Raw genomic sequence first — 56,973 nt, forward strand, 5'->3', positions numbered from 1 at the left:
TGATCGCCAGTCCAGAATAAGCCGGAGAAAATTGCCGGATCATTGGATTTCAGCTTCTTGCCGCGACCTTGCTTCACCGCATTGATAAAGTGCTCATGCACATTGTCCAGCACCGCCTGCACATGGGCTTTCTGCGCCGGATCAACCGGCTGAGTCATGGACAGCAGCGCCTTATTGGCGCCGGAAGTCATGGTGCGGTCTTCCACGCCCAATTTCTGCAGCAGGCCATTCACGCCGTAATTCGGCATAATTACGCCAATCGAACCAACCAGACTGGACGGATTGACAATAATTTCATCCGCAGCCGAAGCAATGTAATACGCGCCGGATGCGCCGGTATCGCCAATCACCGCATACAGTTTTTTGCCGGCATGCATCTTTTTCAGATACTGGATTTCCTGCCAGATTTCATCGGACTGCACAGGCGAACCGCCCGGCGAGTTGATGTTCAGCACCACAGCTTGGCTTTGCTTGTTTTCAAAGGCTTTTTTCAGCGAGCGGATGGTGTCTGTACTGTTGACGCTTTGCTTATCGGCAGCAATGGTGCCGATAATATCAACCACGGCAATATGCGATCCGGCAGCGCCGGCATCACCTGTCGCCGCCGTGCTGCAGCTTTTGCCCAGCGCAACTAAAATAAAAAGCAGGTAGGAGAAAGTTAAAAATTTAAAAAAGATTCCCCAGCGCCGGGCGCGGCGCTGCTCTTCAACAGAAGCCAATACGGCCTTTTCCAGCAGCTTCCACTCATTGCCGGTGGGCTGCTGTGGATTTTGTGATGTATTTTGAGTTTCGTTTTGAGGTTTGGGTGGCCAATCGGACATAAAAAATCCAACAAACAGTGAAAATGTCTTCCATTATATACACCGAAACTGCTGGAACTGTCTAAACAATCTATTTTATCCTATAATTAATTCATCATTTCCTTTTTATTACGAATTGACAATAACACGATGACTGAACAGATCCCGCAGAATACAACGTACCGTCTATTGAAGTTTATCAGCCGCCAGCCGATTCAATTTTCTCGTTTTATTGCGCGGAGCCTTGCCGGTCTTGCGAATGCCTTAAAAATTTCAAAAACCTCTGAAGCTGTCCGCCTGAATCTGAGAATTGCCCTGCCTGAGCTGAGCGATGCTGAGCGGGAACGGATTACCCGGCTGGCCATCCGCAATGAATTGATATCTTATTTTGAGTTTTTCAGCATTTGGGGCGCAAGCAATCAGAAAAACCTGTCGCGCATTCATCAAATTTACGGCGAACAGCATTTTCATGACGCCCTGGCTGAAAATAAAGGGCTGGTGCTGATTGTCCCGCACTTCGGCACATGGGAAATCATGAACAGCTGGTTTGCGCAGCATACCCAAATGACCATTATGTATAAGCCGGTCAAAAACCCGGCAGCCGATGCTTTTGTGCGCAATGCCCGCAGCCGCGAACAGGCGCAGCTGGTGCCTACCGATGAGTCCGGCGTGCGGCAGATTTTTAAAGCGCTGAAACAGGGCGGCACCACGGTGATTCTGCCTGACCATACGCCGAATGCCGGCGGGGAAATGATTCCGTATTTTGGCCTGCCTTTAGCCACCAGCAATTTAAGCGCCAAACTGATTCAGAAAACCAAAGCCAAAGCGCTGTTTCTTTACGCCATGCGCAATGAGCACGACGGCTTTGACATGCATATCGAGCCGATGGATGACGCCATTTACCAAGGCTCCGCCAATGACGGCTCCAGAGTGATTTTTGAAGCCTTGGAACAGCTGATCCGCAAATATCCGGAACATTACCATTGGAGCTATAAGCGCTTTAAGGCCAGCCCGGAAACAGACGCCATTTACCATATAAAAATGGATGAAGCAGTCAAATTAGCGCAATCCATCCGTGAAAAAACCGCTGCAGCACAGGCTGCTCCGGCGCAAACTGCTCAATCTGAAATGGCCCGCCCTGAATCCGCCGGCTGATTTCTCCTCAGCCATTTCCAGCCGTCGCGCGCATAGCGCAAGCGCATTTGATGGCCCTGCTGCTGAAACTGAATGCTGCCCTGCTGCGGCGTGCTCAGCAGCGGAATATGCAGCTGCGCCAAGCGCGCCTGCGTTAAAGCGCTGGGATGGCCGTAGCGGTTAAATTTTCCGGCCGAAGCAACCGCCAGCTTGGGCTGCAGCACCTTTAAAAAAGCATAGGCCGAACTGTGCCGGCTGCCGTGATGCCCCAGCACCAGAACATCGGCCTTTAAATTAGGATAATCCTGCAGCAGCTGAAATTCGGTTGGCCAGCCTGCATCCCCCATCAGCAGAAAGCTCCGGTAAGGATAGGCATCCTGCACCTGCACATACAGCACGCAGGAGCTTTCATTTTTATTGGATGAAGCCGTTCTGAGCTGGGTGGGCTTGGGCGAAAGCACTTCAATGCTGACGCTTTTGCTCCATTGCCAGCGCTGCCCCTGGCGGCAGTAATCAAACTGCGACGGCGCCGGCGCATTGACTTTTTCGCTGGAATACAGCTCCCGGATGGACAATTGATGCTGTATGGAAAAATAGCCGCCGCTGTGGTCCTGATCTAAATGCGTCAAGACCAGCTGATCCAGCTCACTGACCGCATTTACCGATAAAAACGGCTGAATAATCTGCCGGCCGACACTGAATTTTTCCTCATCATAATTTCCGCCCATATCCACCATCAGGCTGCGCTGCTGCTCGCGGATAAAGACCGCCTGCCCCTGCCCGACATCCAGCACAGTCAGCTCAAAGGGATAAGGCATGCTGCCTTGCAGCAGCAGGGCCAAAACGCCTAAAATAGCCCAGCCTTTAGGCGCCAGCCCCCGCGGCAGAAACAGGATCAGCAGGCTCAGCGCCAGCGCTGCAAGCATATAGGCATTCATGGCAACAGGCTGCAGTTCAGGCGCAAACAGCCGATCCAGCAAGTCCAGAAAAGCCAGCAGCAGCGACAGGCACAGGTCATTCAGCTGAAATAACAGCGCAGATAAAGCTTCAGAAACGTAATAGCTCAGCGCGGCGGTTAAATCCAAAGGCACTGCAATCAGCCCCAGCCACGGAATGGCCGCAATATTGCTGAATGGCGTGATCCAGGAAACCTGCTTAAAGAACAGCGCCATTAAGGGAAATAAAGCCAGAAAAATCTTCCACTGCGATTCAGCCAGCAGCTTGAGCGAGATCAATGCCCTCCGCTTCCAGCCGCTCTCCCGGCTAAGCTGATGCTTTTGCTGCTGCAAAGTCTGGTAAATGCGCAGCAGGATAAAGCAGGCGCCGTAGGACAGCCAAAACGCCGCTGATAAGATGCTGAAAGGGTCGATCAGCAGCAGAAGAGATGCGCTGTAGATTAATAGCTTCAAAGGCTGAAGCCGCTGCTGCATCAGCAGAAGCAGGCTGCCCAAAGCGCACATCAGCAGCGTGCGCAGCGCTGGAATTTCAAAACCGGCAAAGGCGCAGTAAACCGCGGCGCAGCTGAGAAACGGAAAAATCAGCACATGCTGCCTAGGCATGGCCAAATACAGCTGCGGCCGACACCGTGCAATCATGCGCTGCAGCAGCCAGCACAGTATCATGGCGAAGACCAGCACATGCGGGCCGGAAATCGCCAGCAGATGGCTGATGCCGAAACGCTGAAACTGCGCCTTGGTCTCCCTGCTCAGCAGGCTTTCATCTCCAGTTAATAAGGCAAGCAGCAGCCCTTGGTGCTTTAAAGGCTGATGCTGGATGAATTCCCTGAAATTCAGGCGCTGCTGTTCAACCTTAAGCGCCAGCTGCGGCATCAGGCGCTGATGCTGCTTCAACTGCTGGCCATATCCTATGGCATAAAGCTGCTGTACAGTAAGCGGCTCAATGCGCTGAACGCGGAAACCCGAGGCAATATTCTGCTGCAGATGCCATTTTTCCTGATCAAACGCGCCGGCCGTGGCATAGCTGTGCGCAGGCTTCAATTCGCCCTGCAGCCGGTAATAGCGGCCCAACGCTAAATTCTGCTGCTCAGCGGCCGCTTTGGCTTTGGGCAGATAGGCCAAATACTGCAAATCCGCGTCCTGCTGGCCGCCTGCCGGATGATTCAGCACAGTCATTTTCTGCTGAATGCCATTTTCACCCAGTTCATTCAAACGCTGAATATACACAATCAGTTCCCGCTGCGCAGGTTCATGCACCGTATGCGCTAAGCGCTGATCCAGGCGGCCGTTGGCATAGCCAAAACCCATGCCCGCGCCGAGCAATACACTCAGGCTGATCGTAATGATTTGAATGAAAATGGGGGCGCGCTGCAGGTAAGGCTGCAGGATTTTTTCAGCGGCCAGGCAAATGCCAGCTGCGCAGAGCGCTGCCCATGCGCCGGCATGCCAGTCCAGCCACATTTTTCCCATGCAGGCGACGCCTAAAATCCAGCCGAGGCAAAACCACTGCAGCATTATTTTTATTCTTTGTGAGCTTTATTGCGCGCAATAATAAAGCCCGCCGGGGCGGGCTTCAATCTATAGCGGAAAATTCAAATGAATTAGGCTTTTTCAACCCAAAGGCCGTCCTGCATATGCAGCACCGCATCCGCCGACTGCGCCAGATATTCATCATGGGTCACAATCAGCATGGCCATATTGAATTCTTTGCGCAGCTCTGTCAGCAGCTCAAAAATTTTCACCGCGGTTTTACGGTCCAAGTTGCCTGTCGGCTCATCGGCCATCATCAGTTTAGGCTTAGCCACCAATGCGCGGGCCAGAGCCACACGCTGGCGCTCACCGCCGGACAGCTCGCCCGGCTTGTGGGTTAAGCGGTGCGACAGGCCAACGCGCTCCAGCAAATATTCCGCCTGCTTCTGCACATCTTTGTAGTTTGCGCCTTTGCGCAGCATCAGTGGCATCGCCACATTTTCCAGCGCAGTAAATTCCGGCAGCAGATGATGGAACTGATAGACAAAGCCCAAATGCTCGTTGCGGATATAGCCGCGCTCCGCCTCGCCCAGCGTGTCAAAGCGCTGGCCGTTAATGAAGACCTGCCCGGAAGTCGGGCGGTCCAGGCCGCCCAGCACATGCAGCAGGGTGCTTTTGCCGGAACCGCTGGAACCGACAATAGAAACAAACTCGCCGGCTTTGACCTGCAGCGACAGGCCGCGGATCACATCTACTGAAGATTTGCCTTCAGTAAAGGATTTGGTAATGTTCTGCGCGTCTAAAATTAAATTACTCATAGCGCAATGCCTCCGCCGGCTGGATTTTCGCTGCGCGGAATGCCGGGTAAATTGTTGCAAGGAAACTGAGCGCCAAAGACAGCGACACAATCACGGCAACATCCTGCCAGCGCAGATAGGACGGCAGATAGTTGATGAAATAGGCATCAAACATATTCAGGCCCAGGCTGGTGTTCAGCCAGCCCACAAAGCCGCTGATGCCGGAAGCAGCGATAACCCCGAGAACCGCGCCGGATACTGTGCCGATCACGCCAATCACCGTGCCCTGCACCATAAAGATTTTAGTAATTGTCGCCGGCGATGCGCCCAAGGTGCGCAAAATCGCAATGTCGGATTTTTTATCCGTCACCACCATCACCAATGAAGACACAATATTAAAGGCCGCCACTAAAACAATTAAGAACAGCAGCAGGCTGACCATGGCCTTTTCCATCTGAATGGCGCTGAACAGGTTGCCGTGCGTATAAGTCCAGTCAGAAGCATAGAAGTTTGCCGGCAAATCGCGGACAATTTCCTGCGACACTTGCGGGGCGGCGAAAATATCATCCAGCTTCATGCGGATGCCTTGCGCGCCATCCGGCAGGCGCAGCAGCGTCGATGCGTCATTCAGGGCGATATAGCCCATCATTGAGTCAACTTCTGCACCAATGCTGAAAATTCCGACAATTTTAAAGCGCTTGAAGCGCGGCACCACCCCTGCAGGCGACGGCGTCGCTTCAGGCAAAACCAGGGTAATGCTGTCGTTCAGGCCCAGGCCCAAAGCGTCTGTCATCTGCTTGCCCAGTACAATGCCGAACTCGCCTTTTTTCAGGTTGTCGATGCTGCCTTCAACCATATGGTCTTGAATAATCGAAACCTTTTTTTCATACTTCGGTTCAATACCCGTGACCATTACCCCAGAAACCTGGCCTTGCGCGGTCAGCATGCCCTGCAGCTGGGTAAAGGGCGCAACGCCCTGCACATGCGGGTGCTGCTCAATCTTCTTTGCAAGTTCCGGCCAATTTGTTAAGATTTGTGTTGAAGAAACAGTGGCTTGAGGTATCATTCCCAAGACGCGGTTTTTCAATTCGCGGTCAAAACCATTCATGACGGATAATACTGTAATGAGTACAGCTACACCCAGGGTAAGACCGATCATCGAAACCAGAGCAATAAAAGAAATAAAGTGGTTACTGCGCCGTGCGCGAGTGTATCTCAACCCTATATACAGCGAGATTGGTTTAAACATAACCATCTAGTCCGAGGTAATAATTATGGAAAATTTACAGCATCAAAGCGGAAACACGGAACGCCGCGTCATGTCACGCATCGATGCTGCCTTGCGAATCAATTATCAGATTATTTCTGATGATGTTGCGCTGAATGATCCTTACGATCCTAATTTCGTCTTGCCGCGCTATTTTCTACTACTTGCAGAATTAGATCAATTTGATCATGCGCTTAACTACGAATTAGAACAATTAGCTGAGAAAGATCAACAAATTGCCCGGATATTATCCTTATTTAACCAAAAATTAAACCTGATTACCGGTTCACTGTACGATGCCATTGTGCAAAGCATGCTGCCGATTCCGGAACATGTGAACTTTTCAGAAACCGGCTTAAGCTTTTTCAGCGAGCGCCCGATCAAGGAAGGCAGCTACGTGCATGTGACTTTAAGCCATCCGGAAAATTTCTTCCATATCGCAGCCACGGCGCAGGTAGTTTACAGCCGCGAAGAGGAAAACAGCCAGTACCGCACCGGCGCCTATTTCATTACCCTGCATCCGCAGGACCGCGTCAAGCTGGCCGAATGCGTCGCATCCGCGCAGCATAAAGACTGATCACTGTTCAGCCTTGACTTTATGGGCGAGCGCGCGGCTCGCCTTAATATCCTGATAAAAATACACGAATAGGCCGGACAGTAGCACGGCTGCGCCCGCAACCACAAGCATGGTCACTTTTTCGTCATTCAGCAGCGCGCCCACCGCCATCGCAATCATCGGCGTCAGCACCGTGGTTAAAGACAAAGTCGCGGCTTTAATATTCTTCACCAGCTTGAAATAACAGAACATGGCCACTAATGACGCCATCACCACCGCATAGCCCAGCCCGATCAGTGATTTCGCCCCCGGCATTTCCACAGGCGCATAAGGCCAGATGAACGGCAGCATGCAGGCCGCGAACAGCGCTGAAACAATAATTGAACCCGTAGCCTGCGCCATCGGCTGCAGCGGCGCATTGACTTTCTTGACCCAGAAAATTGACGCGCAGTAAATGAATACGCTCAGCAGCATCAGCGCAATGCCCTGCGGCTGCACATGCTGCTGGCTGCCGCCGAGGCAGATGATGCCCAGCCCGCTGACTGCTATCAGCATGCCCAGCCACTGCATGCGGTGCAAGCGGATCTTAAAGGCAAAATAGCCGATCAGCCCGGTAATGATCGGCGCAAGGCCAAACATCAGGGCAATAATGCCTGAACTGAGATATGCCGTCGCCAAATAGGTGAAAATTTGCGAGCCGATAAAGCTGAAAGCGCCCGCCACATAGCTGTGCAGCGATTGCGCATTCACCGGGAATTTTGCGCGCACAATCAGCAGCAGGATAACCGCTAAAGGCAAGGCGATGAAAAAGCGCAAAGCCAATGCCCACAGACTGTGCAGGTCTGTCACACTCCAGACAATCGCCAGCGGCGTTGTGGCCCAGATAAACACCAGCAAGGCATAAGTCGAGATTAAATTCAGCTTAGACGGCATAATCCGCGGCCCTACTGCGCAGTTTTGCGCTTTTGCTTCTGAATAGTCTGATCCAAGCTGCTGGAAAACTCGCGCTTGTCGCGCTCAGAAATTGGAGGCGGCCCGCCGGTCTGCACGCCAGCGCCGCGCAGGCTGTCCATAAAGTCACGCAGATGCAGGCGCGCCTTAACATTGGCCACGGTATACACTTCACCGCGCGGATGAATGGCAATGCCGCCTTTTTCGATCACCTGGGCAGCCAGCGGAATGTCCTGCGTCATGACAATGTCATGTTCTTTCATGCGCGCAATAATTTCCTGATCGGCGGCGTCCGCCCCATGCATCACCTGAATTGAATTGATCCGCACAGACGGCGCAATGCCCACGTTCTGGTTGGCGACAAAAGTAACTTCCAGCTGATAGCGGTCAGAAGCCCGTAGAATCACTTCCCGTAAAATTTTAGGCAATGCGTCGGCATCGACCCAAAGTTTGAATGGCAGCACAATGGCATCCAGTGCAAAGAATAGAACCCTTATCTTAGCAAAACTGCGCGGCGGCATTCAGTGACATTAAATGCTTTTCTGTAATGCTTTCTCAGAAAATGAGAAATTAACCGCGTCCAGCAGCGCTGAAAACTGGCCTTATAGGCTTAATGCCAGTCAGTTAAGCATTTTTAATCCTCCCCAACCCTCCTTTTTCAAAGGAGGGAGCGTTTTGAAATTCAATATGCTATTGAATTCAAGAGTGTTCCCCTCTTTTTCAAAGAGGGGTTAGGGGAGATTTATCAATCAGCAATAATGAAATTACGCTTAACTGATCAGCATTACTTATAGGCTGGGAAATACGCGGCTTTGAGCGCTGTTTTCCGGCCTGCAGCGATATATTTCTCCGCACAGACTTGAAAATTCAAAATAACCCTCGATTTAATATACAAACACCACCCAACATCAATCGTGCATATGAAAAATCAAAACAGACCTGAAATTATCACCATTGAAGATCAGAACTTCGGCAGCCACATTGAACACTGGAATTTGCTGACAGAGCAGCCGGGCTCTGAAGTTCCGCGATGGTTAGGTCAAGCGCTGGATGCGCCGGTCATGCCGATGGGCCTATGCGCGGCGGAATGCGATATGGACGCAGGCACCTGGCTGATTCAAGGCCCAAGCAAAGCGCCTGTGCAGCTTTCCCAAGTGATTGAGGTTGAGAATAACAAGCCTAAAGCAGTGAAAACCGCATTCCCCTGCTTTGACAGCCCGTATAAAATTAAAGCCAGCATTGACCGGATTATTGCCTGCAAATCCAATATTCAGGCGGTGCTGTGCCTGAATCTGGGCGACAACACTACAGTCTACGCCTTTGACAGCCTGTACAGCGTCAATCATGACCAGTATGAAAAAGGCCAGGATTATCTGGTGCAGCTGAACGGCTGGGCCTATGAGCTGGAAGCGGTGGCGGAGCATGAGCAGCTGGTGGTGGATGATCCCGCATCCATCAAGCATCACCGCGCGCTGAACGATATTTTAGCCGCCAACAATGGCGTTGCGCCGGCTAACCTGCAGGAGCAGATTGAGGCTTGGCAGCCAAAATCTGACGATGACAAAGAACCTGTTACGGTCGATTTCTCTAAGATGGTGGCGTATTTATACGGCGAAAATATGGGGCAGGAAGATGAAGCCTGGTTCCAGGGCAATATTGTCGGCAAATCCTCCATGCAGTTCATGGAGCATGAATACACCCTGTATGACGTCACGCTGATCCATGAAGAAAATCAGCCGGCCATCCTGATCCGCATTGCGACTAAAAATGCGCAGTACAAGAACTTTGAAATTGGCCAGTTCATCCGCGGCAATATCTGGATTCAGGCCAATATTTACGCAAAATCCGCTTGATGGCAATAAAATCTGGCCTGATTCTGCACTTCTCAGATTCAGGCCAGCTTTTCTTAATCTGAACGCCGGTTTTATTCATCGGACTTTAAAAGTGCAGCCTAAGCCAGCGCATGCAGTTGGCATTTTTAAATTCAAAGCCGATCTGCGCCGCAGTTTTTTACTCTGCAGCTTTTTTACAGTTTAGGCAGGATTAAAAATTGCCGGATGCCTGACAAAACAGGCGCTGGAAAATACCGCGGCATCGGGCTAAATAAATTGAATCCTTTGGCTGGTTCAATTAGGATAGTACTTTATTTAGGCATTTTTTTATGCTAAAAATGCCTGTAGCGAATAGGAATTAACGATAAATAGATCGGAAAATAAATGTCTATGAAAATCGTGCAAGAAGAAAATTTACAGCCGCTTGAACATCAGCTGACGTCCCGATATCACATCGAGCCTATGGCCTGCCTGTTTTTTGCCTTGGGCATGCTGATGTGCGCTTATATCCTGCATACCTTTATTCTTTAATTTTTGACCCGCATAAAAAAGCCCATCTATGCGATGGGCCTTTTTTATGCATCACGCATTAGCCATTGCGTTTTGCAAAGTCATCCATAAAGCTGACCAAAGCCTGAACGCCTTCTAAAGGCACAGCATTATAGATGCTGGCGCGCATGCCGCCGACAGAACGGTGGCCTGCCAGGTTCAGCAGATGATTTTCTTCCGCTTCTTTCAGGAACTGCTTGTCCAGATCTGCATTGACCAAAGTAAACGGCACATTCATGATCGAACGGTTTTCTTTGGCAATCGGGTTATTGTAGAAATCGCTTGAATCGATATAGCCGTAAAGCAATTCCGCTTTCGCCAAATTTGCCTTATAAATTGCGTCTACACCGCCCTGCTCCAGCAGCCATTCAAACACCAGGCCAGACAAGTACCATGCATATGTAGCCGGCGTATTCACCATAGAGTCATTCTTGGCTTGCGCTGAATATTTCAACAGGCTTGGAATTTCAGCTTTTGCCTGATCCAGCAAATCGTCACGGATAATCACCAAAGTCAGGCCAGCCGGGCCAATGTTCTTTTGCGCGCCCGCATAAATCAGGCCGAATTTAGAAACATCTAATGGCGCAGACAAAATGCTTGAAGATAAGTCAGCAACTAATGGCTTGTCTGTTTCCGGAATGCTGGCAAATTGAATGCCGCCAATGGTTTCATTCTCTGCATAATGCACATAAGCCGCGTCATCAGACAAATTCCATGTGCTTTGATCTGTAATGGCAAGCTTGCCGTCAATGCTGGCGCCCGCTTCAATGACGTTAATATCGCCGTAGCGCTGCGCTTCTTTGGTGGCTTTTTCAGACCAGATGCCGGTCTGGATATAATCCGCTTTGCTGTTTTTGCCCAGCAGGTTCAAGGGAATTGCGGAGAACTGCAGCGATGCGCCGCCTTGCAGGAACAGCACTTTATAATTCTCAGGAATATTCATGAGCTTGCGCAAATCCGCTTCAGCCTTTTCTGCAACAGCAACATAATCTTTGCTGCGGTGGCTCATTTCCATGATGGAAAGACCTTTGCCATGCCAGTCCAGCATTTCAGCTTGGGCTTTTTCAAGAACGGCAGTAGGTAATGCAGCAGGACCAGCACAGAAGTTGTACGCGCGCATGATTTTTCCTTTCAGAGTGAAACACAATAAAATGATGGCATTTAACCATAGATAGCCCAGTCTTGCAGTAATTTATCCTGAAAATATTTCAATACTGCCGGACATTTAAAGCTGAATTTTCAATAAAGATCTGATCTTTTCACCGGCTTGATTATTTCAATAAACGGCTCGCCGGCCAGCGCATAGCTGACGATCCGCAGGATTAAGGCTGGAATCACGACAACGGCATGTATCAGCATGGCTAAGCTTAAATAAACGGCAAATTCCAGCCAGCGCAGCGGCGCCAAAAACACCGTGTTTTTATGTTCCAGTTTCAGCCGCTTCAGTTCTGACAGGCGCGCAGCGCCGTTCGCATCAATCCACTGGCGGGACTGGGCATCATAGGTATTGCTGCTGACCAAGCCGCGCCGGTAGGCCTGCAGCATGCGTTTCGGCTTCAGGAAAAAGCCGGTAGAAAGCGCAATCAAGTTCATCACGCCTAAAACCGGATGGCGGAACATTGACCCCGTGCCCAGTTCCCATGCGCTGACCTCGCCTTCACCGATGCGCCCCACGGTATAGCCGGTTAAAATATGATGCATATCGTGATATTTCAAATATTTATGCCGAACACCGATATTCGGCATAGGCACAATCAGGCAGCCGGTATAGACGCCAACCGTGAGCGGTTCGCGGTCGCCGACAATCGGCCCAAAGCCATTTTTCTGATAAAAAAGTTCCACCGCTTCATTCAGCGTGCAGGAATCTGCAAAATTATTTGGCGCTTTAACTTGTAAATTCATCTTATATTTATTAAACATGAAAGGCATCCTGACCCAATATAAGCGATAATTTCAGTTTTTTCAGCTTTGATTTATTATGAAAATATAGACACTTGTATAAAAAACATATTGCCCGGCCCTTGCCTTATAATTGAAATGACAATGCGGAGAGTCTATTGGATGTTACAGCGTTCCTCAGTTTTTTTTAAGCCTCAATCCCAAAGCGCCATGCAGAAGAGCGCTGAGGCTGCGCGGCGCGGCGCCCTGTTCACCGCCTCCATGCTGTTCAGCTCAATCTGCCTTGCGCAAAGCATCAGCTATCAGCAGGCGGAGCAGAATGCGCTGCGGGATTCCTACACTACGCAGGCCCATCAGGCGCTGCAGCAGGCGTCGCAGCTGGAAGCGGAGGCGCTGAAAGGCTTAGGGCTGCCGCGGGTTGATTTCAACGTGCGCGCTTATGCCTTTCATAATGAACTGGATGTGCCTTTAGGCGCGCTGAAAAATAATTTAGAACAGACGCTGTCCAATGGCGTCAGCAGTAAAATTGATGAATGGCAAGGCACTTTAGGCAGCGCAGCTGACCCCTTGAAAGACAGCTTAAACCAAACCATTCATGACGGCGTCGGCCTGATTCCAGATTCATCACAGGTGGTTTTGGAAGATCAGGTCATTCGGCCGACCGTTTCCATCACCATGCCTTTATATACCGGCGGACTGACGTCCATCGCTAAAGAGGCCGCCAACTTAAAGGCCCAGCGCAGCCAGCTGAACAGCAGGCAGCAGCAGGATCTGCAGCGCTTTGAGCTCATTCAGGCCTATTTTAATGCGCAGCTGCAAAAGCAGCTGCTGGCCAGCAGCCAGTTTAATTTAGACGCCATGCAGGCCCATTACCGCAATGCTCTGAAACTGGAGCAGCAGGGCTTTATCAGCAAAGGCCAGCGTATGCAGTTTGAAGTGGCGCGCAACAATGCCGAGCGCGCGCATCAAAATGCGGACGCCGGCTATAAATCCAGCCTGTTTCAGCTGAACAACCTGCTGCAAAGCAGCCAAATTACCGATTTAACCACCCCGCTGTTTGTCAATTCCGCGCAAAATCTGGCCTTAAACAATCTGCTGAAAAGCTTTCCGGAGCATTCCGCGCTGATTCAGAAAATGCAGATGGATACCCGGCTGGCCAATGCCAATGTCAAAGCGCAGAATGCCGCCAAAAAACCCAGCCTGTTCGCCTTTGGCGAATACAGCCTGGATGACAAGCAGAACTGGATTGTCGGCGTCGGCGCGCGCTACAACTTGTTTTCCGGCATCGATAAAAGCAAAAATGTGCAGGCCGCAGAACTGCAGCGCTATGCCTCTGAACTGATGACCGAGCGCGCCAAACAGGAAATTGAAAGCGTCATTTATGCTTCCTACAGCGAAGCCGCCGCAGCGCAGCAGAGCGATCAGCTGCTGCAGCGGAACCTGAAAGCGGCGCAGGAAAATTTGCGCATTCAGGAACTGTCTTTTAAGGAAGACATGGGCACCGCCGCGCAAGTAATTGACGCGCAAAATGCGCTCAGCGGATTAAAATCCGAAACTGCGCTGAATGCCTATAAATACGTGATGTCGCTGGCCGCGCTGCTGCAAAGCCACGGCTCGATTGAGCAGTTTCAGACTTATATTAATCAGCCTAATACGCGCTATGTCCGTTAATTTCGGATGGGGAAATGCATGAATCAAGATCAAAGCACGCCTGATCCGCAAAACAGCCCTGCTTCTTCTGAGCTGCCAGCAGAGAGCGCCGCGCCAGCCAGTGCAGCGGAACAGAACGCAACAGCGGATAGCGCCGCGCAGGAAGCCGTCGCAGCCAAGGCCCCGGCGGATCAGCCGGCCGCAGAAAATGCCGATGCGAAAAAATCCGGCGCGCTTAAAGCTGCTGGCCTGACGACGCTGATTCTGCTGCTGAGCCTGATCGCTTTCGGCTTATGGAAAAGCTATCAGCCGAAAGCGCTTGAACTGCAAGGCCGCGTTGAAGCCGAAACCATCCATGTATCCACCAAAGTCCCAAGCCGCATAGAAGAAATTTATGTGCAGGATGGGCAGAAAGTGGAAAAAGGCCAGGAGCTGGTGCGCCTGTACAGCCCGGAAGTCGACGCCAAGAAGCAGCAGGCTTTAGCTGCGCTGCAGTCCGCCCTTGCCCTGCAGGCCACGGCTGACCGCGGCTCGCAGGAAGAAAATATTGCAACGCTGCATGCCAACTGGCAGGCTGTGAAAGCGCAGCAGGCGCTGGCGCAAAGCACTTACCAGCGCGGCGCCAAGCTGTTTCAGGAAGGCGTGATTTCACGCCAGCGCCGCGATGAGCTGCATGCCGCCGCTGTTTCAGCCGCCGGAATGACCGAAGCATCCTATCAGCAGTACGCCCGCGCCAAGCGCGGCAGCACGCCTGAGCAGAAATCCTCGGCAGACGCGCAAGTGGAAATTGCCAAAGCCGCCGTGGCCGAAGCCAATGCGCTGGAAGCGGAAACCAAACTGCTGGCGCCCATCCGCGGCACGGTATCAAAAACCTACGGCAAAGCCTCTGAACTGGTGGCAATGGGCGTGCCTGTAGTCAGCATTATTGAAGATGATGATTTATGGGTCAGCCTGAATGTGCGCGAAGACCAATATCAATCTGTCTATACAGCCAAAACCATGAACGGCTATATTCCCGCGCTAGGCCAAAACGCGGCCTTTGAAATCAAACATATTGATGCCGAAGGCGAATTCGCCACCATTAAAACCACACGCCAGACCGGCGGCTATGACATCCGCAGCTTTAAAGTCCATCTGGCGCCGGCGCAAGCCATTCCCGGCTTAAAAGCCGGCATGAGCGTGCTGTTTAAAGTCACAGAGGCGCAATAGCGGTGCGGGCAATGCTGGCGGGCCTGCTGCGTGAACTGCGCTATCTGCTCAAGCATAAGTGGGACTTATGCCTGGTCACGCTGGCGCCTTTATTCATTATTATCATGTTCAGCAGCATGTTTGCGCAGGGCAAGCCTGAACAGCTGCCGATTGCGGTGATTGATCAGGACCAGAGCGGGCTCAGCAGGAATATTCAACGCTATTTAAGCCTGAACCATACGCTGCGGATTGCAGAAACTACGGATAATCAGGCCGATGCAGAATACCTGCTGAATCAGAATAAAATCTGGGGCTATGTGCATATCCCCGCAGGCGCGGAACAGCGCCTGGTGCAGGCCCAAGATGCGCAAATCAGCATCGCCTTCAATCAAAGCTACTTCAGCGTGGGCAATACAGTTTCCTCCGCCATGCTGCTGAGCACTGTGCAGGCAGCCGCAGATTTTGGCGGCCAGGACTATCTGGAAAATAAAATTCCCTATCTGGATGCGCCGGCGCCGAATGTCAAAATTTCCCCCTTATATAACCCCGGGCTGAATTATGAGTTCTATTTAGAACCGTATATGATTCCAGCCATACTGCATTTGCTGCTGTGCTGCTGCGTGGCTTTTTCTGTGGGGCAGGAACTGAAATTCCAAACTGCAGATCAATGGCTGAATCAGCACAGCCTGCTCAGCGCGCTATTGTCCAAAAATCTGGCCTATATTTTAATTTTCAGCGCTTGGACATGGCTGTGGATGATTTGGCTGATCGGCATCCGCGGCTGGTTCGTTTCCGGCCATTTATGGCTGATTCTGGCGGCGCAGATCCTGCTGTACAGCGCCTATGCCTTTCTCAGCAGCGCCATTGTGCTGGCGACAAAAAACCTCAGCAAAACCTTTGGCTTTATTGCCGTGTACGGCGGCTCGTCGCTGAGTTTCGCCGGCGTGACACTGCCGCTGAACAATGCGCCTCTGTTTACCAAATTCTGGGCGCATATTATCCCCTACACGCCTTATGCCAAGCTGCAGACTGAACAGTGGGTGATCGGCAGCCCGCTGTCCTCCTCGCTGCAGCCTTTTGCAGTCCTGCTGATTTATGCCGCGCTGTATTTTGCGCTGGCTTATGCCTTCCTGAAAAAATATGCCAAGGGGATGCAGCCATGAAGCAGTTTTTCCAGTCTTACCTCAAAACTTTCAAAGACATCGCCGCCAATTCATCCCTGCTGACCACCTTGATTCTGTCAGTCTTCATGTACAGCTTTTTCTATCCGACCGCCTATCAGGCGCAGCAGGCGCAAGCCCTGCCGATTATCATTGTCGATGAAGAGCAAAGCGCAGTGACCTCGGCGATTATCAGCCAGGTCGCCAACAGCCCGAATGTGGAAATTAAAGCCGTGACCGGCAACTTTGCAGAAGCTGAGCGCATGATTCAGCGCCAGCAGGCCGATGGCATCCTGCTGCTGCCGGAAAATCTGTCCGGCAGCCTCCGCCATGGCGAAGCCGGCGGCATTGGGCTGTATCTGAGCGCAGCCAACTTCCTCAAAACCAAGCAGATTGGCCTTGGCCTTGCGGCCTCCATAGAAAATGCGCTGTCGGAGCAGGCGGAAAAATTCGGCCGCCTGTCGCATTTCTCCCCGGCCCTGTCCATTCACCAGATACCGCTGTTTAATGCATTATCCGGCTACGGCAGCTATATTTTTCCGGCGGTGGCGCCGCTGATCATTCATCAGACCATTGTGCTTGGCTTATGCATGCTGCTGGCGGGTTACCGCGAACAGCAGCAATGGCGCCCTGAACCGGCGGAGTTCTGGGGCATCTTTTTTGCTATTTTCACCATTGGTTGCTTAGGCTGCCTGTATTTATTCGGCTTCACCTTCTGGCTGTACGACTACCCGCGCGGCGGCAATTTTACCGGCATGCTGATTGGCGTGCCGGTTTTCATCAGCTGCGTGATTGGCGCAGCCATGCTGCTGGCTTCATTTCTGGACATGCCGGAGCGCGCAGGCCACCTGATTGTCTTTACCTCTATTCCGCTGTTTCTGCTGTCCGGCGCGGCATGGCCGCATGCCGCCATGCCGCTCTGGCTGCAGGGGCTGGGCGAATTTCTGCCCTCAACCCAAGGCATTCAAATGTTCATTCAGCTGAACCAAATGGGCGTGCCGGCTGCAATTGTCATTCCAAAGCTGATTTACCTGAGCGCCTTTGGCGCAATCTGCCTGATTTGGGCCTATTGGCGCTTAAAACTTAAACCATAGGAGTCATTTATTAATCATTTTTATTCAATTTATAAATTAAATTAATGCATAAAATCGAATTATTAACTTAAACTGAAAAAATAATAAGCAAATGAACCGGCAAAGCGAAAAAAAGTTAGCTCATTCTTTATAAGCGCTTCACAATATAATTCTCCCAGTCTGCCAAAATTGCTCTTGCCTTTATTGCCCGCCACTTTTTAGCTGCCGCGGCGTCAAGAGTTGCTGTGGAATTTTTTTGCCCCTAATTTAGTTTTTCAGAGCTGAGTATGAAAAAAATTAAGATAAGCCTTGCATGGCAAATCGTGATTGCGCTGATTTTAGGTATACTTTTAGGCTCTTTTCTCCACTATTCTCCTGAATACCGTGACGCCTTAGTAAATAATTTATTGACCCCGCTGGGTTCAATTTTTATTAACCTGATCAAAATGATCGTTATCCCGCTTGTGGTTTCAATGCTGATTTTAGGCATTGCAAACGCAAGCCACGGCACGAACGTCGGCAAGCTTGGTTTCAAAACCATCCTTTATTTTGAAATCATTACCACGATTGCCATTATTGTCGGCTTAGTCGCCGCCAATATCTTCCAGCCCGGCGCCGGCATCGACATGTCGAGCCTGACCCAGGTCGATATTTCAAAATATCAGGAAACCAGCCATGAAGTCAGCCAGCATTCGCATGGCCTGATTCAAACCATTCTGTCGCTGATTCCATCCAACTTTTTCGCCGCCCTGACCAGCGGGCAAATGCTGCCGATTATTTTCTTCTCGGTTTTATTCGGCATCGGCTTAGGCTCTTTGGCGCAGGAAACCAAGCAGCCGTTGATTCATGTGCTGCATGCGGTTTCTGAAACCATGTTCAAAGTGACGCACATGATTATGCTGTTTGCTCCTTTGGGGGTCTTCGGCTTAATCGCGGCTACGGTGGCAAACTTCGGCTTCAGCTCACTGCTGCCTTTGGTTAAATTGGCGCTGCTGGTATACGGCGCAATCTTCTTCTTCATCTTTATTATTTTAGGTTTTGTGGCCAAAATTTGCGGCTTCAGCATTTGGACTATTATTAAAATCTTAAAAGATGAGCTGATTCTGTCCTATTCAACCGCCAGCTCAGAAACTGTGCTGCCGCGGATTATGGAAAAAATGGAAGCTTACGGCGCGCCAAAGCCGATTACCAGCTTCGTGATTCCTATCGGCTATTCATTCAATTTGGATGGTTCAACGCTGTATCAGAGCATTGCGGCGATTTTCATTGCGCAGCTGTACGGCATTGACCTCAGCTTAGGCCAGCAGGTTATTCTTGTGCTGACGCTGATGATCACCTCCAAGGGGATTGCCGGTGTTCCAGGCGTGTCTTTTGTGGTGCTGCTGGCCACTTTAGGCAGTGTCGGCATTCCGCTGGAAGGCTTGGCGTTTATTGCCGGCATTGACCGGATTTTAGATATGGCGCGCACTGTGCTGAACGTCATCGGCAATGCTTTGGCGGTGCTGGTGATCAGCAAATGGGAAGGCCAGTTCGATTACGAAAAGCAGAAAAACTACAATTTCAAAGCCAATGATACTTTATAAATCATGGGCATAGAAAAGGACGCTTCGGCGTCCTTTTCTATTCAATTCCAAGCATTTTAAGCTCGCCGCTCCAAAGCTTTCGGCCCCGCCCCGCTGTTCAGCTTTATGAAAAATCAATTCACTTTTTCGCCAAAAACTGACACGTTCAGATCGCAGATTTTCGCACTGCCGCCGGCTTTGTCAAAGCTGACATCATACTGCACCAAATTTTTGGCATAGCCGTATTCATAGGTCACGGTATATTTACCCGGCTGATTGGACGCCTTTTCAATATTCTTTGCCACAATTTTTCTGGTCTTGAACTGCTCTTTCGGCAAGCCGCGCGCAAATTTATGCAGCTCTTTTTCATTTTCCTCAAAGTGCGCTTTCAGCTCAGGCTCTAAATGCGCCATCAGCTGCTCAAAATTCTGCTCGCGCAAATCATCATAAGCTTCCTGCGCCGCCTGCGCCTGCTGAGGGCTGGGGTCAGGCAGCGAATCCATGGCTTTTTTACCAAGCTGATCGCAGCCGCCTAAAGCCAAAACCGATGCTAAAACCGCATATTTAACTTTCATCATCTTTCTTATCCATTTTTAGACTGCCAGCACAGATAAAAAAGGACGCCGAAGCGCCCTTTCCATCAGATCAAAACTTAACCTTCTTCCGGCCCGTTCAGATCTGTTTCTTTTTCAGCTTCATCTGCAGCTGCTGCATCATCCGCAGCCGCTTCAGATGCTTCCGCCAAGGATGCATCATTCAGCAATTCATCATCTTCTTCAACTGCTTCAATGGCTTCTACACCCACCAGCGTTTCGTTTTCACCTAAGCGGATTAAACGCACGCCTTGGGCATTACGGCCGGTCTGCGCAACTTCTGAAGCGCGGGTGCGCACTAAGGTGCCGCCATCAGAAATCAGCATCAGCTCTTTCGATGCATCAATCGCCACTGCGCCAACCAGCTCGCCGTTGCGCTCTGAGGTCTTCAGCGCAATCACGCCTTTACCACCGCGCTTTTTGGTCGGGAAGTCATCCACCGGGGTGCGCTTGCCGTAGCCGTTTGCAGAAGCGCACAGCACTTCGCCGGTTTCAGGCACCACCACCAGCGAAACAATGCGGCTGATGAAGTTCGCATCTGCATCATCATCTTCCAAATCTGCATCATCCACTTCTTCAGCCTGCGCCGAACCAATGGTGACGCGCATGCCGCGCACGCCTTTGGCCGAACGGCCCATCGCGCGCACATCGGTTTCAGCAAAGCGGATGGCCTTGCCTTCATTCGAGAACAGCATGATCTGCTGCTCGCCGTCTGTAATCGCCACGCCAATCAGGGTGTCTTCTTCATTCAGCTCAATGGCGCGCAAGCCGTTGGAACGCACATTGCTGAACTGCTCCAGCTCAACGCGCTTGATTGTGCCTGCTTTCGTCGCCATAAAGACATAGAAGTTCTTACGCACGCCTTCAGCCTGCTGCGCGAATTCTTCAATGATTTCATCATCCAGATCCACAGCAGAAAGTTCAGCACCCAGCTGTTTCAGCTGAACGCGCAGCGCGTCGGACAGGTCATCGCCATCAGCCAGCTCAGCAAATGCAGCTTCAAGCTCAGCATAGTGCGCATTGATGATTTGATTTTCCTGCAGCTTGGCGGCATTGGCCTTCACGAAACTGCGGAAATCAGCCAGACGCTCTTTGAATTTCTTCGGCGCATCAATCACCGGCAGAATCGCAGTAATGGTTTCTTCCGCCTCTAAAGGAAGCAGATTGACCATTGGACGGCCTTTGGCACCGCGTGACGCCTGCGGCACTTCAAACACTTTCAGGCGGTACACTTTGCCGACATTGGTAAAGCACAGCACCGTTGCATGGTTTGAAGTCACAATCAAATGCTGGATGTAGTCATCTTCTTTCATTGAGGTCGCAGACTTGCCGCGGCCGCCGCGGCGCTGGGCTGCATAGTCCGAAAGCGGCTGGGTTTTCGCATAGCCGGTTTTCGAAACTGTCAGCACCACCTGCTCTTCCGGAATTAAATCTTCACGCGAGAAGTCAATGCGGGATTCAACAATTTCGGTGCGGCGCGCATCGCCGTACTGCTGCAGAATCAAGGCCAATTCTTCCTTGATTACGCCCATCAGGCGGCTGAAGTCATTCAAAATAGCCGTAAGTTCAGCAATCTGAGCCAGAATTTCTGAATATTCAGCCTGCAGCTTGTCCTGTTCAAGGCCAGTCAGGCGGTGCAGGCGCAATTCAAGAATCGCGCCCACCTGCGCAGGAGACAAGCGGTAGAGGCCGCCAGCCAAGCCAAACGGGCGCGCTGGATCTTCACCTTCAATTTCATCCGGACGGATGGATACTGAACCGGCTTTTTCAAGCAACGCCGCAACGCCGCCGGCTGCCCACTCGCCCGCCTGCAGGCGCTCGCGCGCTTCGGCCGGGTTGGCGGAGGTTTTGATGGTTTCAATAATCTCATCAATATTAGCCAGCGCAACCGTCAAGCCTTCCAGAATGTGGCCGCGTTCGCGCGCTTTACGCAATTCGAACATGGTGCGGCGGGTCACTACTTCCTGACGGTGGCGGATGAAGGCAGCAATGATGTCTTTCAGGTTCATCAGCTTCGGCTGGCCGTTGTCCAGGCACACCATGTTGATGCTGAAGGAGTTTTCCAGCTGAGTATTTAAGAACAGGTTGTTGACAATGACTTCAGCATTTTCGCCGCGCTTCAAGTCAATGGCGATGCGCATACCGTCTTTATCAGACTCATCGCGCAGCTCGGAGATGCCTTCCAGCTTTTTCTCTTTGACCAGTTCAGCAATGCGCTCAATGGTCTTGGCTTTATTGACCTGATACGGAATTTCCGTGAAAACGATGGTGGTGCGGCCGGTTTTCTGGTCTTCTTCAAAATGATACTTGCCGCGGATATGCAGGCGGCCTTTACCGGTGCGGTATGCGTCTACAATGCCGGATTTGCCGTAAATGATGCCGCCTGTCGGGAAGTCCGGGCCGGAAATATGCTCCATCAGGCCTTCAATGCTGATCTGCGGATCATTGGCATAGGCCAGGCACGCATTCACAACTTCGGTCATGTTGTGCGGCGCCATATTAGTCGCCATGCCGACCGCAATGCCGGTTACGCCGTTAATCAGCAGGTTCGGCACGCGGGTTGGCATGACTTGCGGAATGCGCTCAGAACCGTCGTAGTTGTCTTCCCATTCGACCGTGTCTTTTTCCAAGTCGGCCAAAAGCTCATGAGTCAGCTTGCGCATGCGCACTTCGGTATAACGCATCGCCGCCGCGCTGTCGCCGTCGACAGAACCGAAGTTGCCTTGGCCGTCTACCAGCTGGTAGCGCAGGCTGAAATCCTGCGCCATGCGGACGATGGTTTCATAAACAGCGAAGTCACCATGCGGGTGATATTTACCGATCACGTCACCGACTACACGGGCAGACTTTTTGTAAGCTTTGTTGTAGTCATTGCCTAATTCGTGCATTGCGAAAAGCACGCGGCGGTGAACAGGCTTCAGGCCATCTCGCACATCCGGCAATGCGCGCGACACAATCACGCTCATGGCATAATCGAGATATGAGCTCTTTAGTTCATCCTCAATGGCAATCGGTCTAATTTCCGATACGCTCATGCATACTCCTTATTATACAGGCAGATTTCCGCCCGCATTTATATGTCGTAAATCTTGCTAAAATTTCACTCAAAAGCATGAGTTAAAATCTAAAATACAGCCGAAAATTATAGCATAAACACTCTTATTTATGTGCGTTATCAGGCAACTTAATCGCCTTAATTTCGCGGTTTGCAATGCCTGAAATTCGCTCATAAATAGCTGCAGCGGCAATCCGCCTGCGGATTGGCTTTTTTCTGCCCAGCGCCGGCAAAAATGCCTGAAGCCATGCCGCGGCATGCCACCTGAAATGAAGGATTTTAAAGCGTCTGAACAGCTTCTTTCCGGCAGCTGGCAGGCCGGGAAACCGGATCAGGATGGCGCGAAGCTCAGACTGAAGGGCTGGCCGCGCGGTACAGCGCCGCATGCGCCCTTTGGAAAAAAATTAAATCCAGCTCCAGGGAGATTCCAGTCAGCCGGTAAACCATGCTGTGCAGCTGCCCGCGGTGATGGCTTTGATGATTGAACACATGCGCCAGTATTTCGGCCAAAGGCTCATGATAGGCCTGATCACGGCGGATATAGCGGATCTCCTGCGCAAACTCCGCTTCATCCAGCGACTGAACATAGGCCAGCAGGCGCAGGTCGTGCGCTTTGCGCGCCTGAATCAACTCCCCGGCATCAGGGTACGGCATGTCATCCAGCGCATAGCCAGACGGCTTAAGGCCGCATATGCGCTCAAACCACAGCACATCGCCCACATACAGATGATTAATCATTTGAATAATGCTTTTAAAATAAGCGCCGCAGTCCTGCTGCAGCTGCTCAGGACTTAATGCCTGTATGGCGGCGTATAACTCCGCATTCGCCCACTGGTTGTAGTGCGCAAACATTAAATAATGATTTTTAAAGCTGTAAGGCATTCCGCACATCTTTTTTTGGCTATATCGCTTATTTTTATCATAAAAAAAGCCCCTGTGCAGAACTTCCGCGCAGGGGCTTTTGAAACTGAAGCTTCAGAAATTAGATTTTAGAAACCAATTCCGGAACGACAGTGTTCAAGTCACCAACTAACCAGTAGTCAGCAACCGCATTAATTGGCGCTTCTTCATCTTTGTTGATCGCAACGATCACTTTAGAATCCTTCATGCCCGCCAAGTGCTGGATCGCGCCGGAAATGCCGACAGCGATGTACAGGTCAGGCGCAACGATTTTACCGGTTTGGCCAACCTGCATGTCGTTAGGAACGAAGCCTGCATCTACCGCAGCGCGTGAAGCGCCTTGAGCTGCGCCCAGCTTGTCCGCCAGCGGATCAAGCACAGTGTGGTAGTTCTCGCCTGAACCCACACCGCGGCCGCCAGATACAACAATGCGCGCAGCAGTCAATTCAGGACGCTCTGATTTCACGATTTCTTCAGAAATGAACTTGGAAATGCCAGCATCGCCTTGAGAAGCTAAAGCTTCAACCGCAGCAGAACCGCCTTCAGCAGCAACTGCATCGAATGCTGTACCGCGCACAGTCGCAGCAACAATCGCTTCGCCAGACTGCACAGTCGCAATCGCATTGCCTGCGTAAATTGGACGCTTGAAAGTATTTGCTGAGTCAACCGCAATAATGTCAGTGATCATGCTGACATCAAGCAGCGCAGCAGCGCGCGGCAAAATGTTTTTGCCTGTCGTGGTAGAAGCTGCAAGGATGTGAGAATAACCCGCACCGATTGAAGCAACTAATTTAGCAACATTTTCAGCCAATTGGTTTGCATAAGCAGCGTCGTCCGCAAGCAGCACTTTGCTTACGCCGGCAACTTTAGCCGCCTGGTCAGCAACCGCCTGCGCGCCAGAACCCGCAACCAATACAGTGATATCGCCACCGATTTTTTGAGCTGCTGCCACAACGTTTAAAGTTGCGCCGTTCAGCGCTTTATTGTCGTGCTCAGCGATAACTAAAATACTCATGATTTTATCCTTCTGTATTAGATCACTTTCGCTTCGTTTTTCAATTTTTCTACAAGCTCATCAACAGATTTCACTTGTACGCCAGCTTTGCGTTCTGCAGGCGCTTCAACTTTAACAGTTTTAAGCTTAGTTGCAGGATTAACGCCGTAATCAGCAGGTGACTTCGCATCCAGCGGCTTTTTGCGCGCTTTCATGATGTTTGGAAGCGCAGCGTAGCGCGGCTCATTCAAACGCAAGTCAGTGGTGATGATTGCTGGAAGTGTAAGTTCAACAGTCTGCAAGCCGCCGTCAATTTCACGGGTCACTTGCACTTTATCGCCATCTACTTTCACTTCTGAAGCGAAAGTGCCTTGGCCTGCGCCAAGAAGCGCGCCCAGCATTTGGCCGACTTGGTTTGAGTCGTCATCAATCGCCTGCTTGCCAAGAAGGATCAGCTGAGGCTGTTCAGCGTCTGCAACGCCTTTCAGAATTTTCGCAATTTCCAAAGCGCCCAGCTGGCTGTCATCCGCTTCAACTAAAATGCCGCGGTCTGCGCCAAGCGCCATTGCCGAACGGATTTGTTCTTGAGCTTCTTTAGGACCAATAGAAACAACAACGATTTCTGAAACAGTTCCTTTTTCTTTTAAGCGAACCGCTTCTTCCACTGCGATTTCACAGAATGGGTTGATTGACATCTTAACGTTAGTAAGGTCAACCCCACTGTTGTCCGGTTTAACACGGACTTTAACGTTGGCATCAACCACACGTTTTACAGCAACAAGAGCCTTCATGTAATCCTCGGCTGTTTTAGCAAATGTAAATGTTGAGAAAAGTTGTATTAACTCTTCACTTTAAATTTTTTAGGTGCCCTATCTTGCAATGCTCACGGCATTTCGGTCAAGCCACAATTGCCGAAAGACCGGTAAAAATGCGTAAATTTCCTTGAACTTAACGTTCACACTTTTTCGGCCCGTCCGCTGCAGCGGTTTTCAGGAATAATTCAGCCAATTTTTAACCATTGATTTTTATTATTTTTTTACTTGATTAAGTTCATCAGCAGATTTGATTTAATGCCTCCTGGCGGCTTTTCAGGCATCCTGCGCATGCAGGAATGCGCTGCCTGCACGGCATGCGCATCATGTCATTTAAGACAGATATCCTGCTATTTTCCGCGCGTTTTATCCAATCGCGCCGGCAGCGGTTTGCTCCGCCGCGGATCCGAGCGCAATAAATGAAAAGCCCGCAATGCCGTGCAGGCTTCCGTTCAGCGCAAATGCCCGCTCAGTTGGCCATCAGCCATGCCGCCGCCACAGCCAGCAGCCCGCCGGATGTGCCGTCAATCCACTTCTGCTTGCGCGCATCAATCTGGGTTTTCTGGCTGATTTTGGCAAATATCAGGCTGAGGCAGCAGTACACTGCAAAGATCAGGCCGATAAATACGCAAGACAGCAGCAGGCCCTGAGCCACGGTATTGCCGGACTTGTCAATAAACTGCGGCAGGATCGCAAAGTAAATCAGCATGCCTTTAGGGTTCAGCAGCGCGGTAAAAAAGCCTTTTTTAACCGGGTTGGCGCTGCCGGCATTTTCAATCGAGAGCTTTTTCGCGCTGAACACCGACTTTAATAGGTGCGCCGCCAGATACAGCAGATAGGCGATGCCGAGCCAGCGGATGGCTTCAAACAGCATTGGAAAAGACACAATAATGGCGGCAATGCCCAGCGCGACCAGTATGGAATGCACCATGTAGCCTAAACATATGCCCAGTGTCGCCATGATGCCTGCTTTTGCATTCCTGCCCATGACCTGAGACAGAATAAACAGCATGTCTGGCCCGGGAGTAAAGACAAGCGGGGCAACCGTTAACGCAAAAAGCAGCAGTACAGACATTTTCCTTTCCTTTTCAATGCTTCTGAAGGAGAAAAACAGTATCTGCGAATTGCGCTAAAATAGGATTTCATTTATTCTAAAATTACCGCTATTTTTAGAATTATATTCTAATTTATGAAAATCTCTTCCAAGTATATTCTAGTAAAGCTTGACCGCATTGATAAAAATATCATTCGCGCCCTGCAGAACAACGGCCGCATGCAGAACAATGATCTGGCCCGGGAAATTGGCCTATCCCCCTCTTCCTGCCTGCGCCGCGTCAAGCTGCTGGAAGAAGCCGGCGTCATTCAAAACTATACCGCTGTGGTTGATCCGCAAAAAATCGGCTTTCAGCTGCTGCTGTTTTCGCGCATTTGGCTGGTGGGTCAGGATGCTGAAACCATTGACAGCTTTATTGAAGCCATGAAAGAGCTGCCGCAGGTTATGGAGTGCTACATTATTTTGGGCGAATGCGATGCCATGCTGAAGGTGGTGGTGCCGGATTTGGAAAGCTACCGCAAATTCCAGTCCACGCATCTAACCAAAAAGAACGGCATCACCAGCGTAAAGACTGATGTGCCGAGCCAAATTATCAAGCAAAGCTATCAGCTGCCGCTGGAAGACCTGTAAAAGCCTGCCCTAAAGAAAAATGGAGCTGACATGCCCTATAGTATTGAAACGCCCAGATTAAGGCTCCGGCCTTGGCGCCCTGAAGATTTTGAACCGTTTGCGCAGCTGAACGCCGACCCTGCAGTGATGCGCTATTTTCCTCACGCCTTAACGGCGGCGGAAAGCCATGCCTTAGCGCAGAAGTTCCAGCGCTTGATTGAGCTGAATGGCTGGGGCTTTTGGGCTATCGAATTAAAGCAGGCGCAGCGGTTTATCGGCTTTTGCGGCCTGCATTTTCAGCCGGATATGTTTGAATTTTCGCCCTGCACCGAAATCGGCTGGAGGCTGGATGCAAAATACTGGCATCAGGGCTATGCCACGGAAGCCGCAGAAGCCTGCCTGCATTTTGCTTTTGATATTTTGAAGCTTGAAGAAGTAGTGGCCTTTACCGCAAAACAGAACAGCCCGTCTGAAGCGCTTATGCAGCGTTTAGGCATGCAGCCGCAGGGCTATTTTGACCATCCGAAGCTGGATCAAGACAGCCCTTTGCTTACGCATGCGCTTTACCGCATTACACCGGCTGATTTTCTAAAAAGTCGCGGTGGATGTGGCTTAAGTCAATCAATTCATATTGCGACAGGCCGAAAGCTTTCCATACCTGAATAAAATCCTGCTTTAAATCAATAGATGCAGACGGCGTTTGCGTTTCCTGCCACTGCAGGTCAGAAATCCAGAGGTAGGCCTGCCGCGTGTCCGGATTCAGCGCCTGCACTTTGCCATTGGCATTCACGCCTTGCACATAGGCATTTTCAGGCAGGGATGGCTCTATATTCGGCAGGCTGATTTCGACAAAGTGCTTCACCTGCCGAAGGCCGTAGCCCGCAAAAATCTCTTTCTGTTCAGGACTGAGCTGATCATATTTATCTTGAATATCTGAAATCATTTCTTTTGCCTAGTTTTCAATAAAATTCTTTAGACACATTCAGCGGAACAAAAAATAATCTCATCCATGCACATTATCCATGCGGCCCACTTTGCATTCATAGCGCTATTTTATACGTGAAAAAGTGACTTATTTTTATTCTACATTAGTACAAAGCGCGGCTTTCAGCTACGGCTCAGCCTCCATGAAGCGCGCAGTTTTGGACAATTTATGTGCTTTCGGTACTTTTGTCCAGGCTTGCTGAAAATTGCCCAGAAGATATTCCGCCGCTATTTGGGCCAAAACCGCCGCAACTGCAAGCCCGCACGCACAGCCTATAGGCGCTTAATGGGCAAATTCTTAAGCTTAACAGTGCGCCCAGTTTTACCCTGCCAGCCTATCATGCTTAAGTTCAAATCCCGCCTTTTTGAACTGCGCGTTTTTCATTCTGTCCAGCGTGGCGCATTCATGCTATTTTTTGACCAAATGTAAAATATCATGAGTACAGGATGTCCTCTAGCCGCATTAAATTAAGCCTCTTCCTCTGCCTGTGCATGTGCCTTGGCATCGGTATTCTGCGCTTTTCCTACACCGCGCTCCTGCCGTCTACCCGCGATGCATTTGGCTGGACAGCGCAATTCGCCAGCATTTTGGGCAGCGCAAATCTGCTGGGCTATTTAATTGGCGCCTTCTGGGCCATGCGCCTGCCGCAAACCCGCATCATGGCAGCCTATATTCAGGCGGCCGCATTTGCCGGCATGGTCAGCCTGCTGAGCTGCGCTTTTTCCGGGTTTCCAGATGCATGGTATCTGTTCTGGCGCATCATTTCCGGCATCAGTGGCGGGCTGATCATGATTCTCTCGCCAAGCATTGTGGCGCAGTGCAGCGAATTAAAAGACCGCTTTACCATCAACTTTATCGGCTTCAGCGGCATTGGCATCGGCGTTCTGCTGGCGACGCTGTTCCTGCCTTATTTAGACCAGATTGCCATACGCACCGCCTGGCTGATTCTGACCGGCTTCGCCTTCTGCATCGGCATTATCCTCAGCCTGCTGCTCAAAGGGCTGAAGCCGCTGCTCGCCAGCGAAATCCCCCGCAGCAGCGCCAAGGCGGAATTGAATACGCTGTTCTTCAGCCTGGTGGCGGTTTACGGCTGCAGCGCTTTCGCCTATGTGCCGCATTCACTGTTCTGGATAGACTATTTAACCCAAGTGCTCAAACTTGATTTATTCTGGATGAATTTCAACTGGATTCTGTATGGGCTGGGCAGCGCGCTCGGCGCATTCAGCTCCTATATGCTGGCAAAAAGGCTGGGCAACTTTCAGGCCTTGAAAATTCTATACAGCGTCTATGTCTTTGCCATTTTTATTGCCGTTTTCAGCTTCAACCCGCTTTATACCTTTATCTCTTCATTCCTGACCGGACTGCTGAACCCTGCCGTGGTTTTCTTGACCTCCTACACCATTCTGCAACTGCATGGCGCCGCCTATAAAAAGCTCTGGAGCATCGCAACGCTGATCTTTGCATCCATCCAGCTGATTGGCGGGCTAAGCTTCAGCGCTTTGCAGCATTTTGGCGTCACCTATCACCAGCAGTTTGTGCTGGCGGCGGCAGTGCTGCTGCTGGGCACAGCGCAGCTGTTTTGGGTCACGCGCGCGCGGACAGCTGTCAATTAGCTCTACTGAATGCAAATAGGCCCCGATTAATTCGAGGCCTATGTATTGAAACAAGGTTAACATTCTATCAGCGGTGCTGCTGGTTTTGCTGATCCGGGTTTTGCTGTTTCTGATTCTGCTGCTTTTGATTTTTTTGCGTCTGCTGCTGTTGCTGCTGCTGATTTTGCTGCTGTTGGTTCTGCTGCTGATTTTGCTGTTGTTGACGAGACATCACATGCAACTCCTGTTCAACTCGGTAAGCCATTGTGGATGGCAATACTCACTTTAGCCCAATTCGCCAGCTTGCCAAGCGCAGAGCTGTTTCAAATTGCATCAATGTAAGCGCCGCCAGAATAATCCAAAGGAATTCAAGCCGCCTGTTTTTAGCGCTTTACCTGAATAACGCATTTGCTCAACACGCCAACTTAAAAACACAATGCTGCATGCTGAATGAGGCGTCTGGACTGCTGAATAAAGGTGACGGCATAAAAAAAACCGCGTTATCCGCAGTAATGCTGATCAGTTAAGGAATTTCGCTGTAAACTTCTTAACCTTTTTGGCTATTCACGGCGGAGTCTTACCGTTTTTAAATCGATTTTTTGGAGCTCGTTTTGTTCCTTGCGAAACAATGTTTCTCATTCGCCAAATGAGTCGCAAGGAAAGCATCTTGCGGCGCATGCGCCTCACCGCGAAACCTGTTCACTTTCTGCACTTAAATAATTTTGTTGCAAAAACAGTCCATTTCCAAGGCCACCGCTTCGCCTTGTACTTCGAATAAAAGCACTGCTTTTATTCTTGCTCAGGTTGCGGATGACGCTTCCGCGTATCAAACAATCTCGCAAGTTTTAAAAAGAAAAAGCCAGTCAGTTTCTTAACTGACTGGCATTAGTTATCCGCAGGAAATTACTTATCCATATTTTCAATAATCGCCTGACCGAATTCAGAACAGCGCAAAAGCGTTGCGCCCGGCATTAAGCGCTCAAAATCATAAGTCACCGTTTTGGCAGCAATCGCGCCGGAAATGCCTTTAATGATCAAGTCTGCAGCTTCATCCCAGCCCATGTCGCGAAGCATCATTTCAGCAGAAAGGATGATTGAACCCGGATTGACTTTGTCTTGGCCCGCGTATTTAGGCGCGGTGCCGTGAGTCGCTTCATATACCTGAATCGCGCCGCCGATGTTTGCGCCCGGCGCAATGCCGATGCCGCCGACTTCCGCTGCCAGCGCATCGGAAATATAGTCGCCGTTTAAATTCAGCGTCGCAATAACGGAATAGTCCGATGGGCGCATCAGGATTTGCTGCAGGAAGGCATCGGCAATCACATCTTTAATGATGATGTCTTTGCCGTTCTTCGGATTTTTGATTTTAACCCACGGGCCGCCGTCCAGCAGCTCGCCGCCGAAACGCTCAACAGCAAGCTCATAGCCCCACTCTTTAAACGCGCCTTCGGTGTATTTCATGATGTTGCCTTTGTGCACTAAAGTCACGCTTGGCTTGTCATTGTCTATTGCGAACTGGATCGCTTTGCGCACCAGACGCTGCGTGCCTTCTTTTGATACCGGCTTAATACCGATGCCACAGTTCTCTTCAAAGCGGATCTTAGTCACGCCCATTTCTTCTTTTAAGAATTTGATGACTTTTTTAGCTTCTTTCGAGTCCGCTTTCCACTCAATGCCCGCATAGATATCTTCAGAGTTTTCACGGAAGATCACCATGTCCGTCAATTCCGGGTGCTGAACCGGCGAAGGAACGCCTTCAAACCAGCGCACTGGACGCACGCAAACATAAAGGTCCAATTCCTGGCGCAGTGCTACATTTAAAGAGCGGATGCCGCCGCCGACTGGCGTTGTTAATGGGCCTTTGATCGAAACAATATATTCGCGCAAAGCGTCAAAAGTTTCTTCCGGCATGTATGTGCCGTAAATTTTTTCCGCTTTTTCGCCGCAGTACACTTCCATCCATTCAATCGAACGCTTGCCGCCGTATGCCTTCTGAACCGCAGCGTCAACCACGGCTTTCATCGCCGGAGTAATGTCCACACCAATGCCGTCACCTTCAATAAAAGGAATGATAGGCTGATTTGGAACATTCAGTGACAAATCCGCGTTTACGGTAATTTTGCTGCCATCCACAGGCACGACGATCTTCTGATAACCCATTGTGCAGGCTCTCCCTATGCAGCTGACACACTAAAAATAATTTGCCGATAGACAATACTTTCAACTTTTCTTAACGCATAATAGTCTAATCGAATTCCATTGCTTTTGAGATTTATAGCGGAAATAACAACATTTCCCGATTGAATAAAACTCAACCGTTTTTAATTTATTGTAATTACAGAAGTCATTCCCTATGAAAATCGTCATTCTTAACAATTCTGAAAACTTCAATCTTATATAATCTGTTTTAATCTACTATCCCCTTATAAGTATATAAATCAGCAAAATTATTATTCCGATATAATCTTTTTCAATCTGTTTTAATCTGCAATAAAAACGGGTATCTTTACGGGTAACATATTCAGTTACCCGTGTTACCCGCCCATGCTCACTGATGCAAAAGTTAAAACTTTAAAACCAAAAGAGAAAACATACCGCATCCTTGATGCTGAGCGGCTCTATATAGAGGTGCGCACTTCAGGGACAAAAATTTGGCGTTTTAAATTCACTCTACACGGAAAAGAAGGTACTTTGAGTTTTGGCGAATACCCTGCTGTAACTTTGCAACAAGCGCGAAAATTAAAAGATGAAGCGCGTACAAAATTGGCTCAAGGCATCAATCCATCTCTGGAAAAGAAAAAGGAAAAGCTGGAGAAGATGGTCAAAGCAAATAACACTTTCAAGGCGATTGCGGAAGAATATGCCGTGGAGCAAATGAAGCATAAATCTGCTGATTATGTTGGCAGGTTTAAAGCCAGTATGGCTCTTGATGTTTATAAAGATATTGGTGCTCTGCCTATTAATGAAATTACTTCCGCTCATATTTTAAATGTCATGAAAAGCACTGTGCACCGTGTAAATAGTTCTGCAAAATTCGGAACAGGTGAAGCTGCGGCAAATTTAAACCGCAGATTTATTGGTCTTGTTATGCGTTACGCAATTATTACTTCTCGACTTGATAATGACCCTACCTATGCTCTAAGGAGTGTGATTTCTCAACCTGAAGTCGAGCATGCCAGAGCTTTAGAGCCACATGAAAAGAAGGAGTTGCGCAGTAAAATAGACAGCTATAATGGGTCTGCAACAGTTCGTAACGCGGCTTTGGCAATGCTCTATTCAATGCTTAGAACTATTGAGATTAGGAAGCTTGAATGGTCTTTTGTTGATTTTGAGTCAAAAACCATTACTTTACCAAGATCGTCGCGACAAACGCAGCAAGAGCGCGTAATGAAGAAAAATAGAACTCATATCGTGCCATTATCTACACAGATGATAGCTTTGCTGGAACAGCAACACTCTATAGCCGGTGATCAAATATATGTTTTTCCTTCGCCGCAAAAGAGAAATTGTATGCTGTCTCGCACGACACTAAATCGTATGCTTGAATATATGGGTTTAAATAAAGTGACTGCACATGATTTCCGCGCAACAGCTTCTACAGCGCTTTATGAGAAAGGTTTTAAAGAGGATTGGGTTGAACTTCAGCTCGCTCACGTGAGTGGCAACAAGACAAAAGCCTCATATAATCATGCCAAGCATTTGGCAGAGCGCAGAAAAATGCTACAAGACTGGGCTGATATTGTTGATAGTTGGAAAGAATAAATGAAAAATTGGATTTACTTCTATATTGAATTTTCGGTCAGACATGGTGAGCCATTTTACAAAGAAACAGGCTGGTCGCTTGGACTGAAAAATAACTATGTTGTTTTGAGTAAGATTAAAAGCTAACTGCTTTTTTTGAGATGGCATTATAGTTAAAGTTTTTATATCGAATTTCCGACTAAGTTGAAGTGAGTAGCCCTCACTAAAGGGCTTTCACAATAGCGCCATGCTTCGCCTTACAGTCATTATATTTGGCCACAGTATCAATAGACCAGAGCATCACGGCTTTACCCTGACCTGATTCCAGCTGCTGCAGATCAGCGCATGGCTCAAGGAGGTTCGCTGGTATTGCTGGCGACAAGTGAGTTGATTGCTGACACGCCATCAGCATCAAAACAATGCTGCTGATAAATAGGACGTTCAACGATCTTTTGCACTGTACGTGTAACCGTTTCGATCCGCGCCCGCTGTTCCGATTTTGCTTTTTCATAATCTGCACTCACTTGGTTGATTGCATTCTGCTTTTCAGTCAATGCGTCTAAATGCTGCTGTTCAGTTTTTTGGATCTTTGCTGCGCACTGCTCTCCGGCAATACGCAACTTTTTGGATAAATGGTTGGCGTATGCCAGCTGACCAAGCCACATAAAAGAAAGGACCGCAATTGCGATCCAATATTTGAATTTCCATAAGACTAAAAATACCGGCATTTATTGTGCTCCAATGCATTTGCTATAGCGCTCAAGCTGCCGAGTCCAAACGCCATAACAATTGTTTGATCGAATACTGCAGTCTTTTTTCGCAACGTATTTCCACTTCAGCAATGAATTGCAAGCCGCCTTGTATTTACCAGCTTTCAGGTTGCGAAGCATAGATGATGAGCGCCAATTCGCAGCACCAAAGTTGTATGAAAAATCGAGATAGGTGTCATATTCAACCTGAGATAACTTCACGCCATGCAGTGAATTGCGAAATGCAATTTCATCTTTGGCCACATGGGCTTTAGCCCATTCTTGTGCTGTTTTGCGTGTGATCGGCGGATCTGTCATCTTGATTTGCTGGCCATTGGGTTTGACTGTTGACCCAATACCCTGTGTAACAACTCCACCGCTGTCACGGTATGGCTTTGCTAAATAGCCTTCGTGTATTTCTAAAGACGTAAAAAAAGCAGCCGAAGCTGCCAGTCCATACGCCAGGTATTTAGTTTTATTCGACATTGCACTCCCCCTTTGCTTTTTGCAGTGCTAGTTGATGCAACTCATCCGCACGTTTGTTTTCTTGTCGCTTGTAGTACCAATTGATTAAAAAACTCATAAAGCTAACCAATAGGCCTGCAATGGCGATAACCAAACCTAGCGCCGTTACTGGATCTAAGCCAAGAAACTTTCCTGATAATCCAGCGATTGAGCCGCCAACCGCTGTTTTTGCTGACACCGAAGTAACCGCTGCACTCGCTTCAGCGATTGCCTGCCCTGTTGTTTCAGACATTTTGCCCCCTAATTTTTGGCAATAAAAAGCACCCGGAGGTGCTGTGGATTTATTCGTAAGCTCAGACTTCTATTTGCAGCACCGGCCCATCCGGCGCACTCCTTTTAATTTCATTTCCTGCAACAAATACCCGCGCACCGAGTGTGTATTTTGTGGCGCTGGTACACATCACCAGCCCTGTGCCGTCAACCACCAAAACCTTATAATTTGGGTGATCTGCATGCTGAATAACCCCTATAAATTCAGCATCTTTCGGGAGCAAACCCATTAATCGTTGAAGTGCATTACTCATGATTCACGCGCTCCACCTTGATTGTTTGATTAACGATGGCATGAGTGAGTGAAACAGCAACCGAATCGCTAATACCCCACCATTCCGCATCAAAAGCCACCAATTCCCCTGGCGCACATTCGCCCACTTCACTTTCTACCGGCATCAATAATGCATGGGTTTCAACCATACCCGCTTTGGCTAATACTGATTTTCCGTATCCACCCATGCTTTCAAATGTGAAAAGTGGATTATTAACAGCTTCCTGCAGTGTATCCGCACTGGTGCCAGAGCGGCGCACTTGTCCAGTCAACCCGTTGCGGTCATTTGTCAATGTTATGCCGTTATAGTCGGGGTAAAGCACATCATCAATAGATTGGCTAGTTGTGATGCTTAATGGGATCAGGCGGTCATAGTCAGAAACTGCGATTGAATCCCAGAAGGTCTTTTTGTACTTCGGCTTGATTGTGAGTGTGCTGCTGTTCTTCTCGCTATAGACAAAGCCGCCGGCACTTTCAGCAATCATTTTAATCACAGCAATTGGTGTTAGGTTTGAATAGCTCAAGCTGTTAATTGGCAATATCCAGCTTAATTCATCAATCAGCTGCCAGTTAAGTTGCACCTGGCTGTTTACCCTATCAAGTTCAGCCTGGCACAGTTGGCGCGCTGTACGCTCATTCTCCTGCAGGAATGAACGTGTTGGTGAATATGGCGCATCCAGCAGCGCTGTCTGACTGCGGCCGGATAGATTAAATGTATCCTGCGCAAACTTGCGCGAGCATGTACGGCTCTCAAGCAGCATCTGATGCTCGTTGCCATTAACCAGAATTTTTAAAATCACTGGCTGTCCAGCAATGGAATTCAGCTTTTCAATTTCCGAAGCCGGCACTGTTAAACTGTATGACCAGCACCAGCTGCTGCGGTCTGTGCTGTAGCTACCGTCCATCACTTGAATTTCTTCGCCGTTGTCAAGGCGCGTTACAGATAAGCTATTCAATATGTGCCACCACTCTTTATTTGGAATTGACGGAATGCAATCATCTGCGCCAAAATTTAAAACAACGTCATGCGAATCAATGTCATGGCATGAACAGACAAAGTTTAGGTCAGTGCTGCCGGAATACTGCGGTATTTCAGGTTCTGGCCACGGATCAATGCTATGCTTCCTGTAGTGAATTGGAAGTGCAGCATCCCAATGGATACTATCGGTCGTTACAAGCTCAAGCCCTCTGTCCCAGTCAAATGAAATTTTCTTTTCAAAAAACTCTGCAACATCATGAGAGAAAGTGAACTGCTTTCGCTTTCTGATTAAATCAGCCCAGTCACTATGCTTGTTAATCCTTAGTTTTTGCGCCTCATCAAAAAGTATTGACCTATTTACTCTAATCCCTAGATTATCATTCCATGCGGAATAAGCGCATTTTGACAATCCAGCTGCTACGTCATGCAGCAAAGAAACCGCAATAGCTAAGCTTCTGCCGGCAGAAAAATCCATGGATTTGGATATTCCGAAAGACATAGATTTATCAAAATTAATCACATTGCTGCGCGAAATAAAATCCGGAATTGACCACGGAAGATCATTAATGCCAAGCGCAGTATCCGAATAATCAAACCCAAGTGAAGCATCAAGGCTTACGCCAAGAATATGGTTTATGTTGCCAATTGCTTGAGATTCGGAGGATAGTGAATTATTAATTACGATATCGATTGAGCAAAATTGGTTGACTGGAACAGCAATCAGATTGGGGTTTACTGCAGTATTTAAAATTAGATCTATCTGTACAGTTTGACCTGAAATTGTTTGAATATCTGGAATAACAGCTGCACTTACCGCAACATCAACCTGATTATTCTCATGAGATTCTGCATAAATATCAGCAGCAGTTGATGTATTTAAAGTCACATCAATTTGCGCAATATTCTGATCAACCGATCCAAATTCTAAATCGGTTGATCCGGTCAAAACATCTTGAAAATTTAAGTCTACGTGGTGCGCGTCTGGCGGAATGTAATTTGACACATGCTCACCACTTTATATTGCCGGCCTCAATTTGAAGCTATTAACCATCAATGTGCTGCCTAGCGCCAAATCGGGGTTTGCAAGTGAAATTCCATCTCCGATGGAGATGTCAATATATCCTTTAGCATCGCCGCTAAATACTCTGGCCCATGTTGCTGTTCCTGCTTTTGTAACCAGCGCAGCATCTGTCTGGTGAAGCTCAATGTAGTCAATTCCGGTTGCCTTAAAGCATGGCTTTGGGAATGTCAGGGTGACCAACTTCTGACTGTCATCAGCAGGATCAGAAACTGCAGCTGGTTTTGCACCTGAAAAAAAGGCAATTGTGGCATTTTGACTTCCGCTGTCCAAAAATATGGTATGCGCATGAATCCCGGCAAGGCCCGCTTCAAGTGAAGTATTTACACTCATTTTGCTATCACCTTATCTGAAATTACCGCGTTATATTCACCAGCTGGATCAAATGCCACAATAAAGCACTCAAGGCCCTTTTTGATGTTTCGGAAATTGTATGACCCATCTGAGTTTGATTTTGTTTCCCATATCAATTCTCTGGTATCCCTCTTAAACACACATACCGGGACTGGGGAATATGCATTTCCAAGCTTTTTAACCGTTCCAAGTATTCTTCCAAAGCCATGATTTTGGCTTGATACAGTAATCACCTGTCTGTGAATATTGATTTTCCTGTATTTCATTGATGCAAGTTTTTCGAAATTTGGAGTATACCCACCCCAAAAAACCCTGAGAATCCTAATCAATTTTGACCTCCTCAATTGGTACAGCCATATAGAAAGCACGCGACTTGTCATTAAGTGACCCGGAGTGACATATAGCAATATTGCTTTCAAGGTCAATATCTTGCGTCATCATTGGAAGGTTTGTTTTTGAAATAACTGGCGCTACAAAACCTGCAGAATATTTGCACTTATACGCTCCGTAACAATACCCTAAATGCTGCCCGCTTGACCGTTCATAAATTGCTATATTTTCCGCAGTTGTTGTGCTAAATGTGTCAATTTCAGCAGAGAGTATTGAGCTAAGTGCTGACTGCTCTCCAGATGAAAGACCATATGGTGATGTTGTATATCCGGCTTGAAAAACCACACCAACCCTGCCGACATAGGCAACACCGCTACCAACAGTCGAATAAAAATTACCGTAATATTCCTCGCCAGATGATGATGTATCGCTTTGCTGCGCCTTTGAGATTAAAACAGGGTATTCAAGGACAGTGTAATCATGGGTTGCTATCGGCAATATTCCATAGATTTCAATTGGAAATTGAGATCCCCAGCAGATTGGCAAAACCAAGTGGTATTCACTGCCAATAAGTATTGCATTCCCATATATCGAATAGCCTTCGCTGTGTGTGAAATTGTTGTGATCACTTCCTAATGTACAGCCATCCCATCTGGGGAGGTATGATGCGCTTGGGGACATAACTGAGGCTGTGCTCTGTAATGCATTTGGGTCATTAATGAAACCTGTTTGCTGATCAAATGTTTTTCCAATGCAAACCGCAATAGCATTTCGATGTGATGCATTGCTTTGAAAGCACATCCGAGCATACCTGTCCGTGCCATCGATATGCTTGAATTTGTAAACTTGGATATTATTTTGCTCATATGCGATTTCCCACCCAAGTGGGGCTACAAAAGTAGTGAATCCACCTGAAACCATTGCAGGCGCATTATCAATCGTCAGTGTTACAGTATTACTTGTTACGCTATCAATAACGTACTCGCCATTTAAGTTATTAGCATTAAGCTTCAATACACGGCCAGCTGCATATCCATGACTCACACCATATGTCAGCACCACTTGGTTTCCTGTTACACCCACACCTGAAACAGTTTTAGTGTTGTATCCAATTGCAAGCATCTTCTTAAAGCGGTCTGGAAATAGATTTTTTGATCCTGCGCAAAAATCCAGCCCGGCATCTGAAAAATCAAACATTTTTGTCTGTGTTTGTTTCATTGTCATTTTCGTTGCTCGTAAAAAAGACCGCTCTAAGCGGCCGTATCTGAATTAATTTTTTACCGCGCGGTCAATATCACCGCGCAGCATAATCTGGAACTGATCAGAAATAACAGCCGGCTCTGACTGTTTAACTGTACGAATTGCCCACACTGGAAAATTTGCAGCGACTGTATTCTTGCGCATAACATTTCCGCTCACCCATCCGCTACCCCATCCTTCTTTCTTGATTTTGAAGTATGGGGCACCAGTGACTGGATTGATCGGCGCGAAGTCAAAATCCTTACTTCCTGTGTCAATCTGACCGGAGTACTCACCAATGCAGCGGAAATTTGTTGCATCCGTGAATACGATCGCCCAACGCTCTTGAATCGCACCTTCATTTGTCACTTCGATTGGATATAGCGCATCATTGTAATTTGCTGAAATTGCACCGCCTGATGGCTCATCTGACCAGACCGAATTCCATGACTGCTGCACGAATAGATTTGTGTAGCGCGCCTGCATTTCATCAATAACCAAGGCTGAGCCAACAATGGTATTTCCAGCTTCATAGTTATGCGTTAGAGGCTTGGTAAATGTCAGCTGACCATTGATCTGCACATCACGGATCAGACCCATATCTTGATAGCGGTATTTCGCTTTCAATGGAGGAGTCAGCGCGTTCAATGCAAAGTCTCCATTCAGTGTGAACTTGCCGTAATCATAGTCCACAACATACATATCAAATGGTACTTTCATGCCGTTTGTATCTTCAAGTTCACACCATGAAATACGCTGATCTGGCAGCTGATACGCCTTCCCTGCAACATGATCAGGCATTGCAAATTCTTTGCTTGCGCTAACAATGCCAATACCGCCGACACGGAAAACCGGCACCCGGCCATCCAGCGGCAACCGTGTTGCTGACAGGCCGATCACTTCAGAATCAAGCGGAATATAGGTGTATGCCACGGCGTTATATCGTGCAGATGATGGAATTACCCAGACAGGTACATTGATATATGTTTTACCCGACTCGGCATACTCAAGAATCTGAGAATACCAACCATTGGCCTCTATGTCTGGGCGGTTCTGTGCTGTAATTTCCGTTTTTTCATGAAAGTAGACGCTCACCATTCCAGTTTCATAATTTATTTCACCATGCGCCCGGCTTGTTTCAATTTTCCCATTTTCATCTGCTGTCAGCGTCATCTGGCCGAAGTCGAGTGATGCAACAACGATTGTTAGGGACTGTGGCCGAATCGGAATGGCTGGAGTTCTGAAGCTGATCTTATTGACTGGAAGCATATCCGTTGTTGTCGCCAGAGACTTAAGAAGTATTGAATTGGGCGCACCAGGTGTCCAGCTGTCAATTTCAACCTTTCCAGTTCCGTACTGAATCAAACCTGATGCGATTCCACTGTTGTTTGCCGGATCAACATTTCGGTACAGCGTGCCGGAACGATCAATAAAAGTATCACCCCCGACTGCAAAGCGAACAGATCCAGACAATATCTGCTCATCAAATCCAGATGATAGATCAGTTTTCAGCTTATCCGCAGTGAATGTCTTTGACTGCGAGTTAAGCCCAGATGTATCGCGGTACTTAACTTGAATATCGGTCGGAGTGACCGCCTTCATGACAATATCGGTTCCGATAATTTTTGACGTCTGCGGTGAATAAAATGCCATAAATCCTCACTATGCTGGAATGTAAACTTCAACCGGAGTGTATTCACGGTGAAATGTCTTTTTCACAGAAACTGGGGTAATTTCGACCGCTCCAGTGTCGTAAACAATAGTTCCTTGAACCTCACCGGTATTTGTCACCAAGTTGCCAATTCCGCCGCCAATAGGCATATCGGTAAGCACAACAGTTCCACCGGCCATGTTCTCAAGATTCCTGACTGGAACAGTCAGCTCAACACTATTTGGTTGAATTGATGACCCAGTTCCAATACTGAACATCAGTTTATTGTTTGAATCTGGAACCACTGCTGTTTTGTTCTGCTCTAGCTGGTCGCCAAAATTATACAAAACTGCAAACTGTGTGCCTTTTTGCGGAAGATCATTTGGAATCAAGCAGCCAGAACCAGTTGCATAATTAATGCTTCCAGCTGCATCACCGGTGAACTTACCTTGAGCATTGCTTACAGCGCTCTTTGCTTCACCATTCAGCATCCACGATACCGTCAAGCCTGGAGAGATTCCTGTGCTGTCAAGATTAAATTCAAAGGCCGCCTTGTCAACATTTAAGCTTGACCGGATAAATGTCACAATTGGCGTTCCCCACAGCAGCATTATCGGCGTTCCAACGTCAGGTAATGCGCCTGCCGTAACCATCCATGATCCAGTTTCATAGTTCACAAATCCCGCACCAAACGATGAGCTTGAGCCCTTTAGTTGACCAGACCCATCATCTTTAAGTTCATAAAACTTACCTTGCGCCATATATGAAACAGATAAGCTTCCTGGTGCTGGAATTGGCACAAGAACGCCAGTCCAATTAGAGCTTTGATTGTTTTGTGTGACAGGTATCGCATAGCTTTGCTGGGACTGAGTTGGTGACGCCGCAGGCTTAAAGGTGATATTCAGCAATACAGATCCACTCCCAGCAGAATCAGTCCACTGGATTAGTCCGCGCTGATAATCAACTGTCCCGATTTGCGTTCCTTGTGAATTTTTAAGAAGCCCCCCAAGGTCTGAAATCTGTGCGCCAAAAAGACTAAATGACAGGCTCAGCGGCATCACTGATGACCCGATGTACAGGTTCTGACCGACACCAATAACGGTTTGAAACCCTGCCGTGATTTCACCATTATTTCCAGGTATAAGCACTACACTTTCACCTGCAGCATTCACGTCAATAATTGGAGATTCAGTCTGAGCAGATGGCACAAGCTGTGCGAAAATGCCGCCGGCATTAACTGTGTAATCACCAAGCGCGGCATCTGAATCAAGCTTTACTGATGAGTAGTACGTGCCGGTATCAGCAACAATTGTGTCACGGATTATCGTTGTTGATTTATCGCCGTTGTACCACTGCCTTGCAGAAAGACCGACAAAATCACGCTCAAGCGCATCGCTCAGCGTATAAGTTGCAATCTTGTATTCTACAGGCTTACCATCAATAACCATGATTGCAGTACGGGTTTCAACTTTTGTGATGCGCACATACTGTTCATACTGCAATGCCCTTCCTTCATTTGAGACAAGCACGATTGAGTCACCAACCGAGGACTCTACCTCCTGGGGGAACATGGCTGCCTGTAGGACCTTCATTCCTTGATAGTGTGTATCAAGAGGGTTTCCGGCGGACTGTCCGCCTTTTGCGAGATAGTTCTCAATGCGGTTTTGTGCTGCCTTGCGCTCATCGGTCCAACTTTTAGTGCTGAACAGCAGAGCTGACACATTCGGATCTTTCGGCAGCTCAGAGATGAACACTGTTGCGCCCATCAATTTATCTGTATCCGCGGTGGTTACCGCCGGGAATATTTTGCGCATCGACACATCACCAGTGGCACGGTTTAGCTCTGAAATATCATCAAACAGATTGTTGCTCTGACCATCAACAATGACTTGCCCCGAATACTTTCCTCCGCCATCATCATTATCAGTTAAGCGCTCCGACTTGTAGATCACCAAGTCCTTTGTTTCAATTCCCATCTTCCAGCTCCAGAAATCTTAAAGTCACATTCAGATAGTCATCCAGTGATACGGCGGGAATGCCCTTCACTGGCTTCGCCTCCAAGGCGCCTGCCTCGTGATTAAAAATCACGTTAAATCTCCGAGTGTCGTGTGGCCATTCAAATTCAAGCGCGAATTGCTCCTGTAGCACAGACCAAGCCTGAACTTGGCGCAAATCCCGCAGCTTAATCCAGCCCATACCCGCATCAGCAGGCTCTAAGGTGATTGGCCGCCCGGATTGCTTTCGGCCCTCCTGAATGATTGCGGCGCCATTAATAGCGCGCTCCAGTTTCTGCTCAATCGGCTTCCAGCTAAATTCATCAGCCCATAAAAAACCGTCCTCAATCGGGACGGCTTCATTTGTTGATTTGCGTATCAGTTTCATAAAAACTCACATTGCTTTTTTCAGCTTCTCAAGCTCACTAAGAAAATCATCAAAATCCCCTTGACGATCTTCTGTGACCGGTATGCTGATTGTCTTTCCATTGATAGAGATATTATTCTGCACAGTGCGCGGTGCGCTTGGCGTTGAAACAGTGGGTGCGCTGGTTCTGGCAACCATGCTACCGCCGGCCAGCTGGCGCAAGAGATCATTAATCTTGTTTGTGCCATTCTGCGTTGTTAAGCCCTTGGCTGCCGCCCGGTCAAACTCCTGATCTATTATTAGATCCATTGGACCAAAGCCGCCCATTCCTGAATATTTTGCATCCCTGTCAGCAGCAAGACCTTGTGACCAAATAGAGCCTGCCAGTCTTTTTGCCTCAGCAGAGTCATATCCCATGCTCTCGATTTGCTTAATAACATCACCCCTGCTGTATGACTCATAATCAGAAAGCGAACTAAGCATTGATTGCTGTTTTTTCAACTCATTTCTGAATTCCTGATTTGACTTGTCGACTGCAGCTTGCCATGCCTCACTGGCGCTCTGGGCTTCCTCGCGCGCCACGGCGCCAGCCGCACGATAACCGTCAATAATTCCACCAGCAGAGTCCCTGACGCGGTGATTAGCCTCGGTCCATTCATCCATGCTTTGAACTGATGCTTTACCGGTTTCATCGATCTGAACCTGCAAGCCAAGTGATGCAGCTTTGGCTTGAGTTGATGCGATAATAGCTGCATCACCGGAAGCGGCGGCCGCTTGCATTGTGCGTTCATAAGCTGCACGCAACCCTTCAGCCGTGGCTTTTCCGCTTGACTGAATGGTGTTGAAATCAGCAAGCGCGCTTTGCGCAGCAAGAGCCAGTTGCTCTTTGGTTTTGATTCCAAGCCGCTCAAATGCCTGCTCTACTGGATCTAAATCAGCAGGAAGTTTCTGAATAACTTGACGAACAGCCTGCATGCCAAGCTCAACCTGCTTTGCTGACAGCTGACCAGTTTTACCGAACTCCTGCAGCCTTGCTGTAGCTAGATCGATTTCAGCCTGAGATTTAGCTGTTTCCAGCCACTTCACCCAAGCTTGATATGTCATATCTGCAGCTTTTGCGCCGGTAATCCCAAGCTCATCTAGGCCGCCTGAAAAGGTATCGACACTCTTCCCGGCAGCAGAGAAATTCTCAGAAATTCTGTTGGCAAGAACATCAAAATCCAAGTCAAGGGCTTTTGCTGCACCCCTTACCTTTTCTTCAATTCCAGCAGCCGTCTTTACAATGGCCTTCCCAGCTTTATCATACTCAATCGCAAGACCCTGGGCCTCGAATTGAGCCTGCTGCTCAGCAGTAATAATCCCCTTTGTTGAGTCAATTATTTGCTGAGCAAGCTTGATTTTTTGCTGGTTAATTTCCTTATTTTTCTCAAGCAGCGCCTGCTCGTTCAAGGCAATTGCATTAACAGCTCCAGCACTTCCAGAAACGCGCTGTGAATTTTGACTCGCTTGGGCAACCCCAATCTCATCAATTTGTAGCATCAACTTTGAATAAAGCTCAAAATCTCCGGCTTGTTTTGCTTTATTTGCTTCCGCGTGCAAGCGAACCAGTTCATCAGAAATCTGCTTGCGCTTCTCTAGGTCAGCAGTATCCACCGCACTAACTGTATCGCTCACTTGCTGATGATTGCTTATTCGCGACTGACCGGCAGCAGCGTCCTCTTTTCCAAGATTATCAAGAGCAGCCTTTGCATTTGCGAATGCAGTAAGATCGCTACCACTCCTTGCAATCTCAACTTCTTTTATCAGCCTGATTCTTTCTGATGCTAAAAAAGAATCATTGTTGATGATTTCGCTGTTAACCAGTTTTGATGATGTTGCGCGATCAGAGCTGGACTTCTGCTCTTGATTTGATAGCTCTTGAATTTTAACCAAGCGCTCAGCATTCAGTTTTTGAATGTCCTGATATACAGAAACCTCAAGCTGACCTTGACTATTTATTGTCGCAACAATGCCTTGACGCAACAACTCCTCTTTTGCCAAAGCTGTTAGGACGCCATTGTTTGATGCCATAGAAGCTTTGGCAAGAGCCTCACCAGCCTCCAACTTTTCCTTGTCGCGCTTAATGCGCAACTGAGAAGCCTCGCTTTCGGCATCATCAAGCGCCTTGATGCCATCAATAGCTTGGCGTATTGCAACTGAGTTATTTTCAGCTCTTGCTTTTGCAAGCTGAGCATCAAGTTCAGTCCTTCTTTTTGAGCTTTCATTGATGCTGCTGGATGCAGCAGCCTCATCCTCAAGAATCTTCGCCAACTTCTCTTTGTTGCTGGCTATTTTCTTCTGGTTTGCTTGCTCATCATTCAGTGTGCTTTCGTCTAAAGCTTTTTGTGTCTTTGACTCAAAGTTAAGAAGGTCTTTTTCAGCCTCAGCATAATACTTGTCGCGCTGCTGTGTTAGAACCGCGTGGTCAGCATCAAGCTTGGCGCGAAGATCGCCCCAGGTGAATGCCTTTGCATAATATGTTGCAGCAGCGGAAAGATCGTACATCAGGCCAACAAGGCCCTTAAACCCAATGCTGATTGTGGAAACACCGTCAGCCATCGCTCCAATAGCAACTGAAACGATATTGATAACAACCGCTAAACCATTGACACTTTCAGTTGCATCTCCGCTAACCGCATTTGACCAACTAAACAAAACATCAAGGCCAGTTAAGAAAACGTCTGCAATCGCACCGTCAGCATCAGCAAGAGCTGAAATCAACACTTTTACCGCATCATAAGCGGAGATTACCGCGTTTCTTACCGCATCAATTGTTGATGCGTCTGTTGATGCCAACTTGTCGCTGAAATATGCGAATGCCTGTGTTGCATCATTAAATAATGTTACTAAAACATCTAGGTTTTCAGACAAGTAAAGCAGAGTGTCAACAATGCCTTTGCTTGCAGCATTAGCAGAATCAACCTCACCAACAAGCATTGTGAAATTTGATTTTAAGTTAGTAAATGCGCCGCTAATCGTTGTTGGAATGTTTGTGTATTCTTCAGCAATAACAGCAGATTGTTCTTTTAATGCATTGATTACAATCTCAGATGTGAGCTTCCCATCCATCGCCATTGCGCGAAGCTCGCCTTTTGTGACATTAAGACTGTCAGCAAGAGCTGTCGTTAGGCGCGGAGCCTGCTCCATCATTGAGTTAAATTCTTCACCGCGAAGAACACCAGACTGAAGCGCTTGAATCAGCTGAGTAATTGCTGCATCAGCGCTTGCCGCACTTCCTCCACTGATCTGAATTGACTTATTGATTGTTTCTGTTACAAGCAAAGCCTGCTGCTGTGTAACACCCAAGTCCTTTCCAGCTTGGCTGATTCGAGCATACAGGTTTGCAGTGGCTTCTAAGCTCGTGGTTGTGTTGGTTGCAACTTGGCGAACACCTTCGAGCGCCGTGCTAAATTCTTCACTACCATCCGAAACCAAACGAAGTTGTGCCGCAATTCCTTGAAATGTGTCAGCGACCTGAGCTAGCTCGGCCGCGCCAAGGCCAATGCCAAAAGCTGCCGCAATGCCAGCAACCTTATTCCACGCATTACCCACACCATCAACTGCTCTCGATGCGCGGTCAGCGCCGCTGGCAGCCGCATCATTTGAGATATTGGCCTGTCTTTGATAGCCCTCAAGCGCCGACTCAACCTGCTGCACGCCTCGTTCAAGCTCTTGCACGCGCTGTCTAGCTCTTTCAATATCTTCTGGAGTGGCGTTTGTTGCAGAAAGGCGGTTTAACTCTAATCTAGCCTGCTCTAATGAATTTTCGTAAATCTGTAGTTGAGCAGTGGCTTCGCGGCTCATTCTTTGAAGCTGCTCACCAGAATAGGCCGCACTTCTGCCATTCTCATCAAGGCCTTGGCGAACTTGATCCAGTCGATTGACAAGATCACCAACTTCGCGCTGAAACTGACTCGGAATTGGAGGTGTGTCCATCGCCTCGCGCGCAGCGTCCTGATAAGCCTCTACCGCTATTGTTGTTTGACGAACACCCGCCTCCAATTCCTGAACACGCTGCCGCGCGCGATCGATATCCTGTGGAGTCGCATTCGTTGCAGACAACCTATTTAATTCAAGGCGCGCGGTCTGCAGATCTGCTTGCAAACGGCTAACAGCTTGCTGTCCATACTCCCCCATTTGACGAAGATTATCCGCGCTGAGCTGTGATGCATCGGAAACCCTATTCAGCTCAGCTGTAGCATTGTGAAACTGCTGAACCAAATCACCAACTTCACGGCCAATTTGCATTGACTGCCGAAGACGATCTGACTCCTGCTTGATTCTATCAAACATTTCTTTTGCAGCATCAGAGCTACGCTGCAGGCTTTGTGTGAGATTGCTGGTGTCCCCATTCAGCACCAATTTGAACTTCAGATCACCAGCCATTCGCTTTTCTCCGGGCAATAAAAAAGCGCCTTTAGGCGCACAGACAATAAAAAACCGACCTTGTTTTGGGTCGGTTTTATTTCAGCACTTCAATAAGTTTGGCGGAGGCATTAATGATATTTGAGAGCCGCCATAATAATATTGATAACAAGAAAACTCCTGTTACTTTCCAGAAACCATATTTTTCCATGATCGCCTCTACAAATTTAATAATCACTGCTATACTTTCAGGCATAGATACATTTCCTCTTTGCTCGCACTGTGAATTGGAAAAACAAAACCCCGACAGTTAGCGCTATCGGGGTTTTTCTTTGGGCATAAAAAACCACCGCAAACGGTGGTCTTTTACTTCTCCCTTATACGTGTAACTCTATGAAAAACCTCCCGGAAGAGGTCTTAATCTTATTTGCGCTTGTAATCTAACGCCATTCGCTCTGTATGACTTAAATGCCACGGAATGTTTTAGCAGTAATCAATCAGCATATTTGCATTCTTCTGAGACTTATTACTAATATCAAGAAATACATCCGATATAGCTTCATTTTTTTGCATGAACTGTATAAATCCATCTATTGCATAATCATAGGATTTAACCAACTCATCCTTCATCTTGGATTCGCAAAAAGTTTTTGTTTGCTTTGATTCAATATCTCGTTTAATTAATTGCATGTCTTTAACAGGCTGTGAGAGTGCAGCTCTAGGTGTGGATGCTGCAACCTTGAATGCATCACTCCATCGGCTCGCAAGATCAGCATAAAATTTTCTATCATTGAGCTCCATTTTTTGAGACTCAATTATTCCTTTTGCATCCAAATAATCCATTAAATACCTGTCTTGCAACTCTTTTACCTTTACATCTATCTCGACTTTTTTAAATTGCTCTTGTTTGACCTGGGCTATAGCTCTTTTTTCCTGCTCCAGTTTCTGTTGATGAGTAGTTTCAGCTTGTTTTAATCTTTCAGCTGACGCTTTGTTGGTCTGATTAATAAAGTAAAACAAGACCCCTATCAAAATCAAAACCCCAATCGAGATATACTTTAGATTCACACCAGCCCTCAAAAATATAATTATTCAGGCACATATTAGATGAAAAACGGTATATGCATCAATCTTTACTCAGCTCCGCCTGAAACTTCTTAAATCCCCTCTCATCTGCATGCTGTGCTGCGCGAATGACATTTGCACTCAGCTTATGATCATCCAGATAGATTTTTTGCGCCGCTTTTAAGTATGCAATGAACGCACCGTATGTCATCTGCATCACCTCATCATGACGATGCCCAGAGCTGACCAAAAACTGGAAAGCATTAAACCAGCTGGACTGCTCTTCACCGGACTTTACCTTTTGGCGCGGTTTTGGCTCTTTGAAATAAGCCTCATTCACATCAAGCAGCGTCCGCAGAAGCACCTTGAATCCCAGCTCATCCTTGCGAGCGCGCTCTATCAGCACATCAATTTTAATGCCGGTCGCCAGCGCACACAATTGAAGCGTCTGCGCGCCATGCTCTGAAAAAAGCTGTGTAAAAATCTCATCTGAATAATCTTTCTTTTCTAGAAATGCCTTGACGGCCAGTGCCGGCGGAAACCATTCGTCCAGGTTGTGCATTTTGAATTGCTGGACTTGGATCTGCAAATCACCAAGTTCCACTGCAGCACTGCGGCCGCTTGCGATAAAAAAATCATTCATGATGAAATCTCAAAAATGCAGGCACAAAAAAAGACGCTGATGCGCCCGCTATTTTTTGTGCCTGCTGGCCTTAAGGTGAAACAGAGAAGCGGTCAATATGCCCAAAAATACTCAATTCAGGATCATTTGCCTTCTGGATATCAGCAAGACATTCGCCTTCAATGTCGTAGCTGCCGAAGTCTTCGTTAATCAGATCGAATTCTGTTTCCGGCGACATCTGAACGCGCCACAGCGTAACCGCAACCTTGTCCCCGCCAAATGTGTCAATGCCTTTAAAAAACAGGCGATATTCCTGCCCAAGGCTGTCAGCAATCGATGTGCGTGTCACGGCGCCGGCAGTTCCTGACCATTTAACATCAGTGATGGCCTCATTAAATGAGACTGTGCCAAATGTTGAATCAAGAGTGTATTTATCTGCAGTAATAGCTGTAGCGCCCGGCCCGGTAAATACTACAGCCGATAGATTGCGCAGGCCAAGGTCAATCATTGCACCAGCTTGCACCGCGCCAATGCTTTGATCGGTGATCGTCTTTTCTGCTACATCACTGGTTTTTCCACTCATAATCATTGCAAGGTTTTCTTTCGTAACCTCTTCCAGTGCGCCGCTGATTGTCACGCCGGTCTGCTTGCGCAGCACAGCATCTTTCGCGCGAAAGCCGGTTTTTGATTCATAATGATCGGTAGTTTCTGATGTGATTTTCAGCTGAAGCTCTGGCATATTGCCAACAGGCAGCAATGCGGCCGGCACACCGTTAACCATTTTTGCTAAATGCAGCTCACCCTGGAGCGAAATTAAATCCGGTTTATTCGCCATTAGTTTTCACCTCTTCTTTTTTAGCTTGAGCGGTCTTTGGCTTTGATTCAGCTTCAACCAACTCAATCACACCGCGCCGCAGTAAATCTTGTATTTGGGATTCGCTTAAACCGCCAACGATATCCCCAGAATTAAAACGCCCGACAGGTTGCCGGGCTTTATATTGTTTTGACATAAGCTGTTCCTACACAAACATTTTTGATTCAAATACCAAAGTGATATACACGCACGTTGGCGAATAATCCTCCTCCACCGCAACCATTTCGAGTGGGCGCTTACTGGATGCTGGACGCCAGCCCGAAAGCAGCTTTAAAACTTTCATCGTCAGCATGCCGGTACGATCCAATACAGCAGAGCCATCATTTTGCTGCGATGCAGCATGACGCTCACAAATCGTGACTTCCCATTGCTGCACTAAGCTCATCAATGATGAACGCCCAGCATCATCAGACTTGCGTACGCGCCGGTAATAAATCTGAGCATTTGGCGTAACCTGCGAAAGCTCGGTGACTTTTGCAGAGTTTGCCGGTGTATAGACCTTTTTGAAGTCTGGGATTTCCTTTAGCCTTTCTTCAATTTCACCACGCACAGCAAAGAAGTTATCTTCATCACTCATCTATTAAATGCTCCACGATTAGATCCAGTACTTCCATTTCATCTGAATCAGTTAAGCCAAGGAATGGGCGACGCGGCATATTTACTTTGTAGGCCTTACTCATACTTTCCTGCATAAAATTGGAACGCGCCTTACGCACGAACTTATTGCCAACCAAACCGGTACGCTGGTTCTGCCTGAAATAAGTACGGCGCATGCGTGCCTCATAATGGATATCACCGCCAAAGTGGTGAATCGGGCCATATTCAACATCAGTACCGATTTCTACCCCACTCTGCAGAACGTTATGCGTAATAGAATTCATGAGCCGCGAGGTATCACGCAGCGTCGTTCCTCCTTTACGCATTACCCGACCTGATAAGCGCCATTTACCTTCCAGGCCCTCACCATTTGCCCAGCGGCTGCGGATGTTGCTAACAACAGTATTACCAATTTTTCCGAATAGGTCAGCTTTGTTCTGATCAAAATTAGATAAGCGTGCCAAAGCCTGCATCACTGCAGACTCACCATCCGCTTCAATCGTAATTCCAACACCTGGCATATTGGCCTCACTTGATGCTAGGCATCATGTTTAAGACATCATCACCAAAGATGCCGCCGCGGTAAGTTGTACCAATTGGCATGGTTGATGGTTTATTTTCTGGTTCATCATCCACGATTTGGCCTGTTTCGGGAGATTGGATCTGCAAATGCGCCTTGTTGTCAGCAACGCGCTTTAAGAATGCAATTGCATCCTCATAGCGCTGTCGAACCTCCTCACTCGGCTGCTGAAAGTAAAGGCGATAGCGCGCAATATCACATGCCATCCGCCTTAAATTGCTAGGCACATTCGGCAGCGGTAATGGATAACGCCCGCCGATATGCCCATTAATTTCTTCCGTTGCATCCTGAATCGCATCATTTACAGAAGATTGAGAAGGAAGCATCATTTTCAGATTTTCAATATCATCACCAAATCGTGTGACCAAATCTGCCTCAGTCGCGTACATAGATCACCTATTTGGTTTCAGCAGCAGGCTTTTTGGCTTCGGCAGCAGCCTTCTTCTCAGAGGCAGCAAGCGCCTTTTCAAGCGCCACTACTTTAGCCTTAAGCTCAGCTGCTTCTGCTTCTGCACTGTCTTTTTCGGCAGTGAGGATTTTCTCATTAGCCTTAAGCTCAGCTACTTCTGCTTCAAGCTCAACCAGCCCGGCAGATACATCATCCGTCTTGTGCTGCTCTGGCGGCTTGTGCTCCACAATAGCGCCAGATGCTAAAAGGGCCTGAATGCGGTCATCATTCAAGCCCTTGATTTCATCACCCGGCATAAAATGCCCGATGGATTGCTTGGCAATATACTTTGGCATTTAAGCCCCCTTATAGAGTGATAAAACCGGCGCCACCAACGACACCGTTCTTGTTAGACGGCACAACCAGCGGAGCAGATTCAGTCATCAACATGATGCCGCTTGGGTCTTCACAGTACCATTGGCGGTCAAAATACTGTTGAGCTACACCGTTGGCCAGCATATTTTTAATCTTACAATGAGCTACAGAGCCATTGGTATCAGAGATCAATGAGAAGAAATCTTTGGGAATAAAGCGCTTCACCTGACCTTTGTTGCGGTAGGTCGCGTCATATACCCAGAATTCGATTCCATCAAAAGTGCCTTTGAAAGTAGCAGTTTCTTTCACACCAAAGCTTGGAGTTACAGGAACTGAGATGCCCGCATACGGCGTGATGAATTCCTTCTTGAATTCCTCGTTGTTCCATAGGGCGGACCACACCAGGCCAGACATGATTGCTTTCTTGGCCTCACCGCCATCAGCAGCCAATTGGCGCTCAAGCATCATGCGGATATCAGTTACGGGTTTAGCCCCCGCCTCGTTCCACTTAGCCAGCGGCGTATATGTCAGGGATGCATCACGGCGGTAGTCCACCAGATTGTATTCATAGTCATCTGAGTGAAGCGCATATTTGCCATTTTTCAGCAAATCAATGGCCATCATCATGACTGAGTTATCAATTGCATCATGATTGCGCTTCATTACTGCGATCTGAGCAATCATCATTTTTTCTTGATCAGACAGTTGCTGATTTCCCGTTGAAATAATGCCTGCTGTGCGTAAACGCTCAAGCAGCGAAATTTCAAAAGTTTCCGCCGGTGTCACCTGGTTCTTTGGTTTGTAGTAGGCCGGCTTTACATTGCGCACTTCGCCGGACTGAGTTGTATCAAATGGCTTACCGGGCTGTTGCGGCGATACCAGTGGCGCCAGATCATGTTCTGCAGAAAGTTCCGCCAGAGGGACGTCATCACGCGTGAATAGAGGGCGATTTGGAAAGAGCTGATCCAGCAGCCATGTATCCATCGGGCGATAGTTTGAGTGGATCAGCGCAAGCTCACCCACATCAAGAAGTTCAAGCGGGGCGCCTTCAATATTAAAAGACTGTGGCATGTTTACACCTTCGAGAGTTCAATTTTGTTTTTGGTTGCTTTTGCGCGTGCTGCGTCATATTTAGCAGCAGCTAGTACGGTTCCATTTAGCGATACGGCTTCAATGTTAAATACACCACCGTAATACACCGGGATTTCAATTTCTGCTGCCGCTTTGATTGTGGCTTCTTCAACTGTGACGTCTTGGCCGCAGATCACATCCCATACTTTTTCATCAATGGCATGCGTGAGCACATTGGCATCAGATAGGACCAGAAGATCACCACGTTGATATGCGGTAGCAGTCGTTACCTTGGCATTGGCACGGCGCAACTTTTCATTATCTAAGGCCAGTCGTTTTGAAGTGACTGAAATAGGCGGTACATAATGAGTCATGAATTATTTCCCCTTATTTTGCTCAGCGAATGCCTGAGCGCCTGATGTGAATTTGTGGGTGTTATTGTGGCTTGATTGATCGCCACCATGACCGCCAGTAGCCTGATGCTTGAACAGGTGCGCCAAATGTGGTGGAACTGTATTGTTTTGACTCTGCTGACCAGCCGGCGGCTGCTTTGATGAGAACTGACGAAACTGGTTGGCCATAAAACCAAATACGGCGTCATCCATTTCAGAATAAGCCTTCTGGTCTTCCGCGCTGAATGTTGTATTCAACTCGGTTTGAAGCGCAGCAATATCGTCAGTGCGCTTTTGCGATTTAAACTGCTTCAGCTTTTCCAGCGCATCATCGCGTGCTTTTTCAGCCTGTTTTTGTGCGGCTTGCGCCTGCTCTAATTCGGTCACATCTGTGTCCTCTGGTTGATTTTTATCTTGACTGCTGGGCTTGCTTGAGAACGCCTCAACAGATGTCTGTGTATCCGCGCCAACACCGCAAATTGTGATCTCATGTACACGCACGTTCCGAAAAACATGCAGCGGCCCCATAAATTCCTGACCATTTACTGTGACAGTTTTGCCTGGAGCGACTTCCTCAACACTTTCCGGATCAGCCCACCATGACATTTGGAATGGGTATTCCTCATCAATGTCCTGCACAATCTCCTTTGCTTTTGGGTTGCTAAGGAAGTGGCCTTTAGCGCGGAACTTACTGCCAACATCGTAAGATGTGGCCACACCAACACGCTTACCACCGAAATGCTCTTCAACAAGACCTGTTTTTGGCTTCAACTGCAAATTAGTCAAATCAATGACAACACCACTGCGACCCCAGTACCAGTGGTTGTCAATGAGTCCGCCGCTATACACCTCAGCATCAAACGTACGGCGCTTTTTCTCCCCATCCTCATTAACAGAGATTGGTACATTCACCGCGGTAAACTGGTACTTAAGGTGCTCATTTAACTCACCTGACATTCTTTCGCTCCATTAAAAAACCGCCCATTAGGCGGCTTCAGTTAATTTTGACTCATGGCTTCTTTGGTGGTCGAGATAGAACGCAGCACATAGCTCGTACAAGATTATTCACTCTTGATGGGCTACCAATCACAACTACTCTTTTCCCGCAGCCGCATGGCGAATAACCATTACCATTTCGACCATTCAAACCACGTCGACACGATTCACATTTTTCAGCCATTAATTCACCAATGCTTTAAGTGTGTAAATCATCTTGCCATTCAGCGCTTCAATCGAAACCACTTCAAATGACAACCCCATAGGCATTAATACGCCATGACCAGCATTCAATTCGCTTAGATCGACCCCTAAGCCTTTAGCATTCTCAATTTGCAACACCACATCGGAAGCATTCTCGGCTAACAGTAATGGCGAATTAAATTGAATCGTTTGGCCAATCTCATAAGCCACTACATGCTGCAAGGTCACGCCACCTGTCACGATTGCAGCAGAATTACTCGCCACGGCGTTTAAGGCTTGCATGTCCTGTCTGAGCCACTGCTTTAAAACATCGTCCGCTTTCGAGCTCACAGACGCATTTAGGTAGTTCGTGATTGCAGCATCATTGCCTTGTACATAATCCAAGAAAGTCTTAATCGCACTTGGTCTAATGGTTGGATCTAAAGGAATAACCGTATTGGCCACCATGTTGAATAGATCTCTCGATTTATCATCCATCGGGGCTAAAAGACTGGTCAGCTTTTTACTCGCTGTCCATTCGGCCCTGATGACCTCTTTCTGCTCAAGGAGATATTCTTTATCCAAGGATGAAACACTAATCTTCTTATCAACCAGCGACTCAAGCTCACCAAACTGCAAAGGATGAGAACTCCAATCCAAAGCCTCAGCAACATCAGGCAGCTGATCATCAGGAGTAATGCCGTATTTCAATGCCTGCTTCTCGGTTAAGGCAATGCAACTGCACCGGCAACGGAAGCCTAATGGAGGGTAGTGCGTAAGCCAAAACGGATGATCAATCGGCAGTACAATGCGATTTAACGCCAAGTGTGCTGGACGTACGCGACTATCATTGATAGCCGAATACATCAGGTACTGCCGTTTACTCTTATTTCGTTGCTGCTGCTGCCACCGGCCATGACCGTATGCATTCTGAATATTTGTACGGAACACATTATCAAGGTAGTGCTTTGGAAGAATGATTTCAGATTCTTCAACCAACTTCTGAAAATCCTTAAAGGTGCCGCCATCGGCAATGGACTTATTGACGGCTTTGATGACAGTCTCTATCTGCTCAAGACTCGATAGAAAACTAACCGTAGTCGCCATCTGCCGGGTCTTTAAGTCCATTGAATAGAACTCATCAGGCAGCACGATCTTTTTACTGTGAGCATACTGAAGCGCCTCAAGAAACGTGACTGGTTGCATACCTACTTCCCATTCTGAGCCGCCACATACCCCAGCACATCCGCAGCATACAAAGCCTGATCTAAATTTGCCGTGAACTGAGCCTGGGTAGCGCCCGGTATTAGCCGCATCAAATTAAAAGCCAGACTCTCAGGGCTGTCAGACTTGAACACCAATTCCTTGACCTGATCAAGCTTCAGTAGTTGTAAATCATCCTGGCCATCAGTTAGCTCTTCAACTTCCTGCTGTGCTGCAGAAAGCTTGCTGGCAGATGCCTTAAAGTTGAATGCTCGGTGAGGAAGCGCGGTAAATTGAGTATTTGGCAGACTCGATGGTGTTTCAACCACATCACCATCCTCAAGACCATATTCCCGCTTAAAGTATTGCGGCGTCAGTGTTGCGCCAGCATTCTTTAATTTTACATCGCGGTCTGCTTTTGGCGCTTCCAGTGACTTCTCTTCACCAATGATGACCTGGTGACGCTCCCAGCCATTGATATCGCATAGTGCATTAATAATGGCTTGAATGGTTGGCATAATCATCCGAACATCGGCTTTATACTTCGAGTTTTGCACCTCAAGATGCACATCACCTAAGGCGCGAGATCCACCGCCATCAGTGCCGGATGTGAGAGTCTGCCCCAGAATCACCTTTTGAATACGGCGCTCTAGATTCTTATCAAAGCTCTCAAATGTCTGGGATGCATTTCCGCTGCTATTCGCTGTTTGGATTTCAACTGAATCAGATCCGCTCAGCGCAAGAACCGAGCTGGCGTGCGCCCTAAGCAGCGCATCGCGCATATCAGTGGTTTTGCCGACGGTTTTACCAATCAGCATCGGCATGCCAAACTTCTCTACAAACTTAGCCCAAAACTTAAAGCCTGATGTCTTGAAGAACCAAACCCAATACAGCCGGCTCAGCAAAGCTTCGCCCAAAGGATTCTCATAAGTTGATTTGCAGCGCGTCAAAAAGTGCTTGAAGCGCTGGTCTGTTTTTTGATCCTGCCGAGTCGCATTATAGTTTGCCAGCAACATGAGGCTTCCATCGTTTTTAGGCTCATACCACTGCATTGGTTTTTCACCAATCCACTTAAACCCGATAAACGGCGTAGCAGTATCTCCATCAAGATGCAGGAGTGGCTCCTCTGGTTTGGCATAAACAGCCTCTAAAACCGAGTATCCATACCAGCGTGCATTCTGTGCCCCAAGCAGAATTTCAGACCACCATTCGCGCAAATGCTCGACGATAATCT

At 48.3% G+C, this 56,973-nt stretch carries 56 protein-coding genes (2 of these 56 cut by a window edge); 13 read left to right on the forward strand and 43 right to left on the reverse strand.

Annotation, left to right across the window (positions count from 1 at the left end; genetic code table 11):
• On the reverse strand, window positions 1–821 hold the 5' portion of the coding sequence (gene sppA, locus BEN74_RS04430; protein ID WP_068913175.1) for a signal peptide peptidase SppA. Its footprint begins 205 nt before the window's first position; 821 of the gene's 1,026 nt are visible here — the first part of the coding sequence; it begins with the start codon at window positions 819–821; its stop codon lies beyond the left edge, outside the window.
• 129 nt (window positions 822–950) lie between these two features.
• Here sppA and BEN74_RS04435 point away from each other — a divergent pair, with 129 nt between their 5' ends.
• Entirely contained in the window at window positions 951–1,955 is a 1,005-nt protein-coding gene (locus BEN74_RS04435; RefSeq protein ID WP_068913177.1) for a lysophospholipid acyltransferase family protein, read from the forward strand.
• Here the strand turns inward: BEN74_RS04435 and BEN74_RS04440 are convergent.
• From BEN74_RS04440 to BEN74_RS04450, 3 genes are all read right to left on the reverse strand, one after another.
• Window positions 1,919–4,405, reverse strand: coding sequence for a DNA internalization-related competence protein ComEC/Rec2 (locus BEN74_RS04440; protein WP_068913179.1), 2,487 nt, complete (start codon window positions 4,403–4,405; stop codon window positions 1,919–1,921). The genes BEN74_RS04435 and BEN74_RS04440 overlap by 37 nt on opposite strands.
• 86 nt (window positions 4,406–4,491) lie before the next feature.
• Window positions 4,492–5,178 carry a lipoprotein-releasing ABC transporter ATP-binding protein LolD gene (gene lolD, locus BEN74_RS04445; RefSeq protein WP_068913181.1) on the reverse strand — a complete coding sequence of 229 codons (687 nt, stop codon included), beginning with the start codon at window positions 5,176–5,178 and terminating at the stop codon, window positions 4,492–4,494.
• Entirely contained in the window at window positions 5,171–6,406 is a 1,236-nt protein-coding gene (locus BEN74_RS04450; RefSeq protein ID WP_068913300.1) for a lipoprotein-releasing ABC transporter permease subunit, read from the reverse strand. The genes lolD and BEN74_RS04450 overlap by 8 nt, the downstream gene beginning before the upstream one ends.
• Before the next feature lie 25 nt (window positions 6,407–6,431).
• Between BEN74_RS04450 and BEN74_RS04455 the strand changes: the two genes are divergently transcribed.
• Window positions 6,432–7,001, forward strand: a complete 570-nt coding sequence (locus tag BEN74_RS04455) for a PilZ domain-containing protein (protein WP_068913184.1) — start codon at window positions 6,432–6,434, stop codon at window positions 6,999–7,001.
• Here the strand turns inward: BEN74_RS04455 and BEN74_RS04460 are convergent, their stop codons facing one another.
• Complete coding sequence (locus BEN74_RS04460; protein ID WP_068913186.1) at window positions 7,002–7,913, reverse strand: DMT family transporter; 912 nt, start codon at window positions 7,911–7,913, stop codon at window positions 7,002–7,004.
• Window positions 7,914–7,924: 11 nt separating this feature from the next.
• A complete protein-coding gene (locus BEN74_RS04465; protein ID WP_162898134.1) occupies window positions 7,925–8,452 on the reverse strand; it encodes a YaiI/YqxD family protein in 528 nt (175 codons plus the stop codon).
• Window positions 8,453–8,851: 399 nt separating this feature from the next.
• Here BEN74_RS04465 and BEN74_RS04470 point away from each other — a divergent pair, with 399 nt between their 5' ends.
• Entirely contained in the window at window positions 8,852–9,784 is a 933-nt protein-coding gene (locus BEN74_RS04470) for a hypothetical protein (RefSeq protein ID WP_068913188.1), read from the forward strand.
• A gap of 363 nt (window positions 9,785–10,147) precedes the next feature.
• Window positions 10,148–10,294: a hypothetical protein gene (locus BEN74_RS19280; protein ID WP_162898107.1), complete on the forward strand. Its 147-nt coding sequence runs from the start codon at window positions 10,148–10,150 to the stop codon at window positions 10,292–10,294.
• 58 nt (window positions 10,295–10,352) lie between these two features.
• Here BEN74_RS19280 and serC read toward each other — a convergent pair whose 3' ends face one another.
• Window positions 10,353–11,432: a 3-phosphoserine/phosphohydroxythreonine transaminase gene (serC, locus tag BEN74_RS04475; RefSeq protein WP_068913191.1), complete on the reverse strand. Its 1,080-nt coding sequence runs from the start codon at window positions 11,430–11,432 to the stop codon at window positions 10,353–10,355.
• Between the two features lie 119 nt (window positions 11,433–11,551).
• Window positions 11,552–12,232, reverse strand: a complete 681-nt coding sequence (locus BEN74_RS04480; RefSeq protein ID WP_068913193.1) for a hypothetical protein — start codon at window positions 12,230–12,232, stop codon at window positions 11,552–11,554.
• A gap of 189 nt (window positions 12,233–12,421) precedes the next feature.
• Here BEN74_RS04480 and BEN74_RS04485 point away from each other — a divergent pair, with 189 nt between their 5' ends.
• From BEN74_RS04485 to gltP, 5 genes are all read left to right on the forward strand, one after another.
• Entirely contained in the window at window positions 12,422–13,882 is a 1,461-nt protein-coding gene (locus BEN74_RS04485; RefSeq protein WP_068913195.1) for a TolC family protein, read from the forward strand.
• Between the two features lie 18 nt (window positions 13,883–13,900).
• Window positions 13,901–15,070, forward strand: a complete 1,170-nt coding sequence (locus BEN74_RS04490; protein WP_068913304.1) for an HlyD family secretion protein — start codon at window positions 13,901–13,903, stop codon at window positions 15,068–15,070.
• A gap of 11 nt (window positions 15,071–15,081) precedes the next feature.
• A complete protein-coding gene (locus BEN74_RS04495) occupies window positions 15,082–16,212 on the forward strand; it encodes an ABC transporter permease (protein WP_068913197.1) in 1,131 nt (376 codons plus the stop codon).
• Entirely contained in the window at window positions 16,209–17,303 is a 1,095-nt protein-coding gene (locus tag BEN74_RS04500) for an ABC transporter permease (protein WP_068913199.1), read from the forward strand. Before BEN74_RS04495 ends, BEN74_RS04500 begins: the two co-directional genes overlap by 4 nt.
• Before the next feature lie 266 nt (window positions 17,304–17,569).
• Window positions 17,570–18,865 carry a glutamate/aspartate:proton symporter GltP gene (gene gltP, locus BEN74_RS04505; RefSeq protein ID WP_068913201.1) on the forward strand — a complete coding sequence of 432 codons (1,296 nt, stop codon included), beginning with the start codon at window positions 17,570–17,572 and terminating at the stop codon, window positions 18,863–18,865.
• A 113-nt stretch (window positions 18,866–18,978) separates the two neighbouring features.
• Here the strand turns inward: gltP and BEN74_RS04510 are convergent, their stop codons facing one another.
• From BEN74_RS04510 to BEN74_RS04545, 6 genes are all read right to left on the reverse strand, one after another.
• Entirely contained in the window at window positions 18,979–19,419 is a 441-nt protein-coding gene (locus BEN74_RS04510) for a DUF3887 domain-containing protein (RefSeq protein WP_068913307.1), read from the reverse strand.
• Between the two features lie 77 nt (window positions 19,420–19,496).
• A complete protein-coding gene (gyrA, locus tag BEN74_RS04515) occupies window positions 19,497–22,472 on the reverse strand; it encodes a DNA gyrase subunit A (RefSeq protein ID WP_068913204.1) in 2,976 nt (991 codons plus the stop codon).
• 368 nt (window positions 22,473–22,840) lie between these two features.
• Window positions 22,841–23,374, reverse strand: a complete 534-nt coding sequence (locus BEN74_RS04525; protein WP_068913209.1) for a DinB family protein — start codon at window positions 23,372–23,374, stop codon at window positions 22,841–22,843.
• Window positions 23,375–23,474: 100 nt separating this feature from the next.
• Entirely contained in the window at window positions 23,475–24,407 is a 933-nt protein-coding gene (locus BEN74_RS04530; RefSeq protein ID WP_068913212.1) for an FAD-binding protein, read from the reverse strand.
• 17 nt (window positions 24,408–24,424) lie between these two features.
• Window positions 24,425–25,177 (reverse strand): electron transfer flavoprotein subunit beta/FixA family protein, encoded by a 753-nt coding sequence (locus BEN74_RS04535; RefSeq protein ID WP_068913214.1) that lies wholly within the window; start codon window positions 25,175–25,177, stop codon window positions 24,425–24,427.
• 490 nt (window positions 25,178–25,667) lie between these two features.
• Window positions 25,668–26,273, reverse strand: coding sequence for a LysE family translocator (locus BEN74_RS04545; protein WP_068913218.1), 606 nt, complete (start codon window positions 26,271–26,273; stop codon window positions 25,668–25,670).
• A gap of 114 nt (window positions 26,274–26,387) precedes the next feature.
• Here BEN74_RS04545 and BEN74_RS04550 point away from each other — a divergent pair, with 114 nt between their 5' ends.
• Together BEN74_RS04550 and BEN74_RS04555 are read left to right on the forward strand one after the other, a co-directional pair.
• The gene (locus BEN74_RS04550; RefSeq protein WP_068913220.1) at window positions 26,388–26,882 is read left to right on the forward strand and encodes an Lrp/AsnC family transcriptional regulator; all 495 of its coding nucleotides are present in this window, start codon (window positions 26,388–26,390) and stop codon (window positions 26,880–26,882) included.
• A 30-nt stretch (window positions 26,883–26,912) separates the two neighbouring features.
• Entirely contained in the window at window positions 26,913–27,527 is a 615-nt protein-coding gene (locus tag BEN74_RS04555) for a GNAT family N-acetyltransferase (RefSeq protein WP_068913222.1), read from the forward strand.
• Here the strand turns inward: BEN74_RS04555 and BEN74_RS04560 are convergent.
• Complete coding sequence (locus tag BEN74_RS04560; protein ID WP_068913224.1) at window positions 27,433–27,804, reverse strand: hypothetical protein; 372 nt, start codon at window positions 27,802–27,804, stop codon at window positions 27,433–27,435. The two genes, BEN74_RS04555 and BEN74_RS04560, sit on opposite strands and share 95 nt — an antisense overlap.
• A gap of 488 nt (window positions 27,805–28,292) precedes the next feature.
• On the opposite strand from BEN74_RS04560, the gene BEN74_RS04570 reads away from it, so the two are divergent.
• On the forward strand, window positions 28,293–29,459 hold the full coding sequence (locus BEN74_RS04570; RefSeq protein WP_068913228.1) for a YbfB/YjiJ family MFS transporter: 1,167 nt from the start codon (window positions 28,293–28,295) through the stop codon (window positions 29,457–29,459).
• A 67-nt stretch (window positions 29,460–29,526) separates the two neighbouring features.
• Here the strand turns inward: BEN74_RS04570 and BEN74_RS19285 are convergent, their stop codons facing one another.
• Window positions 29,527–29,670, reverse strand: a complete 144-nt coding sequence (locus BEN74_RS19285; protein WP_162898135.1) for a hypothetical protein — start codon at window positions 29,668–29,670, stop codon at window positions 29,527–29,529.
• Window positions 29,671–30,341: 671 nt separating this feature from the next.
• Window positions 30,342–31,598, reverse strand: coding sequence for an NADP-dependent isocitrate dehydrogenase (gene icd / locus BEN74_RS04580; protein WP_068913233.1), 1,257 nt, complete (start codon window positions 31,596–31,598; stop codon window positions 30,342–30,344).
• A gap of 384 nt (window positions 31,599–31,982) precedes the next feature.
• Here icd and BEN74_RS04585 point away from each other — a divergent pair, with 384 nt between their 5' ends.
• The gene (locus BEN74_RS04585) at window positions 31,983–33,200 is read left to right on the forward strand and encodes a tyrosine-type recombinase/integrase (RefSeq protein ID WP_068913235.1); all 1,218 of its coding nucleotides are present in this window, start codon (window positions 31,983–31,985) and stop codon (window positions 33,198–33,200) included.
• A gap of 329 nt (window positions 33,201–33,529) precedes the next feature.
• Here BEN74_RS04585 and BEN74_RS04595 read toward each other — a convergent pair whose 3' ends face one another.
• From BEN74_RS04595 to BEN74_RS04715, 26 genes are all read right to left on the reverse strand, one after another.
• Window positions 33,530–33,907, reverse strand: coding sequence for a hypothetical protein (locus BEN74_RS04595; RefSeq protein ID WP_068913238.1), 378 nt, complete (start codon window positions 33,905–33,907; stop codon window positions 33,530–33,532).
• Window positions 33,908–34,414, reverse strand: a complete 507-nt coding sequence (locus BEN74_RS04600) for a lysozyme (protein ID WP_068913240.1) — start codon at window positions 34,412–34,414, stop codon at window positions 33,908–33,910. It abuts the gene before it with no gap.
• The gene (locus BEN74_RS04605; RefSeq protein ID WP_068913243.1) at window positions 34,404–34,685 is read right to left on the reverse strand and encodes a holin; all 282 of its coding nucleotides are present in this window, start codon (window positions 34,683–34,685) and stop codon (window positions 34,404–34,406) included. The genes BEN74_RS04600 and BEN74_RS04605 overlap by 11 nt, the downstream gene beginning before the upstream one ends.
• A 61-nt stretch (window positions 34,686–34,746) precedes the next feature.
• Entirely contained in the window at window positions 34,747–34,977 is a 231-nt protein-coding gene (locus tag BEN74_RS04610; RefSeq protein ID WP_068913246.1) for a hypothetical protein, read from the reverse strand.
• Window positions 34,970–36,979, reverse strand: a complete 2,010-nt coding sequence (locus tag BEN74_RS04615; protein ID WP_068913248.1) for a hypothetical protein — start codon at window positions 36,977–36,979, stop codon at window positions 34,970–34,972. Before BEN74_RS04615 ends, BEN74_RS04610 begins: the two co-directional genes overlap by 8 nt.
• A 12-nt stretch (window positions 36,980–36,991) precedes the next feature.
• Entirely contained in the window at window positions 36,992–37,387 is a 396-nt protein-coding gene (locus BEN74_RS04620; protein ID WP_068913250.1) for a hypothetical protein, read from the reverse strand.
• Window positions 37,384–37,737 (reverse strand): carboxypeptidase regulatory-like domain-containing protein, encoded by a 354-nt coding sequence (locus BEN74_RS04625; RefSeq protein ID WP_228200392.1) that lies wholly within the window; start codon window positions 37,735–37,737, stop codon window positions 37,384–37,386. Before BEN74_RS04625 ends, BEN74_RS04620 begins: the two co-directional genes overlap by 4 nt.
• Window positions 37,730–38,962 (reverse strand): hypothetical protein, encoded by a 1,233-nt coding sequence (locus BEN74_RS04630; RefSeq protein WP_068913255.1) that lies wholly within the window; start codon window positions 38,960–38,962, stop codon window positions 37,730–37,732. Before BEN74_RS04630 ends, BEN74_RS04625 begins: the two co-directional genes overlap by 8 nt.
• 45 nt (window positions 38,963–39,007) lie before the next feature.
• Window positions 39,008–40,630, reverse strand: coding sequence for a hypothetical protein (locus BEN74_RS04635; RefSeq protein ID WP_068913257.1), 1,623 nt, complete (start codon window positions 40,628–40,630; stop codon window positions 39,008–39,010).
• A gap of 9 nt (window positions 40,631–40,639) precedes the next feature.
• Window positions 40,640–42,604: a hypothetical protein gene (locus tag BEN74_RS04640; RefSeq protein ID WP_068913260.1), complete on the reverse strand. Its 1,965-nt coding sequence runs from the start codon at window positions 42,602–42,604 to the stop codon at window positions 40,640–40,642.
• Entirely contained in the window at window positions 42,594–43,010 is a 417-nt protein-coding gene (locus tag BEN74_RS04645) for a hypothetical protein (protein ID WP_068913262.1), read from the reverse strand. The genes BEN74_RS04640 and BEN74_RS04645 overlap by 11 nt, the downstream gene beginning before the upstream one ends.
• A gap of 6 nt (window positions 43,011–43,016) precedes the next feature.
• The gene (locus tag BEN74_RS04650; RefSeq protein WP_068913264.1) at window positions 43,017–47,414 is read right to left on the reverse strand and encodes a tape measure protein; all 4,398 of its coding nucleotides are present in this window, start codon (window positions 47,412–47,414) and stop codon (window positions 43,017–43,019) included.
• 76 nt (window positions 47,415–47,490) lie between these two features.
• Window positions 47,491–47,649, reverse strand: coding sequence for a hypothetical protein (locus BEN74_RS19290; RefSeq protein WP_162898136.1), 159 nt, complete (start codon window positions 47,647–47,649; stop codon window positions 47,491–47,493).
• Window positions 47,650–47,876: 227 nt separating this feature from the next.
• Complete coding sequence (locus BEN74_RS04655; protein ID WP_068913309.1) at window positions 47,877–48,461, reverse strand: hypothetical protein; 585 nt, start codon at window positions 48,459–48,461, stop codon at window positions 47,877–47,879.
• A 58-nt stretch (window positions 48,462–48,519) separates the two neighbouring features.
• Window positions 48,520–49,101 (reverse strand): hypothetical protein, encoded by a 582-nt coding sequence (locus BEN74_RS04660; RefSeq protein ID WP_068913266.1) that lies wholly within the window; start codon window positions 49,099–49,101, stop codon window positions 48,520–48,522.
• 70 nt (window positions 49,102–49,171) lie between these two features.
• A complete protein-coding gene (locus tag BEN74_RS04665; protein WP_068913268.1) occupies window positions 49,172–49,915 on the reverse strand; it encodes a hypothetical protein in 744 nt (247 codons plus the stop codon).
• Window positions 49,905–50,090 (reverse strand): hypothetical protein, encoded by a 186-nt coding sequence (locus BEN74_RS04670; protein WP_068913270.1) that lies wholly within the window; start codon window positions 50,088–50,090, stop codon window positions 49,905–49,907. Before BEN74_RS04670 ends, BEN74_RS04665 begins: the two co-directional genes overlap by 11 nt.
• A 9-nt stretch (window positions 50,091–50,099) precedes the next feature.
• Entirely contained in the window at window positions 50,100–50,531 is a 432-nt protein-coding gene (locus BEN74_RS04675) for a hypothetical protein (protein WP_068913273.1), read from the reverse strand.
• A complete protein-coding gene (locus BEN74_RS04680) occupies window positions 50,524–51,072 on the reverse strand; it encodes a phage virion morphogenesis protein (RefSeq protein WP_068913275.1) in 549 nt (182 codons plus the stop codon). The genes BEN74_RS04675 and BEN74_RS04680 overlap by 8 nt, the downstream gene beginning before the upstream one ends.
• A gap of 7 nt (window positions 51,073–51,079) precedes the next feature.
• Window positions 51,080–51,520 (reverse strand): gp436 family protein, encoded by a 441-nt coding sequence (locus BEN74_RS04685; protein WP_068913277.1) that lies wholly within the window; start codon window positions 51,518–51,520, stop codon window positions 51,080–51,082.
• A 7-nt stretch (window positions 51,521–51,527) separates the two neighbouring features.
• Window positions 51,528–51,875: a hypothetical protein gene (locus BEN74_RS04690; RefSeq protein ID WP_068913279.1), complete on the reverse strand. Its 348-nt coding sequence runs from the start codon at window positions 51,873–51,875 to the stop codon at window positions 51,528–51,530.
• Window positions 51,876–51,885: 10 nt separating this feature from the next.
• Entirely contained in the window at window positions 51,886–52,965 is a 1,080-nt protein-coding gene (locus BEN74_RS04695; protein ID WP_068913281.1) for a major capsid protein, read from the reverse strand.
• Between the two features lie 2 nt (window positions 52,966–52,967).
• Window positions 52,968–53,339, reverse strand: coding sequence for a hypothetical protein (locus BEN74_RS04700; RefSeq protein ID WP_068913283.1), 372 nt, complete (start codon window positions 53,337–53,339; stop codon window positions 52,968–52,970).
• A 3-nt stretch (window positions 53,340–53,342) separates the two neighbouring features.
• Entirely contained in the window at window positions 53,343–54,314 is a 972-nt protein-coding gene (locus BEN74_RS04705) for a hypothetical protein (protein ID WP_068913286.1), read from the reverse strand.
• A 222-nt stretch (window positions 54,315–54,536) separates the two neighbouring features.
• Window positions 54,537–55,742 carry a phage minor head protein gene (locus BEN74_RS04710; RefSeq protein WP_068913288.1) on the reverse strand — a complete coding sequence of 402 codons (1,206 nt, stop codon included), beginning with the start codon at window positions 55,740–55,742 and terminating at the stop codon, window positions 54,537–54,539.
• A 2-nt stretch (window positions 55,743–55,744) separates the two neighbouring features.
• Window positions 55,745–56,973 carry the 3' portion of a phage portal protein family protein gene (locus BEN74_RS04715; RefSeq protein ID WP_068913291.1) on the reverse strand. Its footprint extends 259 nt past the window's final position, so the window shows 1,229 of its 1,488 coding nt (coding positions 260–1,488); the start codon falls outside the window, past its right edge; its stop codon occupies window positions 55,745–55,747.

The organism is Acinetobacter sp. WCHAc010034, from assembly GCF_001696615.3.
Taxonomy (GTDB): Bacteria; Pseudomonadota; Gammaproteobacteria; order Pseudomonadales; family Moraxellaceae; genus Acinetobacter.

What these genes read in the sequence shown, in the direction of transcription:
- BEN74_RS04435 (WP_068913177.1), top strand. Translation starts at nt 951, where the DNA reads ATGACTGAACAGATCCCGCAGAATACAACGTACCGTCTATTGAAGTTT.
- BEN74_RS04440 (WP_068913179.1), bottom strand. Translation starts at nt 4,405, where the DNA reads ATGCTGCAGTGGTTTTGCCTCGGCTGGATTTTAGGCGTCGCCTGCATG.
- lolD (WP_068913181.1), bottom strand. Translation starts at nt 5,178, where the DNA reads ATGAGTAATTTAATTTTAGACGCGCAGAACATTACCAAATCCTTTACT.
- BEN74_RS04450 (WP_068913300.1), bottom strand. Translation starts at nt 6,406, where the DNA reads ATGTTTAAACCAATCTCGCTGTATATAGGGTTGAGATACACTCGCGCA.
- BEN74_RS04455 (WP_068913184.1), top strand. Translation starts at nt 6,432, where the DNA reads ATGGAAAATTTACAGCATCAAAGCGGAAACACGGAACGCCGCGTCATG.
- BEN74_RS04460 (WP_068913186.1), bottom strand. Translation starts at nt 7,913, where the DNA reads ATGCCGTCTAAGCTGAATTTAATCTCGACTTATGCCTTGCTGGTGTTT.
- BEN74_RS04465 (WP_162898134.1), bottom strand. Translation starts at nt 8,452, where the DNA reads ATGCCGCCGCGCAGTTTTGCTAAGATAAGGGTTCTATTCTTTGCACTG.
- BEN74_RS04470 (WP_068913188.1), top strand. Translation starts at nt 8,852, where the DNA reads ATGAAAAATCAAAACAGACCTGAAATTATCACCATTGAAGATCAGAAC.
- BEN74_RS19280 (WP_162898107.1), top strand. Translation starts at nt 10,148, where the DNA reads ATGTCTATGAAAATCGTGCAAGAAGAAAATTTACAGCCGCTTGAACAT.
- serC (WP_068913191.1), bottom strand. Translation starts at nt 11,432, where the DNA reads ATGCGCGCGTACAACTTCTGTGCTGGTCCTGCTGCATTACCTACTGCC.
- BEN74_RS04480 (WP_068913193.1), bottom strand. Translation starts at nt 12,232, where the DNA reads ATGTTTAATAAATATAAGATGAATTTACAAGTTAAAGCGCCAAATAAT.
- BEN74_RS04485 (WP_068913195.1), top strand. Translation starts at nt 12,422, where the DNA reads ATGCAGAAGAGCGCTGAGGCTGCGCGGCGCGGCGCCCTGTTCACCGCC.
- BEN74_RS04490 (WP_068913304.1), top strand. Translation starts at nt 13,901, where the DNA reads ATGAATCAAGATCAAAGCACGCCTGATCCGCAAAACAGCCCTGCTTCT.
- BEN74_RS04495 (WP_068913197.1), top strand. Translation starts at nt 15,082, where the DNA reads ATGCTGGCGGGCCTGCTGCGTGAACTGCGCTATCTGCTCAAGCATAAG.
- BEN74_RS04500 (WP_068913199.1), top strand. Translation starts at nt 16,209, where the DNA reads ATGAAGCAGTTTTTCCAGTCTTACCTCAAAACTTTCAAAGACATCGCC.
- gltP (WP_068913201.1), top strand. Translation starts at nt 17,570, where the DNA reads ATGAAAAAAATTAAGATAAGCCTTGCATGGCAAATCGTGATTGCGCTG.
- BEN74_RS04510 (WP_068913307.1), bottom strand. Translation starts at nt 19,419, where the DNA reads ATGAAAGTTAAATATGCGGTTTTAGCATCGGTTTTGGCTTTAGGCGGC.
- gyrA (WP_068913204.1), bottom strand. Translation starts at nt 22,472, where the DNA reads ATGAGCGTATCGGAAATTAGACCGATTGCCATTGAGGATGAACTAAAG.
- BEN74_RS04525 (WP_068913209.1), bottom strand. Translation starts at nt 23,374, where the DNA reads ATGCCTTACAGCTTTAAAAATCATTATTTAATGTTTGCGCACTACAAC.
- BEN74_RS04530 (WP_068913212.1), bottom strand. Translation starts at nt 24,407, where the DNA reads ATGAGTATTTTAGTTATCGCTGAGCACGACAATAAAGCGCTGAACGGC.
- BEN74_RS04535 (WP_068913214.1), bottom strand. Translation starts at nt 25,177, where the DNA reads ATGAAGGCTCTTGTTGCTGTAAAACGTGTGGTTGATGCCAACGTTAAA.
- BEN74_RS04545 (WP_068913218.1), bottom strand. Translation starts at nt 26,273, where the DNA reads ATGTCTGTACTGCTGCTTTTTGCGTTAACGGTTGCCCCGCTTGTCTTT.
- BEN74_RS04550 (WP_068913220.1), top strand. Translation starts at nt 26,388, where the DNA reads ATGAAAATCTCTTCCAAGTATATTCTAGTAAAGCTTGACCGCATTGAT.
- BEN74_RS04555 (WP_068913222.1), top strand. Translation starts at nt 26,913, where the DNA reads ATGCCCTATAGTATTGAAACGCCCAGATTAAGGCTCCGGCCTTGGCGC.
- BEN74_RS04560 (WP_068913224.1), bottom strand. Translation starts at nt 27,804, where the DNA reads ATGATTTCAGATATTCAAGATAAATATGATCAGCTCAGTCCTGAACAG.
- BEN74_RS04570 (WP_068913228.1), top strand. Translation starts at nt 28,293, where the DNA reads ATGTCCTCTAGCCGCATTAAATTAAGCCTCTTCCTCTGCCTGTGCATG.
- BEN74_RS19285 (WP_162898135.1), bottom strand. Translation starts at nt 29,670, where the DNA reads ATGTCTCGTCAACAACAGCAAAATCAGCAGCAGAACCAACAGCAGCAA.
- icd (WP_068913233.1), bottom strand. Translation starts at nt 31,598, where the DNA reads ATGGGTTATCAGAAGATCGTCGTGCCTGTGGATGGCAGCAAAATTACC.
- BEN74_RS04585 (WP_068913235.1), top strand. Translation starts at nt 31,983, where the DNA reads ATGCTCACTGATGCAAAAGTTAAAACTTTAAAACCAAAAGAGAAAACA.
- BEN74_RS04595 (WP_068913238.1), bottom strand. Translation starts at nt 33,907, where the DNA reads ATGCCGGTATTTTTAGTCTTATGGAAATTCAAATATTGGATCGCAATT.
- BEN74_RS04600 (WP_068913240.1), bottom strand. Translation starts at nt 34,414, where the DNA reads ATGTCGAATAAAACTAAATACCTGGCGTATGGACTGGCAGCTTCGGCT.
- BEN74_RS04605 (WP_068913243.1), bottom strand. Translation starts at nt 34,685, where the DNA reads ATGTCTGAAACAACAGGGCAGGCAATCGCTGAAGCGAGTGCAGCGGTT.
- BEN74_RS04610 (WP_068913246.1), bottom strand. Translation starts at nt 34,977, where the DNA reads ATGAGTAATGCACTTCAACGATTAATGGGTTTGCTCCCGAAAGATGCT.
- BEN74_RS04620 (WP_068913250.1), bottom strand. Translation starts at nt 37,387, where the DNA reads ATGAGTGTAAATACTTCACTTGAAGCGGGCCTTGCCGGGATTCATGCG.
- BEN74_RS04630 (WP_068913255.1), bottom strand. Translation starts at nt 38,962, where the DNA reads ATGACAATGAAACAAACACAGACAAAAATGTTTGATTTTTCAGATGCC.
- BEN74_RS04635 (WP_068913257.1), bottom strand. Translation starts at nt 40,630, where the DNA reads ATGGCATTTTATTCACCGCAGACGTCAAAAATTATCGGAACCGATATT.
- BEN74_RS04640 (WP_068913260.1), bottom strand. Translation starts at nt 42,604, where the DNA reads ATGGGAATTGAAACAAAGGACTTGGTGATCTACAAGTCGGAGCGCTTA.
- BEN74_RS04645 (WP_068913262.1), bottom strand. Translation starts at nt 43,010, where the DNA reads ATGAAACTGATACGCAAATCAACAAATGAAGCCGTCCCGATTGAGGAC.
- BEN74_RS04650 (WP_068913264.1), bottom strand. Translation starts at nt 47,414, where the DNA reads ATGGCTGGTGATCTGAAGTTCAAATTGGTGCTGAATGGGGACACCAGC.
- BEN74_RS19290 (WP_162898136.1), bottom strand. Translation starts at nt 47,649, where the DNA reads ATGCCTGAAAGTATAGCAGTGATTATTAAATTTGTAGAGGCGATCATG.
- BEN74_RS04660 (WP_068913266.1), bottom strand. Translation starts at nt 49,101, where the DNA reads ATGAATGATTTTTTTATCGCAAGCGGCCGCAGTGCTGCAGTGGAACTT.
- BEN74_RS04665 (WP_068913268.1), bottom strand. Translation starts at nt 49,915, where the DNA reads ATGGCGAATAAACCGGATTTAATTTCGCTCCAGGGTGAGCTGCATTTA.
- BEN74_RS04670 (WP_068913270.1), bottom strand. Translation starts at nt 50,090, where the DNA reads ATGTCAAAACAATATAAAGCCCGGCAACCTGTCGGGCGTTTTAATTCT.
- BEN74_RS04675 (WP_068913273.1), bottom strand. Translation starts at nt 50,531, where the DNA reads ATGAGTGATGAAGATAACTTCTTTGCTGTGCGTGGTGAAATTGAAGAA.
- BEN74_RS04680 (WP_068913275.1), bottom strand. Translation starts at nt 51,072, where the DNA reads ATGCCAGGTGTTGGAATTACGATTGAAGCGGATGGTGAGTCTGCAGTG.
- BEN74_RS04685 (WP_068913277.1), bottom strand. Translation starts at nt 51,520, where the DNA reads ATGTACGCGACTGAGGCAGATTTGGTCACACGATTTGGTGATGATATT.
- BEN74_RS04690 (WP_068913279.1), bottom strand. Translation starts at nt 51,875, where the DNA reads ATGCCAAAGTATATTGCCAAGCAATCCATCGGGCATTTTATGCCGGGT.
- BEN74_RS04695 (WP_068913281.1), bottom strand. Translation starts at nt 52,965, where the DNA reads ATGCCACAGTCTTTTAATATTGAAGGCGCCCCGCTTGAACTTCTTGAT.
- BEN74_RS04700 (WP_068913283.1), bottom strand. Translation starts at nt 53,339, where the DNA reads ATGACTCATTATGTACCGCCTATTTCAGTCACTTCAAAACGACTGGCC.
- BEN74_RS04705 (WP_068913286.1), bottom strand. Translation starts at nt 54,314, where the DNA reads ATGTCAGGTGAGTTAAATGAGCACCTTAAGTACCAGTTTACCGCGGTG.
- BEN74_RS04710 (WP_068913288.1), bottom strand. Translation starts at nt 55,742, where the DNA reads ATGCAACCAGTCACGTTTCTTGAGGCGCTTCAGTATGCTCACAGTAAA.